Origin of the sequence: Shinella sp. M31 (assembly GCF_049199205.1) — a bacterium.
GTDB lineage: Bacteria > Pseudomonadota > Alphaproteobacteria > Rhizobiales > Rhizobiaceae > Shinella.
Map to the genome: position 1 here is coordinate 18,116 of NZ_JBLZPH010000001.1, position 42,911 is coordinate 61,026.

Annotated in this window: 37 protein-coding genes and 3 tRNA genes; 13 read left to right on the forward strand and 27 right to left on the reverse strand. The window is 63.8% G+C overall.

What is annotated here, in order from left to right:
* The 19 genes from nuoN to ACOZKU_RS00175 form a co-directional block, all read right to left on the reverse strand.
* Positions 1–1,306: NADH-quinone oxidoreductase subunit NuoN (gene nuoN, locus ACOZKU_RS00085; protein WP_421577135.1), on the reverse strand; the 1,306-nt coding region annotated here is incomplete at its 3' end.
* A 15-nt stretch (positions 1,307–1,321) separates the two neighbouring features.
* The gene (locus tag ACOZKU_RS00090) at positions 1,322–2,833 is read right to left on the reverse strand and encodes an NADH-quinone oxidoreductase subunit M (RefSeq protein ID WP_421577136.1); all 1,512 of its coding nucleotides are present in this window, start codon (positions 2,831–2,833) and stop codon (positions 1,322–1,324) included.
* Complete coding sequence (nuoL, locus tag ACOZKU_RS00095) at positions 2,833–4,830, reverse strand: NADH-quinone oxidoreductase subunit L (protein WP_421577137.1); 1,998 nt, start codon at positions 4,828–4,830, stop codon at positions 2,833–2,835. Before nuoL ends, ACOZKU_RS00090 begins: the two co-directional genes overlap by 1 nt.
* A gap of 7 nt (positions 4,831–4,837) precedes the next feature.
* A complete protein-coding gene (nuoK, locus tag ACOZKU_RS00100) occupies positions 4,838–5,146 on the reverse strand; it encodes an NADH-quinone oxidoreductase subunit NuoK (RefSeq protein ID WP_024270868.1) in 309 nt (102 codons plus the stop codon).
* A gap of 28 nt (positions 5,147–5,174) precedes the next feature.
* Complete coding sequence (locus ACOZKU_RS00105; protein ID WP_314094666.1) at positions 5,175–5,789, reverse strand: NADH-quinone oxidoreductase subunit J; 615 nt, start codon at positions 5,787–5,789, stop codon at positions 5,175–5,177.
* Between the two features lie 100 nt (positions 5,790–5,889).
* Complete coding sequence (gene nuoI / locus ACOZKU_RS00110) at positions 5,890–6,381, reverse strand: NADH-quinone oxidoreductase subunit NuoI (RefSeq protein WP_023513863.1); 492 nt, start codon at positions 6,379–6,381, stop codon at positions 5,890–5,892.
* 36 nt (positions 6,382–6,417) lie between these two features.
* Entirely contained in the window at positions 6,418–7,461 is a 1,044-nt protein-coding gene (gene nuoH / locus ACOZKU_RS00115; RefSeq protein ID WP_421577138.1) for an NADH-quinone oxidoreductase subunit NuoH, read from the reverse strand.
* Between the two features lie 19 nt (positions 7,462–7,480).
* The gene (nuoG, locus tag ACOZKU_RS00120; protein ID WP_421577139.1) at positions 7,481–9,559 is read right to left on the reverse strand and encodes an NADH-quinone oxidoreductase subunit NuoG; all 2,079 of its coding nucleotides are present in this window, start codon (positions 9,557–9,559) and stop codon (positions 7,481–7,483) included.
* Positions 9,560–9,674: 115 nt separating this feature from the next.
* The gene (locus ACOZKU_RS00125; RefSeq protein WP_421577140.1) at positions 9,675–10,349 is read right to left on the reverse strand and encodes an NADH:ubiquinone oxidoreductase; all 675 of its coding nucleotides are present in this window, start codon (positions 10,347–10,349) and stop codon (positions 9,675–9,677) included.
* 4 nt (positions 10,350–10,353) lie between these two features.
* Entirely contained in the window at positions 10,354–11,658 is a 1,305-nt protein-coding gene (gene nuoF, locus ACOZKU_RS00130) for an NADH-quinone oxidoreductase subunit NuoF (RefSeq protein ID WP_314094676.1), read from the reverse strand.
* A gap of 11 nt (positions 11,659–11,669) precedes the next feature.
* Positions 11,670–12,806, reverse strand: a complete 1,137-nt coding sequence (locus ACOZKU_RS00135; RefSeq protein ID WP_421577141.1) for an NADH-quinone oxidoreductase subunit E — start codon at positions 12,804–12,806, stop codon at positions 11,670–11,672.
* Between the two features lie 16 nt (positions 12,807–12,822).
* Entirely contained in the window at positions 12,823–13,059 is a 237-nt protein-coding gene (locus ACOZKU_RS00140; RefSeq protein WP_421577142.1) for a hypothetical protein, read from the reverse strand.
* Positions 13,059–14,249, reverse strand: a complete 1,191-nt coding sequence (locus tag ACOZKU_RS00145) for an NADH-quinone oxidoreductase subunit D (RefSeq protein ID WP_421577143.1) — start codon at positions 14,247–14,249, stop codon at positions 13,059–13,061. The genes ACOZKU_RS00140 and ACOZKU_RS00145 overlap by 1 nt, the downstream gene beginning before the upstream one ends.
* 48 nt (positions 14,250–14,297) lie before the next feature.
* Positions 14,298–14,903 (reverse strand): NADH-quinone oxidoreductase subunit C, encoded by a 606-nt coding sequence (locus ACOZKU_RS00150; RefSeq protein ID WP_314094681.1) that lies wholly within the window; start codon positions 14,901–14,903, stop codon positions 14,298–14,300.
* An 18-nt stretch (positions 14,904–14,921) separates the two neighbouring features.
* A complete protein-coding gene (locus ACOZKU_RS00155) occupies positions 14,922–15,503 on the reverse strand; it encodes an NADH-quinone oxidoreductase subunit B (protein WP_314094683.1) in 582 nt (193 codons plus the stop codon).
* On the reverse strand, positions 15,494–15,859 hold the full coding sequence (locus tag ACOZKU_RS00160; protein WP_117371859.1) for an NADH-quinone oxidoreductase subunit A: 366 nt from the start codon (positions 15,857–15,859) through the stop codon (positions 15,494–15,496). Before ACOZKU_RS00160 ends, ACOZKU_RS00155 begins: the two co-directional genes overlap by 10 nt.
* A 278-nt stretch (positions 15,860–16,137) precedes the next feature.
* Positions 16,138–17,025, reverse strand: a complete 888-nt coding sequence (locus tag ACOZKU_RS00165; protein WP_421577144.1) for a prohibitin family protein — start codon at positions 17,023–17,025, stop codon at positions 16,138–16,140.
* Between the two features lie 135 nt (positions 17,026–17,160).
* Positions 17,161–17,237 (reverse strand) — tRNA-Asp (locus tag ACOZKU_RS00170).
* A 47-nt stretch (positions 17,238–17,284) separates the two neighbouring features.
* Positions 17,285–17,361, reverse strand: a tRNA-Asp gene (locus ACOZKU_RS00175).
* Positions 17,362–17,602: 241 nt separating this feature from the next.
* On the opposite strand from ACOZKU_RS00175, the gene ACOZKU_RS00180 reads away from it, so the two are divergent.
* Positions 17,603–17,678, forward strand: a tRNA-Val gene (locus ACOZKU_RS00180).
* A 74-nt stretch (positions 17,679–17,752) separates the two neighbouring features.
* Here the strand turns inward: ACOZKU_RS00180 and ACOZKU_RS00185 are convergent.
* Positions 17,753–17,989 carry a hypothetical protein gene (locus ACOZKU_RS00185; protein ID WP_421577145.1) on the reverse strand — a complete coding sequence of 79 codons (237 nt, stop codon included), beginning with the start codon at positions 17,987–17,989 and terminating at the stop codon, positions 17,753–17,755.
* 284 nt (positions 17,990–18,273) lie between these two features.
* On the opposite strand from ACOZKU_RS00185, the gene ACOZKU_RS00190 reads away from it, so the two are divergent.
* Positions 18,274–18,708 carry a pyridoxamine 5'-phosphate oxidase family protein gene (locus tag ACOZKU_RS00190; RefSeq protein WP_421577146.1) on the forward strand — a complete coding sequence of 145 codons (435 nt, stop codon included), beginning with the start codon at positions 18,274–18,276 and terminating at the stop codon, positions 18,706–18,708.
* Positions 18,709–18,733: 25 nt separating this feature from the next.
* On the opposite strand, the gene ACOZKU_RS00195 is transcribed toward ACOZKU_RS00190, so the two are convergent.
* On the reverse strand, positions 18,734–19,276 hold the full coding sequence (locus ACOZKU_RS00195; protein ID WP_421577147.1) for a Pycsar system effector family protein: 543 nt from the start codon (positions 19,274–19,276) through the stop codon (positions 18,734–18,736).
* A gap of 172 nt (positions 19,277–19,448) precedes the next feature.
* Between ACOZKU_RS00195 and ACOZKU_RS00200 the strand changes: the two genes are divergently transcribed.
* Positions 19,449–21,404 (forward strand): CHASE2 domain-containing protein, encoded by a 1,956-nt coding sequence (locus ACOZKU_RS00200; RefSeq protein ID WP_421577148.1) that lies wholly within the window; start codon positions 19,449–19,451, stop codon positions 21,402–21,404.
* A gap of 3 nt (positions 21,405–21,407) precedes the next feature.
* On the opposite strand, the gene hutC is transcribed toward ACOZKU_RS00200, so the two are convergent.
* Both hutC and ACOZKU_RS00210 read right to left on the reverse strand, forming a co-directional pair.
* Positions 21,408–22,142 carry a histidine utilization repressor gene (hutC, locus tag ACOZKU_RS00205; protein ID WP_421577164.1) on the reverse strand — a complete coding sequence of 245 codons (735 nt, stop codon included), beginning with the start codon at positions 22,140–22,142 and terminating at the stop codon, positions 21,408–21,410.
* Positions 22,143–22,233: 91 nt separating this feature from the next.
* Positions 22,234–23,580, reverse strand: a complete 1,347-nt coding sequence (locus ACOZKU_RS00210; protein ID WP_421577149.1) for a formimidoylglutamate deiminase — start codon at positions 23,578–23,580, stop codon at positions 22,234–22,236.
* Positions 23,581–23,696: 116 nt separating this feature from the next.
* Between ACOZKU_RS00210 and hutI the strand changes: the two genes are divergently transcribed.
* From hutI to ACOZKU_RS00255, 9 genes are all read left to right on the forward strand, one after another.
* Positions 23,697–24,920 (forward strand): imidazolonepropionase, encoded by a 1,224-nt coding sequence (hutI, locus tag ACOZKU_RS00215; RefSeq protein WP_421577150.1) that lies wholly within the window; start codon positions 23,697–23,699, stop codon positions 24,918–24,920.
* A gap of 40 nt (positions 24,921–24,960) precedes the next feature.
* Positions 24,961–26,496, forward strand: coding sequence for a histidine ammonia-lyase (gene hutH, locus ACOZKU_RS00220; protein ID WP_421577151.1), 1,536 nt, complete (start codon positions 24,961–24,963; stop codon positions 26,494–26,496).
* A 1-nt stretch (position 26,497) separates the two neighbouring features.
* Positions 26,498–27,298: an N-formylglutamate deformylase gene (gene hutG, locus ACOZKU_RS00225; protein WP_421577152.1), complete on the forward strand. Its 801-nt coding sequence runs from the start codon at positions 26,498–26,500 to the stop codon at positions 27,296–27,298.
* Between the two features lie 16 nt (positions 27,299–27,314).
* Positions 27,315–28,991: a urocanate hydratase gene (gene hutU, locus ACOZKU_RS00230; RefSeq protein ID WP_421577153.1), complete on the forward strand. Its 1,677-nt coding sequence runs from the start codon at positions 27,315–27,317 to the stop codon at positions 28,989–28,991.
* Positions 28,991–29,569: a HutD family protein gene (locus ACOZKU_RS00235; protein WP_421577154.1), complete on the forward strand. Its 579-nt coding sequence runs from the start codon at positions 28,991–28,993 to the stop codon at positions 29,567–29,569. Before hutU ends, ACOZKU_RS00235 begins: the two co-directional genes overlap by 1 nt.
* Positions 29,570–29,653: 84 nt before the next feature.
* Positions 29,654–30,640 carry an aldo/keto reductase gene (locus ACOZKU_RS00240; protein WP_421577155.1) on the forward strand — a complete coding sequence of 329 codons (987 nt, stop codon included), beginning with the start codon at positions 29,654–29,656 and terminating at the stop codon, positions 30,638–30,640.
* A 115-nt stretch (positions 30,641–30,755) separates the two neighbouring features.
* Positions 30,756–31,532, forward strand: a complete 777-nt coding sequence (locus ACOZKU_RS00245; protein WP_421577156.1) for a transporter substrate-binding domain-containing protein — start codon at positions 30,756–30,758, stop codon at positions 31,530–31,532.
* Positions 31,533–32,036: 504 nt separating this feature from the next.
* Positions 32,037–32,993: a LysR family transcriptional regulator gene (locus tag ACOZKU_RS00250; protein ID WP_421577157.1), complete on the forward strand. Its 957-nt coding sequence runs from the start codon at positions 32,037–32,039 to the stop codon at positions 32,991–32,993.
* A gap of 79 nt (positions 32,994–33,072) precedes the next feature.
* Positions 33,073–34,197, forward strand: a complete 1,125-nt coding sequence (locus ACOZKU_RS00255; protein WP_421577158.1) for an NAD(P)/FAD-dependent oxidoreductase — start codon at positions 33,073–33,075, stop codon at positions 34,195–34,197.
* Positions 34,198–34,233: 36 nt separating this feature from the next.
* On the opposite strand, the gene secD is transcribed toward ACOZKU_RS00255, so the two are convergent.
* The 4 genes from secD to ACOZKU_RS00275 all read right to left on the reverse strand — a co-directional run bounded on the left by secD (position 34,234) and on the right by ACOZKU_RS00275 (position 42,162).
* Positions 34,234–36,762: a protein translocase subunit SecD gene (gene secD / locus ACOZKU_RS00260; RefSeq protein ID WP_421577159.1), complete on the reverse strand. Its 2,529-nt coding sequence runs from the start codon at positions 36,760–36,762 to the stop codon at positions 34,234–34,236.
* A 105-nt stretch (positions 36,763–36,867) separates the two neighbouring features.
* A complete protein-coding gene (locus ACOZKU_RS00265) occupies positions 36,868–37,284 on the reverse strand; it encodes a hypothetical protein (RefSeq protein ID WP_421577160.1) in 417 nt (138 codons plus the stop codon).
* A 139-nt stretch (positions 37,285–37,423) separates the two neighbouring features.
* Positions 37,424–40,894 (reverse strand): AAA family ATPase, encoded by a 3,471-nt coding sequence (locus ACOZKU_RS00270; RefSeq protein ID WP_421577161.1) that lies wholly within the window; start codon positions 40,892–40,894, stop codon positions 37,424–37,426.
* The gene (locus ACOZKU_RS00275) at positions 40,894–42,162 is read right to left on the reverse strand and encodes a metallophosphoesterase family protein (protein WP_421577162.1); all 1,269 of its coding nucleotides are present in this window, start codon (positions 42,160–42,162) and stop codon (positions 40,894–40,896) included. The genes ACOZKU_RS00270 and ACOZKU_RS00275 overlap by 1 nt, the downstream gene beginning before the upstream one ends.
* A 258-nt stretch (positions 42,163–42,420) precedes the next feature.
* Between ACOZKU_RS00275 and ACOZKU_RS00280 the strand changes: the two genes are divergently transcribed.
* The gene (locus tag ACOZKU_RS00280; protein ID WP_314088207.1) at positions 42,421–42,885 is read left to right on the forward strand and encodes a MarR family transcriptional regulator; all 465 of its coding nucleotides are present in this window, start codon (positions 42,421–42,423) and stop codon (positions 42,883–42,885) included.
* The last annotated feature ends 26 nt before the right edge of the window (positions 42,886–42,911 follow it).

Below are 42,911 nucleotides of genomic sequence, written 5' to 3' on the forward strand. Positions count from 1 at the left end.
GCTCATCGAACCACATCACCTTGACGACGCGGAGGTAATAGTAGGCCCCGACGACCGAGGAGAGCACGCCGATAATCGCCAGCGCATAAAGCTGCGCCTCGATGGCCGCCATGAAGACGAAGTACTTGGCGAAGAAGCCTGCCATCGGCGGGATGCCGGCGAGCGAGAACATCAGGATCGTCAGCACGGTCGCCATGAAGGGGTTGGTCGAGGAGAGGCCGGCGAGATCGTTGATCTCTTCGACATTCTCGCCGTCCTTGCGGCGCATCGCGAGAATGATCGCGAAGGTGCCGAGCGTCATGACCATGTAGATCAGCATATAGAGCGCGACGCCGCGCACGCCGGCCATGGAGCCGGAGGCGAGGCCGACGAGCGCATAGCCCATATGGCCGATCGAGGAATAGGCCATCAGGCGCTTGATGTTCTTCTGGCCGATGGCCGCGAAGGAACCGAGCAGCATGGACGCGATCGAGATGAAGACGATGACCTGCTGCCAGTCGGCGACGACGGGCTGGAAGGCCTCGATGACGATGCGCACCAGCATGGCCATGGCGGCGACCTTCGGGGCCGCGGCAAAGAAGGCGGTGACCGGGGTCGGCGCACCTTCATAAACGTCCGGCGTCCACATGTGGAACGGCACGGCCGAGATTTTGAAGGCAAGGCCGGCAAGGATGAACACCAGGCCGAAGACGAGGCCGAGCGAACGGCCCTCGGCGGTCAGCGCGGCCGCGATGTCCTGGAAGCCGATATGGCCGGTGAAGCCGTAGACCAGCGACATGCCGTAGAGCAGCATGCCCGAGGAGAGCGCGCCGAGCACGAAATACTTCAAGCCCGCTTCCGTCGAGCGCAGGCTGTCGCGATTGATCGCGGCGACCACGTAGAGGGCGAGCGACTGGAGTTCCAGCGCGAGGTAGAGCGACAGCAGGCTGTTGGCCGAGATCATCAGCAGCATGCCGAGCGTCGAGAGCACGATCAGCACCGGGAACTCGAAGCGGTCGAGCTGCTGGGAACGGGCGTGGCCGACGGTCATCACCATGGCGGTGATGGAGCCGATCAGCGCCAGAACCTTCATGAATTTGGCGAAGGCATCCGACACGAAGGCGCCGCCATAGGCCTGGCCTTCGCCGGTCGCGAGCACCAGCCAGAGGCCGGCGATGATGAGGACGGCGACGGCAAGGCCGATCACGGTGGTGCCCGAGCGCTCGCCCGAGAACACACCGATCATCAGCAGGACCAGGGCGCCGACGGCGAGAATGATCTCGGGCGTCGAGAGCTGAAGGCTGGCAAGGAGAGTATCAGCGGTCATGTCTTGGTCCCGTCCTCAGTTCGCCGTGAGCGCAACGGATTGCGCCGCTTGCAGAGCCGCGGAGTATTGATTGAGAAGCGCGTCGACCGAAGCCGCCGTCACATCGAAGACCGGTGCCGGATAGACACCGAAGAAGATCGTCAGGATCACCAGCGGGTAGAGAAGCGCCTTCTCACGGCCCGACAGGTCGAGCAGCGACTTCAGGCTTTCCTTCTCCAGCGCACCGAAGATCACGCGGCGGTAGAGCCACAGCGCGTAGGAGGCCGAGAGGATGACGCCCGTCGTGGCGAAGAACGCGACCCAGGTGTTGGCGCGGAAGGCGCCGACCAGCGTCATGATTTCGCCGACGAAGCCGGACGTGCCGGGAAGGCCGACATTCGCCATGGTGAAGATCATGAAGGCGACGGCGTATTTCGGCATGTTGTTGACGAGGCCGCCATAGGCGGAGATCTCGCGGGTGTGCAGCCGGTCATAGACGACGCCGACGCAGAGGAAGAGCGCGCCGGAGACGATGCCGTGCGACAGCATCTGGAAGATGGCGCCTTGCAGGCCCTGCATGTTGGCCGCGAAGATGCCCATGGTGACGTAGCCCATATGGGCGACCGACGAATAGGCGATCAGCTTCTTGATGTCGTCCTGCATCAGCGCCACCAGCGAGGTGTAGATGATGGCGATGACCGACAGCGTGAAGACGAAGGGCGCGAAATAGTCGGATGCCAGCGGGAACATGGCGAGCGAAAAACGGATGAAACCGTAGCCGCCAAGCTTCAAGAGCACGCCGGCCAGGATGACCGAGCCTGCCGTCGGCGCCTGAACGTGCGCGTCGGGAAGCCAGGTGTGGACCGGCCACATCGGCATCTTCACCGCGAAGGACGCGAAGAAGGCGAGCCACAGCCAGGTCTGCATATGCGCCGGGAAGTTATAGGCGAGCAGTTCCGTGATGTCGGTCGTGCCGGCCTGCCAGTACATCGCCATGATGGCGAGCAGCATCAGCACCGAGCCGAGCAGCGTGTAGAGGAAGAACTTGTAGGATGCGTAGACGCGATCCTTGCCGCCCCACACGCCGATGATGATGAACATCGGAATGAGGCCCGCTTCGAAGAAGACGTAGAAGAGAACGATATCGAGCGAGACGAAGACGCCGACCATGAACACTTCCAGAAGCAGGAAGGCGATCATGTATTCCTTCAGGCGCTTCTCGACCGAATGCCAGCTTGCGAGCACGCAGAACGGCATCAGGAAGGTCGAGAGGATGACGAACAGCATGGAAATGCCGTCGACGCCGAGATGGTAGGAAATGCCGGTGCCGAGCCATTCATGCTTTTCCGTCATCTGGAAACCGGGGTTCGAATAGTCGAAGCCGATCCAGATGAAGAGCGAAAGCAGGAAGGTGACGATCGTCGTCAGCATCGCGACGTTCAGGATGTTGCGGCGGCCGTACGGGCTGTCTTCCCGCGTCAAGAGCAGGAGCGCCACGCCGACGAGCGGCAGGAAGGTGACCGCTGAAAGAATGGGCCAATCGGTCATCAGAGGGAGCTCCCGAGCATCATCCAGGTAACGAGTGCTGCAATACCCAGCAGCATCGCGAATGCGTAGTGATAGAGGTAACCGGTCTGCAGGCGCACGACGCGGTCGGTGACGTCGACGACGCGGGCGGCAATGCCGTTCGGGCCGAGACCGTCGATGACGGCGCCGTCACCCTTCTTCCACAGCGTCCGGCCGAGCCACATGGCGGGGCGCACGAAGAGGAAGTCGTAGAGTTCGTCGAAGTACCACTTGTTGAGCAGGAACTGGTAGAGACCACGATGCTGCTCGGCGAGGTATTTCGGGGTTTCCGGCGAACGGATGTACATATACCAGGCGGTGACGAAGCCGACTGCCATGGCGGCGAACGGGCTCCACTTCACCCAGAGCGGGACGTGATGATACTCGTTGACCAGTTCGTTTTCCGGCAGCGTGAAGAGAGCGCCCTGCCAGAATTCGGCATAGTGGTGGCCGTAGAAATATTCCACGAAGACCACGCCCGCGGCAACCGCGCCGGCAGCCAGCAAGTAGAGCGGGATCAGCATGACGGCAGGCGATTCATGCACATGGTGCATGACGTCTGCGGAAGCGCGCGGCTTGCCGAAGAAGGTCATGAAGGCCAGGCGCCAGGAGTAGAAGCTCGTGAAGAGCGCGGCAATGACCAAGAGCGTGAAGGCGAAGCCGGCAAGCGGGCTGTGCGAGGCGAAGGCCGATTCGATGATCGCATCCTTCGAGAAGAAACCGGCAAAGCCGATGACGGTGCCCGGAATGCCGACACCGGTGAGCGCGAGCGTGCCGATCGTCATCATCCAGAAGGTCACGGGAATGTGCTTACGCAGGCCGCCCATGTAGCGCATGTCCTGCTCGCCATCGACGGCGTGGATAACCGAACCGGCGCCCAGGAACAGCAGGGCCTTGAAGAAGGCGTGCGTGAAGAGGTGGAAGATCGCCGCACCATAGGCGCCGATGCCGAGCGCCACGAACATATAGCCGAGCTGCGAGCAGGTCGAATAGGCGATGACGCGCTTGATGTCGTTCTGCACGAGACCGACCGTCGCCGCGAAGAAGGCGGTGATCGCGCCGACCAGCGTCACGACCATGAGCGCGGTGTGCGACAGTTCGAACAGCGGCGACATGCGGGCGACGAGGAAGACGCCGGCGGTGACCATGGTGGCGGCATGGATGAGGGCCGAAACCGGGGTCGGGCCTTCCATGGCGTCCGGCAGCCAGGTGTGCAGCAGGAACTGCGCCGACTTGCCCATCGCGCCCATGAAGAGCAGCAGGCAGGTGGCGGTGAGCGCCTGCGACTTGTCGAGCGTCATGCCGAAGAGGTTGATGACGGGCTCGGCGGCGTCCGCAGCACCTTCAGCCGGCAGGTAGGTGGCGGCGGTCGCGAAGATCGTCTCGAAGTTGATCGAGCCGAACAGCACGAAGACCGAGAAGATGCCGAGCGCGAAGCCGAAGTCGCCGACGCGGTTGACGATGAAAGCTTTCATGGCGGCCGCACAGGCCGAGGGCTTCTTGTACCAGAAGCCGATCAGCAGGTAGGACGCCAGGCCCACGCCTTCCCAGCCGAAGAACATCTGCAGCAGATTGTCCGACGTCACCAGCATGAGCATGGCGAAGGTGAAGAGCGACAGGTACGCGAAGAAGCGCGGCCGATGCGGATCGTGGTGCATGTAGCCGATCGAATAGACATGCACGAGCGTCGAGACCGAATTGACGACGACGAGCATGACGGCCGTCAGCGTATCGACGCGGAACGCCCATTCGACGTCGAAGCCGCCGGACTGGATCCAGCGCAGAATGCTGACCTTGACCATCTCCGTTTCGCCCATGGCGACGTCGAAGAAGACGATCCAGGAGAGCACGGCCGCGATGATCATGAAGCCGGACGTGACATATTCGGACGCCTTGGCGCCGATCGTGTTGCCGCCGATGCCGGCGATCAGGAAGCCGGTGAGCGGGAGGAAGACGATTGCCTTGATGATGGTATCCATGACCCGATCAGCCCTTCATCATATTGACGTCTTCGACGGCGATCGAACCGCGGTTGCGGTAGAAGACGACGAGAATTGCAAGACCGATGGCCGCTTCCGCAGCCGCGACGGTCAGAATGAACAGCGCGAAGACCTGGCCGACGATGTCGTTCAGGAAGTGCGAGAACGCCACCATGTTGATGTTGACCGACAGCAGGATGAGTTCGATCGACATCAGGATGACGATGACATTCTTCCGGTTCAGGAAGATGCCGAAGACGCCGAGCGTGAAGAGGATGGCGCTGACGGTGAGATAGTGGGAAATACCGATTTCCATTTTTCTTTATCCTTGGTCCCGCGCTGCCTCAGATGCCCTGACCGGGCTTCACCTTGACCACCTCGACGGCGGTTTCCGGCGTGCGGGCAACCTGCTGCGAGATGTTCTGGCGCTTGATGTTCGGCTTATGGCGCAGCGTCAGCACGATCGCGCCGATCATGGCGACGAGCAGCACGAGGCCGGCAATCTGGAAGAAGTAGACGTAGTTCGTGTAGAGCACGTCGCCGAGGGCGGCGGTGTTCTGGCGCTCGGCGACCGGCGGGATCGGCATCGAAACGCTGCTGGCAATCTCCGGCGAGAGCGTCGAGCCGCCAACGACGACGACCAGCTCGATCGCCAGGATGATACCGATCAGCGCGCCGACCGGCGCATATTCAAGCGCTCCCGCCCTCAATTCGGCGAAATCGATGTCGAGCATCATGACGACGAAGAGGAAGAGAACCGCAACCGCGCCGACGTAGACGACCAGCAGGATCATCGCCAGGAACTCGGCGCCCGTCAGGAGGAACAGGCCCGCCGAATTGAAGAAGGTGAGAATCAGGAACAGCACGGAGTAAACCGGGTTCCTCGACGCGATCACCATGAAGGCGGACGCCACCGCCACGAAGGCGAAGATATAGAAGAATAGAGCCTGCAGACCCATTTTGGTGCCTTTTCGTCTTCCCCGGAGAAGGTCCCCCTCCCCGTCGAAGCCTGACGAACGCACTCGTCAGGCACTTGAAGTTCAGTATGCCCTCCGCCGATCAGCGGTAGGGCGAATCCATAGCGATGTTGCGGGCGATTTCCCGCTCCCAGCGATCGCCGTTCTCGAGGAGCTTCTGCTTGTCGTAGTAGAGCTCTTCGCGCGTCTCGGTCGAGAACTCGAAGTTCGGACCTTCGACGATGGCGTCGACCGGGCAGGCTTCCTGGCAGAAGCCGCAATAGATGCACTTCACCATGTCGATATCGTAACGCACCGTGCGGCGCGTGCCGTCGTTGCGGCGGGGACCCGCCTCGATGGTGATGGCCTGGGCAGGACAGATCGCTTCGCAGAGCTTGCAAGCGATGCAGCGCTCTTCACCGTTCGGGTAACGGCGCAGCGCATGCTCGCCGCGGAAGCGCGGAGAGACCGGACCCTTTTCGAAGGGATAGTTCACCGTCGCCTTCGGGCGGAAGAAGTAGCGCATCGAAAGGAAGAAGGCGCCGACGAATTCCTTGAGGAACAGCGAGTTTACGGCTTGCGAGAGACTAGCCATTTCAAGCTCCAATGCTGCTGAGGCGGGGCGCGATCGTCATGCGGTCCCCATGAGCTTCAGCACGAATGCGGTAATGACGACCATGGCGAGCGAAATCGGAAGGAAGACCTTCCAGCCGAGACGCATGAGCTGGTCGTAGCGGTAGCGCGGCACGAAGGCCTTCACCATCGCGAACATGAAGAAGACGAAGAGGCCCTTGATGACGAACCACACGATGCCCGGGACCCAGTTGAGGAACCAGACGTCGATCGGAGGCAGCCAGCCGCCGAGGAAGAGGATCGTCGTCAGCGCGCACATCAGGCAGATGGCGGCATATTCGCCGAGCATGAACATCATGTACGGGGTCGAGCCATATTCGACCATGAAGCCGGCGACGAGTTCGGATTCGGCTTCCGGAAGGTCGAAGGGCGGGCGGTTCGTTTCGGCCAGCGCCGAAATGAAGAACACGACGAACATCGGGAACAGCGACAGCCAGTGCCAGTCGAGGAACGACGCCGGCAGGCCAAGGCGCGTGCCGAGGCCGTCATGTTGCGCATAGACGATGTCGGACAGGTTCAGCGAACCGACGCAGAGCAGGACGGTGACGATGACGAAACCGATCGACACTTCGTAGGAAACCATCTGTGCAGCCGAACGCAGCGCGCCGAGGAACGGGTACTTCGAGTTCGAAGCCCAGCCGCCCATGATGATGCCGTACACTTCAAGCGAGGAGATCGCGAAGATGTAGAGGATGCCGACATTGATGTTGGCAATCATCCAGCCGTCGTTAACGGGCACGACCGCCCAGGTGGCGAGCGCGAGCGTTACGGAGACGAGCGGGGCCAGAAGGAAGATCACCTTGTTGGCCGTCGCCGGAATGACCGGCTCCTTGAAGACGAACTTCAAGAGGTCGGCGAAGGACTGCAGCAGTCCGAAGGGACCGACGACGTTCGGGCCGCGGCGCAGCTGTACGGCCGCCCAGATCTTGCGGTCGGCAAGCAGAATGAAGGCGATGGACACCAGGAGCAGAACCAGCAGCAGAAGCGACTGGCCGATCATGATGGCCGCAGGCCAAACGTAGGTCGAAATGAAAGCGTCCATACCGTCTATTCCTTCGCGCTCATTCCGCCGCGGCTTTGAAATTGTTGCGGGCAAGCGCCGAGCATTCGGCCATGACCGCGGAGGCGCGCGCTATCGGGTTCGTCAAATAGAAGTCTTTGATCGGAGACGCAAACCCGGAATTCGCCATCGTCCCGCCTTTTTTCGCAAGGGCGGAGAGATCGGCGCTATCGCCGGCCGCGATCTCGTCGATCCGGGCGAAATGCGGGTGTGCGGCATAGAGTTTTGCGCGCAGCTGGAGAAGCGAATCAAACGGTAGCTTGCTTCCGAGCACGTCGGAAAGCGCGCGCAGGATCGCCCAGTCCTCGCGGGCGTCGCCCGGCGCGAAGCCGGCGCGGTTGCCCATTTGCACGCGACCTTCGGTGTTGACCCAGGTGCCCGACTTCTCGGTATAGGTCGCACCCGGCAGGATGACGTCAGCGACATGCGCGGCGTTGTCGCCATGCGAGCCGATATAGACCGTGAAGGCGGTCTTCCTGGCGAAATCCATTTCGTCGGCGCCGAGCAGGAAGAGCACGTCGGTGCCCGAAAGCATATCGGCTGCATTCTTGCCGCCTTCGCCCGGCACGAAGCCGAGGTCGAGACCACCGACGCGCGAGGCTGCGGTGTGCAGAACAGCAAGACCGTTCCAGTCCGCCTTCACCGCACCGACCTGTTCGGCCAGCGCGGAAACGGCCGAGAGAACGGCCAGGCCGTCGGCACGCGACAGCGCGCCCTGGCCGACGATGATCATTGGGCGCTCGGCCTTTCGGAGCGTCTCGACAAAGGAAATCGAGCCATTGGCGAGGCCGGACAGCGTGTCCGTGCCGGCGCCCAGATATTCGTAGCCGTAGCGCAGCTCGGCCTGTTCGCCGATCACGCCGATCGGGAAGTTGTCCATGCGCCAGCGCTTGCGGATGCGGGCGTTGAGCACGGCGGCTTCGAGGCGCGGATTGGCGCCGACGATGAGCAGCGCATCGGCCTGCTCGATGCCCTCGATGGTCGGGCTGAACAGATAGCTGGCGCGGCCGAGCGACGGATCGAGCTGCGAGCCGTCCTGGCGGCAGTCGATGTTCTTGGAACCGAGCGAAGCCATCAGTTCGCGCAGCGCAAACATTTCCTCGACGGAGGCGAGATCGCCGGCAATCGCGCCGATGCGGTCGCCCGAGGTCTTGGCAACGGCGGCCTGGATCGCGCCGAAAGCCTCGGCCCAGGTGGCGGGCTGCAGGCGGCCGTCCTTGCGAACATACGGGCGGTCGAGGCGCTGGGTCTTCAGGCCGTCCCAGATGAAACGGGTTTTGTCGGAGATCCACTCTTCGTTGATCTCTTCATTGATGCGCGGCAGGATGCGCATGACTTCGCGGCCGCGCGTATCGACGCGGATGGCGGAACCGACGGCGTCCATGACGTCGATCGATTCGGTCTTGTTCAGTTCCCACGGACGGGCCGTGAAGGCGAAGGGCTTGGAGGTGAGTGCACCGACCGGGCAAAGGTCGACCACGTTGCCCTGAAGCTCAGACGTCATCGCCTGTTCGAGATAGGTGGTGATCTCGGCGTCCTCACCGCGGCCGATCAGGCCGAGCTCGGTGATGCCGGCCACTTCCGTCGTGAAACGAACGCAGCGTGTGCAGTGAATGCAGCGGTTCATGATCGTCTTGACGAGCGGGCCGATATACTTGTCCTCGACGGCGCGCTTGTTCTCGGAGTAGCGCGAACTGTCGATGCCGAAGGCCATCGCCTGGTCCTGCAGGTCGCATTCGCCGCCCTGGTCGCAGATCGGGCAATCCAGCGGATGGTTGATCAGCAGAAATTCCATGACGCCTTCACGCGCCTTCTTGACCATCGGCGTGGTCGTGAAGACTTCCGGCGCTTCGCCGTTCGGGCCGGGGCGCAGGTCGCGCACGCCCATGGCGCAGGAGGCTGCCGGCTTCGGCGGGCCACCCTTCACCTCGACGAGGCACATGCGGCAGTTGCCGGCAACCGACAACCGCTCGTGGAAACAGAAGCGCGGAACTTCGGCGCCGGCCTCCTCACACGCCTGAAGCAGCGTGAAGTGATCCGGGACTTCGATTTCTTTTCCGTCGACTTTCAGCTTTGCCATATCTCAATTCCCGCTTTGACACGAAGACCGTGTCTCGCCAGCGCCTTTTCTCCAGCGTCCGTTCGGGCTCTCGCCCTTCCCTTTCGCCTTTGTCCGTCTGCCGGATCCGGTGGGGTCAGCCCCTGCCCTTTGCCAGCGTCTTTGCCTGCTCTACCCAGCCATCGCGGGCGATGCGCCCGCTGAACCCGAGTTCGGCTTCGATCCTTGCCACATCCTCGGCCTTGAGGGCCGCGATGTCGGCGTAGCGCTTGAAGCCCATGCCGTTCAGCACCTGCTCCAGCTTCGGTCCGATGCCTGAAATCACCTTCAGGTCATCGGTCTTGGCGGTTCTCGCCGCCGGCGCCTTGCGCACCGGCTTGGCTTCCGCCGCCTTCGGCGTCGCGTTTTTCTCTCGCGCCACCTTGACCTTCGGCTCCGCAACCGGCGTTTCCGCCTTGATCACCGGCTCCGTCGGAACCACCCTCAGCTCCGGTTTCGCCTTGACGGGCGCCGCCTTTGCCTCTTCGGCCTCGGTCTTCGCAGCCTGTTCGGCCGCTTCGTCCATCGCCGCCTTCGCCTGCTCCGCTACCGTCTGCATGACGCTCAGCATCATCCCGGCCATCTGGCCCGCAATGCTGAAACCGAGCGCGGTGGTCGCCGCAATCGCCGTGACCGGATTTGCCATCATCGGGTACCGCGACACATCCGGCATTTGCTTCAGCCAGGGCGAGAACCCGAAGGGATCTGCGCCGGAAGCTTCCGCCGGCGGGACGTTGGTCGCATTCGCATCCTGTCCAGCCGGCGTCTTCATCGTCTTACTCCGCTGCTTCCAGCACCGCGCCATGGTCCATGGCATTGGCGGTGTACTGGTCGATGCGCGCCTCGATTTCGGGGCGGAAGTTGCGGATGAGGCCCTGGATCGGCCAGGCGGCCGCGTCGCCGAGCGCACAGATCGTATGACCTTCGATCTGCTTCGTCACGTCGAACAGCATGTCGATCTCGCGCTTCTGGGCGTTGCCGCGCACCATGCGCTCCATGACGCGCATCATCCAGCCGGTGCCTTCGCGGCACGGCGTGCACTGGCCGCAGCTCTCGTGCTTGAAGAAAGCCGAGATGCGCCAGATCGCCTTGATGATGTCGGTGGAGCGATCCATGATGATCATGCCGCCGGTGCCGAACGAGGACTTCACCTCGCGCAGGCCGTCGAAATCGAGCGTGACGTTCATCATGTCCTCGGCCTTCACGACCGGGCAGGACGCGCCGCCGGGGATGACGGCGAGCAGATTGTCCCAGCCGCCGCGAATGCCGCCGCCGTGCTTCTCGACCATCTCCTTGAAGGAGATGCCCATGGCCTCTTCGACCGTGCAGGGCGTGTTGACGTGGCCGGACATCATGAACAGCTTGGTGCCGACATTGTTCGGGCGGCCGAACGAGGAGAACCAGCCGGCGCCGCGGCGCAGGATCGTCGGGGTCACTGCGATGGATTCGACGTTGTTGACGGTTGTCGGGCAGCCATAGAGGCCCATATTCGCCGGGAACGGCGGCTTCAGGCGCGGCTGCCCCTTCTTGCCTTCGAGGCTTTCAAGCAGCGCGGTCTCTTCACCGCAGATGTAAGCGCCGGCGCCGTGGTGGACATAGATGTCGATGTCGTAGCCGAGCTTGTTGTTCTTGCCGAGGAGGCCGGCATCATAGCACTCGTCGATGGCCGCCTGCAGGGCCTCGCGCTCGCGGATGAACTCGCCGCGCACGTAGATATAGGCCGCATGGGCGCCCATGGCGAAGGACGCGACGACGCAGCCCTCGATCAGCGTGTGCGGATCGTGGCGCAGGATATCGCGGTCCTTGCAGGTGCCGGGCTCGGATTCATCGGCATTGACGACGAGGTAATGCGGACGGCCGTCCGACTCCTTCGGCATGAAGGACCACTTGAGGCCGGTCGGGAAGCCGGCGCCGCCGCGGCCGCGCAGGCCGGAGGCCTTGACCTCGTTGACGATCCAGTCGCGGCCCTTTTCGAGCAGCTGCTTGGTGCCGTCCCAATGGCCGCGGGCCATAGCGCCCTTCAGCGACCTGTCCTTGGTGCCGTAGATATTGGTGAAGATGCGATCCTGATCTTTAAGCATGGTTCACCTCTTTACCGCGGCTTCTTGCCGAAAACGCGGATGTATTCCGCTTCACCGCCCTTGGCGAGCGCCTCGGCCTGCCTGACCCAGTCGTCGCGCTCGATGCGGCCCTTGAAATTCAGATAGCCGTCGGCCCATTCGCGCTGTTCCGGCGTCCACGACGCAACCTGCGCGAAGGTGAAGATGCCGAGGTCGTGCAGAATGCCTTCGATCTTCGGGCCGACGCCGGAGATGAGTTTCAGGTCGTCAGGCGTTGCAGGACGTTCGATGCCGGCCGGACGGTTCTTGTCGTCCAGCGACGGCTTGCCGACGGCAGCGGCGACCGGCTGCTTGACGGCGGCATCGCCACCTTCCGCGCGGGTATCGCCCTTCGCCTTGGTATTCACTGCCGCTTCGGCCTTGGCATTGGCCGGGGTCTTCAGTTTGGCGTCGGTTTCGTCCGCATCCGTTTTGGCGCGCGCGGCATTCGACGGAGGAACGCTGACACTCTCCTCGCCGGCCTTCTTGGCACGGGCAGAGGGCTTCCTGGCAGCGGCTTCCGGCTCGTTCAGGCTGGTGAGACCGCCGGCCGGCGCGGAGAAGACGCGCTCAATCTGCGGACCCGGCTCGACGGTTGCACCCTTGCCGGCATCGAAGCGGTCGATGATGTGCTCGAGCTGCGTCGGCGTCAGGTCTTCAAAACTGTCCTTGAAGATCATGACCATCGGCGCGTTGACGCAGGCGCCCAGACACTCGACCTCTTCCCAGGAGAGCGTGCCGCTCTCGTTGCGGTGGAAGGGCTCGGGATGGATGCGCTTCTTGCAGACCTTGATGAGGTCTTCCGAGCCGCGCAGCATGCAGGGCGTGGTGCCGCAAACCTGGATGTGGGCGCGCGTGCCGATCGGCAAAAGCTGGAACTGGGTGTAGAAGGTCGCGACTTCGAGCACGCGGATATAGGCCATATCCAGCATGTCGGCGACGGATTCGATTGCCGCCTTGGTGACCCAGCCGTCCTGCTCCTGCGCCCGCATGAGAAGCGGGATCACCGCAGACTGCTGACGGCCCTTCGGATACTTGTTGATGGTTGCCTGGGCCCAGGCCGCATTCTCCTCGGTGAAGGCGAAGCTGGCGGGCTGGACACTGTCATCGGCTAGTCGACGAACGGACATTCTGTAACGCCTTGTCTCAGTTGATCGGCCTGCACTGCGTATTCGCCGTATTGACGAATTCGCAGGCATAGGCCGACTGGTCATTCTGCATGAAGATGACGTAGCGGCTGCCGTTCGGCGCCGCCGCCTTGATTTCGTAGCCTTCGCTCACCAGCTGGCCCACCGTCTTGGCAGCGCTGCCCGTGTCCACGTCCTGCGCATGGGCAGCGCTGGCAGCGAGAAGAGCGATGGCGGCGAAGACGACTTTCGGCATCAGCGGTCAACCTCGCCGAACACGATGTCGAGCGAGCCGAGGATCGCCGAGACGTCCGCGAGCTGGTGGCCGCGACAGATGAAATCCATGGCCTGCAGGTGGGCATAGCCCGGCGCGCGGATCTTGCAGCGGTAAGGTCTGTTGGTGCCGTCAGCGACGAGATAGACGCCGAATTCGCCCTTCGGCGCCTCGACGGCTGCGTACACTTCACCGGCCGGCACGTGGTAGCCTTCCGTATAGAGCTTGAAGTGATGGATGAGCGCTTCCATCGAACGCTTCATCTGGCCACGCTTCGGCGGAACCATCTTGCCGTCGACCGAGGAAACCGGACCCACCTTGGCGTCGCCGAGCAGGCGATTGACGCACTGGCGCATGATCTTGGCCGCTTCGCGCATCTCGATCATGCGGATGACGTAACGGTCGTAGCAGTCGCCGTTCTTGCCGATCGGAATGTCGAAGTCGAGGTCGGAATAGCACTCATAAGGCTGCGATCGGCGCAAATCCCAGGCCGCGCCCGAACCGCGCACCATGACGCCGGAAAAACCCAAGGCCCAGCAATCTTCCAACTTCACCACGCCGATATCGACGTTGCGCTGCTTGAAGATGCGGTTGCCGGTCAGCAGCTCGTCGATATCGTCGACGGTCTTCAGGAACGGATCGATCCACTTGCCGATGTCTTCCACCAGTTCGTGCGGCAGATCCTGGTGCACGCCGCCCGGACGGATATAGGCCGAGTGCATGCGCGCGCCGCAGGCCCGCTCATAGAACACCATCAGCTTTTCACGCTCTTCGAAGCCCCAGAGCGGCGGCGTCAGCGCGCCGACGTCCATGGCCTGGGTCGTGACGTTGAGCAGATGCGACAGGATGCGGCCGATTTCCGAATAGAGCACGCGGATCAGCTGGCCGCGGATCGGCACTTCCGTGCCAGTCAGCTTTTCGACGGCGAGCGCGAAGGCATGCTCCTGGTTCATCGGCGCCACGTAGTCGAGGCGGTCGAAGTAAGGAACGGCCTGAAGATAGGTCTTCGTCTCGATCAGCTTCTCGGTGCCGCGATGCAGCAGGCCGATATGCGGGTCGACACGCTCGACGATTTCGCCATCCAGTTCCAGAACCAGACGGAGAACCCCGTGCGCCGCAGGATGCTGCGGGCCGAAGTTGATATTGAAATTGCGAACGTTGTGCTCGTTCATGCCGCTTGCTCCAGAGGCCGGCGCCCTAGCGGGTCGCCCGACCCAAAATCAGTTCTGCTTCGCCTTCTCGTCGCCCGGCAGCACGTAGTCGGTGCCTTCCCAGGGAGAGAGGAAGTCGAAGTTGCGGAATTCCTGCTTCAGTTCGACGGGCTCGTACACGACGCGCTTGACCTCGTCGTCATAACGCACTTCCACGAAGCCGGTCGTCGGGAAGTCCTTGCGCAGCGGGTGCCCCTCGAAACCGTAGTCGGTGAGGATGCGGCGCAGGTCCGGATGGCCGGTGAAAAGGATGCCGTACATGTCGTAGGCTTCGCGCTCGAACCAGTCGGCACCCGGATAGACCGAGAAAGCCGAGGGAACGGGAACGTCCTCGCCGGTCGCGACCTTGACGCGGATGCGCTGGTTCTGGCGCGGCGACAACAGGTGATAGACCACGTCGAAGCGCTCGGCACGGGCCGGCCAGTCGACGCCGCAGACATCGATCAGATTGACGAAACCGCACTGCACGTCGTCGCGCAAGAAGGTCAGAAGATCGAGGATGCGCGCACCGTCCGTCTTCAGGGTGAGTTCGCCATAGGCGATATCGGAAGCGGTCACCAGACCGCCGGCGGCTTCGCCGATATAGGAGGAAAGCTCCTGGAGGGCTTCGCTCATGTCTAAAGTCCCCTGCCCTTAACGTTCGATCGTACCGGTCCGGCGGATCTTCTTCTGCAGCAGGAGCACACCGTAAAGGAGCGCTTCCGCCGTGGGAGGACAGCCTGGTACGTAGATGTCGACCGGCACCACGCGGTCACAGCCGCGCACCACCGAATAGGAATAGTGATAGTAGCCGCCGCCATTGGCGCAGGAGCCCATTGAGATGACGTAACGCGGCTCCGGCATCTGGTCATAGACCTTGCGAAGCGCGGGCGCCATCTTGTTGGTCAGCGTACCGGCGACGATCATCACGTCGGACTGGCGCGGTGAGGCGCGCGGCGCAAAGCCGAAACGCTCGACGTCGTAACGCGGCATCGAAAGCTGCATCATTTCCACGGCGCAGCAGGCGAGACCGAAGGTCATCCACATCAACGAGCCGGTACGGGCCCAGGTGATGAGTTCGTCCGTGGACGTGACCAGAAAACCCTTGTCGGCGAGCTCGTTGTTGATCTCGCCGAAGAACGCGTCATTGCTGCCGATGGGCTTGCCGGTATTGGGATCGATGATCCCCTTGGGCTGCTGGGCAACAAGCGTGCTGCTGGTATGAGCTACTCCCATTCGAGTGCTCCCTTCTTCCATTCATAGATAAAGCCGATGGTCAGCACACCGAGGAAGACCATCATGGACCAGAAACCGAACCAGCCGAGCTCACCGAAGGACACCGCCCACGGGAACAGGAAAGCCACTTCGAGGTCGAAGATGATGAAGAGGATCGACACCAGATAGAAGCGGATGTCGAATTTCATGCGCGCATCGTCGAATGCATTGAAGCCGCACTCGTACGCGGAAAGCTTTTCCGAATCAGGCGCCTTGTATGCGACGGCAAACGGCGCGACCAGCAGTGCAATGCCGATAACGAGCGCGATACCGATGAAGATGGCGATCGGGAGATAGGAACCGAGAAGTTCAGTCATTGGCGTCCATCCTGCCTGCTGTCGGCGCCGGAGAGACGCCTGTTGGTCGGTGACCTGCAAGCCGAGAAAGTATGTTGCAACGCCACGTCGTTAGCGCAGTGCGCGGCCCCGCGCAAGGCTTTGTCCGGCTTTCGCCCCAATCATTGTGCTCTTTTCCAGGCTGCCTCGAAAGGCTGGCGGCAAGCCCATTTAAATCGTTAGGATTTCATGAAAGCCTGATCACGGGACGTTTCGCCGCAGATGCTAAGAAAAACGCCCCGCCCACGCCGCCGCATGGGTCAATTTGTGTTGAGATTGAGCATCGGGATCGATCCGCCCGGCAGCATGGTGCGTGGCAATTGGCCATCCCATTTTTCCGCCTGGGTCAGCGAGACGAGACCGGGATTGTCTTTCAGCGCATCGCCGCGCGCCTTGATCGCTTCGGCCTCCGCCTCGCCGCGAAGCTTGATCGCCTCCGACTCGGCCTGGGCGGCCAGACGCACCGCATCCGCCTGGGCCTGCGCCTCAGCGCGGCGGGCATCGGCCTGGGCGCGCGCCTGCGTCACCGTGATTTCCGCCTGCACCTTTTCGCGCTCGGCATTCTGCCGCAGCCGCTGTACCTCCACCTCGGCCAGCATGCGCTGCTCGATGCTCGCCTCATAGGCTTCCGAAAAATCGATGTTCTCGATCTGCACGCTTTCGATCAGCACCGGCCCCGAAATGCTTTCCTGGATCGCCGTCGCGACCTCGGAATTCAGCCGCCCGCGCTCCTGGATCGCCGTTACCGCATTGAACCGGCCGAAAACCGTCTTCGTCTCCTCAAAAACCTTGCGCTCGATCAGGCGGGAAAGCAGCCCATCCTCGCCGCCGTAATTGGCATAGACGGTCTCGACGCGATCGGCGGGGATTCGGTAATTCACGGAAAGACGGATATCGGCCGGCTGCTGGTCGCGGCTATAAGCCTCCATCTTTTCATAGACCATGGCCTTTGATTGCACGGAGATCCGCACCACCGAATCAATCAAGGGCAATTTGAAGCCGAGACCGGGATCCGCCGTGCCCGCAACGGCACCATAGCGCAAAATCACCCCGCGCTCGCCCTGATCGATAGTGAACCACGACCCAAAGAGAATGCTGAGCGCAACAAGTGCGGCAAAACCGGACAGAGCCATCGTGACGTAACGCATGCGAATCCCTTCTTCGATTGGGCAAGCTATACGAAGACGGAGGAACGGCCGGAAACATTCGGCGCCGAGGCCAAAAATCCGCGCGCAAGCGTTACGCGAGGAAAATCATGCAATTGCTTGGAGGAGAAGAAAGAATGGCGCGAGTGACGGGGCTCGAACCCGCGACCTCCGGCGTGACAGGCCGGCACTCTAACCGACTGAGCTACACCCGCGCATCTTGTGGACCTTCCGGTCCCGAATGTTTCCTGGGCCTTTCGAGTGGCGCGAGTGACGGGGCTCGAACCCGCGACCTCCGGCGTGACAGGCCGGCACTCTAACCGACTGAGCTACACCCGCATCCTCGAAAGCGTCCGGGCGAAACACCCGTCCCGAGCGGCCTGCGCCGTTCGATGAGCGGCTAACTACGGGGTTCGTGTTTGGGTGTCAAGCAGGTTTCAAGACAAAACAATGACGCGGTGCGAAATGTTTCCACACCCTTCTGCATCTCCATGGGGGCGTTCAAAAAAATGCAAAAAACTTTACGATTGCCTCTTGCGGTTCAATCCGGTTCCGCATAGATCACAGCCACCAACGCGGCGGGCGATTAGCTCAGTTGGTAGAGCGCCTCGTTTACACCGAGGATGTCGGGAGTTCGAGTCTCTCATCGCCCACCATTTCTTCCCGCTTATTTTGCATCCCTTAGATTACGCTCTGTGCAAAGCGCCCAGAACTATCTGCCGATAGTGCTTTATGCCGGGCCGCGCGGGCCGAAATTGATCCTCACGACATTGCCGAATTCGGGCTGCGGCTTTGCCTTTCGCATTGGCGGACCGATAACGGCGCCGTGATGTGGTGCCTGTTCGCGTGCCTCATCCCTCATCTCCTGAAGTTTGCGGTACAGGTGCACCACGACCTTTTTATAAAAGGACACGACTTCCCGATGTTCACCGCGCGGGATGTAGAGTTCGTCGAATCGCTTCGTCATCGTCTTTACCTCCTGTCGCGGAGCAATTCGCGGCAAATTGCGAAGTTCCGGTTTCCAGCACTCCTTGGTTAACCGAGTGTAAGCGCGCCATTTGCACGGCGCCAGGGAACCTTCACCATCGAACCACATTCCCCTGTCGAGTGCGGACCGTGTCAACCGGACGCGACAGGGATGGCGAACATGGTGGTTTTTCCGGTTTCTCACCATGGCCAACGAAGCGGCAGCCGAGCGCCCCACCTGTCCGGCCCGCCTCACCACGCAGCCCTTTCAAAAGGTAACGCCTCATGTCTTCGATGACACTCCCCGAAATTGCGCGAAAACTGAAGAAGATCGACTTCTGCATGATGTCGACGCATGGCGGATCGTCCGTCATCACGAACCGCCCTATGAGCAACAATGGCGATGTCGATTATGACGGTGATTCCTGGTTCTTCTCCTTTGAAGACACCCGCAAGGTCGCCGACATCGCCCGCGATCCGCAGGTCACGCTGGCCTTCACGGAGCCGCCGAGCCTGCTCGGCAAGCCCGGGATTTTCATTTCCATCGAGGGCGAGGCACGCATCAGCAAGGACAAGGCCCAGTTCGAAGACCATTGGGTTCCCGATCTAGACCGCTGGTTCACGAAGGGCGTGGATACGCCCGGTCTCGTCCTCATCCAGGTGCGCGGCAAGCGCGTGCAGTACTGGGATGGTGAGGAGAACGGCACGCTTACGCTTTGACAGCGGGAGGCCGGGAGCGAGGCGTTTACCGCGTCGCCAAAAGCGCCACATAGGCCAGCACGGTCAGCAGAAGGCCTCGGAACGCGAAGCCGACGAAACGATATTTTTCGCGGGCGATCGAGGCCATCGCATCGGCGTTCTGCATATATTGCTCGAAGAGATAGTCGATGTCGCGGGCGCGTGCGGCCTTGCGAAAGTCCTCGCGATGGTGCGGCCAGGCGCCCCAGAACAGCGACGTGGAATTATCGACGCGGCGCGGCAGCACGACGAGGATCGCCGAGACGATGGAAAAGACCAGCGCAAGCGCCAAAAGACCGGAGAAGATGTCCGACGTCCAGTCGCCCTCGACATAACGCGACCAGGTGAAGACGGCGCGGCTTTCCGTCGAGGTCACCAGCAGCGCCAGCATGAAGGTGAAGATATAGGCGGCCTTCTGGTCGGAAAGCTTTACCTGATCGTAGAAGACATCGTTGACGCGGCGGATATGGTCGAAATGTTCGAGCGCTATGCCTTCGGTGCCATCGAGCACCGGCTGGAGGATTGCTGCGCGTTCATCGGGTCTTGCCATGTCTTCGTCCTTCGCCTTGTCCGAACGTGATAGCGAAGCGCCCCCGGAATGCAATGCGGTCCGGCTTGACTTTTTCGGGGGGATAACGAGTGCTGGCGGTCATGCACAATCGCCCACCCTGCCTCGGCCCATTCTTCACTGCACTTCTCGATTGCCCGGTCGGGAGCGCCGGATGAGCCGCGCTTTTCGCCACCCCGGCCTCTGGTCGCGGCGCTCGAAGCGTCTGGCGCTGCTGACCTTTGCCGTCGTTGCCTTTATTTCGGCGCTGGCGCAGCTGCCCGGCTGGTCGCTCGCAGATCTGCGTGCTTTCGACTATCTCTCGACGATCGACACCCCGAGCCCGCCCGCGGACAGCCCGATCATCGTGGCGATCGACGAGCCGTCGCTGGCCGAGATTAACGCGCAATGGCCCTGGCCGCGCGAGTTGCATGCCCGCCTCATCGAAAGCCTGCGCAAGGCCGGTGCCGCCGCCATCGGCCTCGACATCATCTTCGCGGAGCCTTCCAACCCGGCCTCCGATGCGGCACTGGCCAAGGCACTCGGCCCGGATGTCGTTCTGGCGGGGGACGAGAGCATGATCGTCACGCCACAGGCAGACCAGCTGCTGCGCACGACGCCGCTGCCGGCCTTCACCGAAGCGGGCGCCGTGACCGGCATCGCCTCCATCGCGCTCGGTGGCGACGGGGTTTTCCGGGACTTGCCGCATTATGCGGATGGCTTTGCGATGTCGCTTGCCCGCGTTGCCGGCCGCAAGGCCGTGTCGCCCGATGGGCTGCTGCAATCCTTCGGGCCTTCGCGCAGCTATCCCACGGTCTCCTATTACCAGGCGCTCGACCCTGAAAACATGTTGCCGAAGGACACATTCAAAGGCCGCGTGGTAATCGTCGGGCTCAGCCTGCAAAACGCGCCTGCGATCAATTCGGGCGGTGCGGACGCCTTCGCCACCTCCTACACGGTGCATACCGGCCGGCTTGTGCCGGGCGCGGAAATCCAGGCGACGATCTTCGACAACCTGACGGCGGGCGCAGCCATCCGGCAGGCCGGTACGCCTTTGGCGATTGCAGCGATCGCCCTTGCCGCCTTGCTCTCGGCGCTCTTCGTGCGCCGCGCGACGCGCTGGGAGACGGCGGCACTCAGCCTTTTCGCCACGCTGCTCATCGGCTTCCTCAGCTTCATGCTTGTCCGCGAGGCGAACCTCTTCATTTCTCCCGTCGGGCCGACACTTGCGCTGCTTTTCGTGGCCATCGGGCAGACCGCCTTCGATTATGCGGAGGAACGGCGGCAGCGACGCGAGATCGTGCGCGCCTTCTCGCAATATCTTTCGCCCGCCCTCGTCGAACGGCTGGCGCGCGATCCGTCACAGCTGAAGCTCGGCGGCGAGCGGCGCACGCTCTCGATCCTGTTTTGCGACGTGCGCGGCTTCACCACCATCGCGGAGGCGCTGAAGGACGATCCGGAGCAGCTGACGACGCTGATCAACCGGCTGCTCACCCCGCTTTCCGATATCGTGCTGAAGCATGGGGGCACGATCGATAAATATATCGGCGATTGCCTGATGGCCTTCTGGAACGCGCCGCTCGACGACGGCGAACATGCCCGCCATGCCGTGGCCGCGGCGCTCGACATGCTGGATGCGATGGCAACGCTCAATGCCGAACTTCGCGCGGAAGCGGAGTCTGCCGGGACGCCCTATCACAGGCTGCGCATCGGCATCGGCATCAATACGGGCGACTGTGTGGTCGGCAATATGGGCTCCTCGCAGCGCTTCGACTATTCGGTGCTGGGCGACGCGGTCAACCTCGCCTCCCGCCTCGAGGGTGCGTCAAAAACCTACGGCGTGCCGCTGCTTCTCGGCGAACGCACGGCGGAGCTCGCCGACGAGCACTTTGCCGTGCTCGAACTCGACCGCATCACTGTGAAAGGCCGGACCGCCGCAGCACCCGTCTTCACCGCTGTGCGCAGCCTGCCGGATGCGGCGAAAGCCACCCATGCCCGCTTTATCGCGGATAAATATGCCGGTCGCCTGACGGCCGACGACGCGACCTTCGATGCGCTTGCGGAGGCAAGCCCCGTGCTCGCGCCCTACTATGAGACGATCCGCGCGGCGCAATTCGCCGGCGGCGCGTGAGGATCAGACAGTCTGCTTGGGATGGCTTGGGGCGAATTCGGCGACAAGTTCGTGTTTTTCGCCAGGATAGGTCAGCCGCACATGGGTGATATAGACGCCGCCGCTCCAGGTGCGGCGCTCGACGACGAGGCAGGGCGTGCCGGGTGCGATCGCCAGAAGCTCGGCGGTGCGGGTATCGGCGCCGACGGCGCGGATGCGATGTTCGGCGGCACTCCACGGCACCTGGCTGATCAGCCATGCTCCCGGCGCCGTGGCTTCGAAGCTCTCGTTTGCCGCTTCCGGCACCGCAGCGAGGTTGATGAGGCGCTCCTCCAGGCAGAAGGGATGGGCGCCGGCATAATGCAGGGCGGAAATCTCGACGAGGCGGGCCTGTTCGGCGAGTTCCATCAGACGGCGGTCGGCCGCCTTGGCGGCCCGGCTCAGCCGCGCGCGCCGCTCATAGCGATAGGGCAAGCCCAGCGATTCGACCTCGAGCCGAATATCGTGGATTTCCAGCACGGCGGACTGGGCGTGCGGATGCGTGACATAGCTGCCGGATTTGCGACGGCGCTCGATCAAGCCACGCTTGACGAGTTCGGTGATCGCCTTGTTCACCGTCATACGCGAGCACTGATATTGCTCGGTCAGCTCGTGCTCGAAGGGAATGCGGTGGCCCGGCGGCCACTCGCCCGACAGGATCTTGCCCTCCACATCCTCCAGGATGCGGCGGTGCAGCGAGGGCTCCTTGGCCTCGACCACGTTTTTGTCCTCGTCGGTGGAAATGGTCGCCTCCGGCTTGCCGGGCGCGGAATCGCCCGGTGGCAAAGTCATAACGCCTTTCAAGGCGGGCTCAAGCCTCGCCCAGCGCCCGCATGCTCGCGGTGAAACGCCGGCCGATCGCCTCGCGCGCCACATGGCGGCCGCCCTCGACCTGCTTGCGGCCATGGACCCAGACGCAATCGACCTCGGCGCCATTGGCAAAGATCCAGCCGTCGAGCAGCGCATCGCCGTCGAGATCGAGACCGTGGCGGGTCTTCACGCTGACGAAATCGGCGGCCTTGCCCGCCGCGATGCCCGATTCGGCGCCGAGGGCGGCGGCACCGCCGATCAGCGCACCGTCAAATAGAGCACGGCCAGTCGAGCCGCCGGGTGCGGCCAGCACGTTGCGGGCGCGGTGGAAGAGGCGCTGCGAATATTCGAGCTGGCGCAGTTCATCCGGCAGGCCGATCAGCACATTCGAATCCGAGCCGACGCCGTAGCGGCCGCCGGCGGCGAAGAAGTCGGTCGCCGGGAAGGTGCCGTCACCCAAATTGGCTTCTGTGATCGGGCAAAGGCCGGCAATGGCACCGGCTTTTGCCATGCCGCGCGTCTCGGCTTCCGTCATGTGCGTGGCGTGGATGAAGCACCAGCGGCCGTCGACCTTCTGGTTGTCCAGCAGCCATTCCACCGGACGGCGGCCGGACCAGGCGATGCTGTCCTCCACTTCCTTCACCTGTTCGGAAATGTGGATATGGACAGGCGTGTCGCCGGCCATGGCGACGACGTCGGTCAGCTCCTCCGGTGTGACGGCGCGCAGGCTGTGCGGCGCGACACCCGTGATGCCTTCGGGCAGTGCATTGGTCAGCGCCCGGCAGCGCTCCAGCAGGCGACCGTAGGATTGGCGGTCGTTGATGAAACGGCGCTGCCCCTCGCCCGGCGCCGTGCCGCCGAACCCGGCATGGGCGTAGAAGACCGGCAGCAGCGTCAGCGCGATACCCGTCGCGGACGCAGCGGACGCAATGCGCGCGGCCATCTCGGCGATATCGCCATAGTATCCGCCGTCCTTGTCGTGATGCAGATAGTGGAACTCGCCGACGCGGGTGAAACCGGCCTCCAGCATTTCGACATAGAGCTGTCCGGCAACGGCCTCGACGTCGTCGGGCGTCATGGACAGTGCGAAGCGGTACATGACGGTGCGCCAGCTCCAGAACGAATCGCTGCCGGGGCCGCGCATTTCCGCAAGGCCCGCCATGCCGCGCTGGAAGGCGTGGCTGTGCAGGTTCGGCATGCCCGCGACGATGGTGTCGTGGCGCTCGTCTCCCTCCACGGATGAAGCACCGATCTCGACGGATGCGATTCGACCGCTTTGGACGGTGATCCGCACGTCCTTCGCCCAGCCATTGGCGAGCAGCGCCTGCCTTGCATGAATGACGGCCATTGCCCGTCCCTCCCTTCCCGATTGTACCTGCCTGACGCCGAACCGGTAAAATGGCTCTTGCGTCCCTTGTGATTATGTATATACATTATATTCATCACAGGGAAGAGGCAATCACCATGACGGCAACGGAAAAGGACACGGCCCGCGTCTGGCGCAATGCACGGCTCGCGACGCTCAAGGAAAGCCTGCCGGGTCTCGGTATCGTCGAGAATGGCGCGATTGCCGTGGTGGACGGTCGCATCGCCTATGCCGGACCGGAAGCCGACTTGCCCGCCGAATTTTCCACGGCCGAAAGTGTGGATTGCGAAGGCCGCTGGATCACCCCGGGCCTCGTCGACTGCCACACCCACCTCGTCCATGCCGGCGACCGCGCCCATGAATTCGAGCTGCGCCTTGCCGGTGCCTCCTACGAGGAGATCGCGCGGGCCGGCGGCGGCATCGTCTCTTCCGTCAAAGCATTACGTGAAGCGAGCATAGACGACCTCGTGCGCCAGACGCTGCCTCGCCTCGACGCGCTGATCGCCGAAGGCGTGACGACGGTCGAGCTGAAATCCGGCTACGGCCTCGACACGGAAAACGAGGTGAAATCGCTGCGCGCCGCCCGCCGCGTGGCCGACGAGCGCGACATCACCGTGCGCACCACCTTCCTCGGGGCGCATGCGCTGCCGCCGGAAATGAAGGGCGACAAGGCGGCCTATATCGACAAGGTCGTGAACGAGATGCTGCCGGCCGTCGCCGCCGAGGGTCTTGCCGACGCCGTCGACGGCTTCTGCGAGGGCATTGCCTTCTCGACCGATGAAATGAAGCGGGTCTTCGATGCCGCCAAGGCGCATGGCCTGCCGGTGAAACTGCATGCTGACCAGCTTTCCAACCTGCATGGCGCAGCGCTTGCCGCCGATTACGGTGCGCTTTCGGCCGATCACCTCGAATATACCGACGATGCCGGTGCTGCCGCCATGGCGAAAGCCGGCACCGTCGCCGTCATCCTGCCCGGCGCCTTCTACTTCATCCGCGAAACCAAGAAGCCGCCGATCGATCTTTTCCGCAAGCACGGCGTCAAGATGGCCGTCGCCACCGACAGCAATCCCGGCACCTCGCCGTTGACCTCCCTCCTCCTCACCATGAACATGGCCGCAACCCTCTTCGGCATGACCGTCGAGGAATGCATCGCCGGCACGACGCGCGAAGCCGCGCGCGCGCTCGGCCTGGTCGATGAGGTGGGGACGCTGGAGGCTGGAAAGTGGGCCGACTTCGTCCTTTGGGACATCGGCCGGCCGGCGGAACTGGTCTATCGCATGGGCTTCAACCCCATGTTTGCCCGTATCCGCAGCGGACATTGATCACTCTTTGCGCAGCCGCGCGCTGCATCGGGAAATAAACATGACCATCACGCTTCACCCGGGCTCCGTGCCCCTGAAAACGCTTGAGACCATCTACTGGACCGGCGAAGCCACCAGGCTTGACGCGTCTTTCGACGCCGGCATCGAAAAGGCCGCCGCCCGCATCGCCGAAATCGCCGCCGGCGACGCGCCGGTATATGGCATCAACACCGGCTTCGGCAAACTCGCCTCCATCAAGATCGCACCGGGCGATGTCGCTACGCTCCAGCGGAACCTGATCCTGTCGCATTGCTGCGGCGTCGGAAAGCCGCTGTCGGAAAACATCGTGCGCCTCATCATGGCGCTGAAGCTGATCTCTCTCGGCCGCGGCGCTTCCGGCGTGCGCATGGAGATTGTCCGTCTTCTAGAGGCCATGCAGGCCAAGGGCGTCATTCCGGTCATTCCCGAGCAGGGCTCCGTCGGCGCCTCCGGCGACCTCGCACCGCTCGCCCATATGGCAGCGGCGATGCTCGGCGAAGGCGAAGCTTTCTATGCCGGCGAACGCCTCTCCGGCGGCGAAGCCCTCGCCAAAGCCGGCCTGAAGCCCGTCGTTCTCGCCGCCAAGGAGGGCCTTGCCCTCATCAACGGCACGCAGGTCTCCACCGCGCTGGCGCTGGCCGGCCTGTTCCGCGCCCACCGCGCCGCCCAGGCCGCCCTCGTCACCGGCGCGCTCTCCACGGATGCCGCGATGGGATCGTCCGCACCGTTCCATCCCGATATCCATACGCTGCGCGGCCATCAGGGCCAGATCGACGCCGCCGCCGCACTGCGTGCGCTGCTTTCCGGCTCCGTCATCCGCGATAGCCACATCACCGGCGACGAGCGCGTGCAGGATCCCTATTGCATCCGCTGCCAGCCGCAGGTCGACGGTGCCTGCCTCGATCTCCTGCGCTCGGCCGCCCGCACGCTGGAAATCGAAGCCAATGCCGTCACCGACAACCCGCTGGTCCTCTCCGACAACAGCGTCGTCTCGGGCGGCAACTTCCACGCCGAGCCCGTCGCCTTCGCGGCCGACCAGATCGCCATCGCCGTCTGCGAAGTCGGTGCCATCGCCCAGCGTCGCATCGCGCTGCTCGTCGATCCCGCCCTGTCCTTCGGCCTGCCGGCCTTCCTCGCCAAGAAGCCGGGGCTCAATTCCGGCCTGATGATCGCGGAAGTCACCTCGGCCGCGCTGATGAGCGAAAACAAGCAGATGGCGCATCCGGCCTCGGTCGACTCGACGCCGACCTCCGCCAACCAGGAAGACCACGTTTCCATGGCCTGCCACGGCGCCCGCCGCCTGCTGCGCATGACGGAAAATCTCTCCGCCATCGTCGGCATCGAGGCGCTTGCCGCCGCTCAGGGCATCGAGTTCCGCGCGCCGCTTACCACCAGCCCGGAGCTGCAGAAGGTCATCGCGGCGCTGCGCACCGTCGTCGCCACGCTCGAGGAAGACCGCTACATGGCGCCGGACCTCGCGAGCGCCGGCACGTTCGTCACCTCGGGTGCGCTGGCCGCGTCCGTCTCCAAGGGCATCCTGCCGGTTTTGGGAGCGTAAGGTGGCGGTCTTCGAGACCCATCAGGGCACCTCGCCCGTCATTCTGGCCTTCCCGCATACCGGCACGGATGTCCCGGCCGATATCTGGGCGCGCCTGAACGACAACGGCCGTATCCTCGCCGATACGGACTGGCATATCGAACGCCTTTACGACGGCTTGCTGGCGAACGCGACGACCGTGCGCGCCACGTTCCACCGCTATGTCATCGACGCCAACCGGGATCCAGCCGGCGTCAGCCTCTATCCCGGCCAGAACACGACGGGCCTCGTTCCGGAAACGGATTTCGACGGCACGCCGATCTGGAAGGACGGCGAGGCGCCGACCGAAGCCGATATCGCCTATCGGCTCGCCAGTTTCCACGCGCCCTACCACGCGGCGCTGGCCGCCGAAATCGAGCGCGTGAAGGCGATCCACGGCGTGGCGATCCTCTACGATTGCCACTCGATCCGCTCGCGGATCCCCTTCCTGTTCGAAGGCCGCCTGCCGGATTTCAACGTCGGCACCGATATGGGGCGAACCTGCGACACGGCGATCGAAACGGCGACCTACGAGGTCTGCGCTTCGGCCGAAGGGTACACCAGCATCCTCAACGGCCGCTTCAAGGGCGGCTGGACGACGCGCCACTATGGCAAGCCGGAAACCGGTGTGCACGCGATCCAGATGGAGCTTGCACAGGTCAGCCACCTTGCCACGGAGGTTCCGCCCTTCGATCTCGACGCGGCGAAGGCCGAAAAGCTCCGCGTCCCTCTCAAAGACATCCTGCAACGCATCGAGGCGCTTGCCTCCACCCTGACACGCTGAACCGGGAGAACAGCCAATGACCGCCAATCCTCGCCACAACATCCGCGACGTGCGCGCCGCCACCGGCACCGAACTGACCGCCAAGAGCTGGATGACCGAAGCGCCGCTGCGCATGCTGATGAACAACCTGGACCCTGATGTTGCGGAAAACCCGCATGAACTGGTGGTCTATGGCGGCATCGGCCGCGCCGCCCGCACCTGGGCCGATTTCGACAAGATCGTCGCATCGCTGCGCGATCTCGAAGAAAACGAGACGCTGATCGTGCAGTCCGGCAAGCCGGTCGGCATCTTCCGTACGCACAAGGACGCCCCGCGCGTCCTGATCGCCAATTCCAACCTCGTGCCGCACTGGGCGACGTGGGATCATTTCAACGAGCTGGATAAGAAGGGTCTTGCCATGTACGGCCAGATGACGGCCGGCTCGTGGATCTATATCGGCTCGCAGGGTATCGTGCAGGGCACCTACGAAACCTTCGTGGAAGCCGGCCGCCAGCACTACAACGGCGACCTCAAGGGCAAGTGGATCCTGACCGGCGGCCTCGGCGGCATGGGCGGCGCCCAGCCGCTCGCCGCCGTCATGGCCGGTGCCTCCTGCCTTGCCGTCGAGTGCAATCCCGACTCAATCGAATTCCGCCTGCGCACCCGCTACATCGACGAAAAGGCCGAAACGCTCGACGAAGCGCTGGCGATGATCGACCGCTGGACCAAGGCCGGTGAAGCCAAGTCCGTCGGCCTGCTCGGCAACGCCGCCGAAATCCTGCCGGAAATGGTCCGCCGCGGCATCCGCCCCGACATGGTCACCGACCAGACCTCCGCCCACGACCCGATCAACGGCTACCTGCCCAAGGGCTGGACGATGGCCGAATGGAAGGCCAAGCGCGAAAGCGACCCGAAGGCCGTCGAAAAGGCCGCCCGCGCCTCCATGCGCGAGCATGTCGAAGCCATGATCGCCTTCCAGGACATGGGCATCCCGACCTTCGACTACGGCAACAACATCCGCCAGGTCGCCAAGGAAGAAGGCCTCGAAAACGCCTTCGCCTTCCCCGGCTTCGTGCCGGCCTATATCCGTCCGCTGTTCTGCCGCGGCATCGGCCCGTTCCGCTGGGCGGCCCTGTCCGGCGATCCGGAGGACATCCGCAAGACCGACGCCAAGGTCAAGGAGCTGCTGCCCGACAACAAGCACCTGCACAACTGGCTCGACATGGCCGCCGAACGCATCGCCTTCCAGGGCCTGCCGGCGCGCATTTGCTGGGTCGGCCTCGGTGATCGTCATCGCCTCGGCCTCGCCTTCAACGAGATGGTCAGGAACGGCGAACTCAAGGCCCCGATCGTCATCGGCCGCGACCACCTCGATTCGGGCTCAGTCGCCTCGCCGAACCGCGAGACGGAATCGATGAAGGACGGTTCGGACGCCGTGTCCGACTGGCCGCTGCTCAACGCGCTGCTCAACACCGCATCCGGCGCGACCTGGGTGTCGCTCCACCACGGCGGCGGCGTCGGCATGGGCTTCTCGCAGCATTCGGGCGTCGTCATCTGCGCCGATGGCACGGATGCGGCGGCCGAGCGCCTCAGCCGCGTGCTGTGGAACGACCCGGCGACGGGCGTCATGCGCCATGCCGATGCGGGCTATGACATCGCTCTCGATTGCGCCCGCGAAAAGGGCCTGCGCCTGCCGGGCATCCTCGGCAACTGATGGCGAAGCTCCTTCGCAACGCCGACCATCGCCGCATGCCGTGGAAGAACGGCGGTGGCGAGACGGTCGAGGTGATCGTGCATCCGGAAGGCGCAAGCCTTTCGGATTTCGGCTGGCGCGTCTCGATGGCGACGGTGGCGAGCGACGGACCGTTCTCGGTCTTTCCCGGCATCGACCGCACGCTGGCCGTGCTTTCCGGCGACGGGATGGGCCTTTCCATCGAAGGGCTTGGCGACCGGCTGCTGACGCCGGTCTCCATGCCGCTGCCCTTCCCCGCCGATGCGCCTACCTCAGCGCGCCTGACCGGCGGGCCGATCACCGATCTCAACGCGATGACGCGGCGCGGTGTCTTCGGCCACACGCTCACGCATCACGTCGTCACGGGCTCGACGACGCTTCCGGCATCGTCAGGCGAACGCCTGCTGCTGGCGCTCGAACCGCTCGGTGTTTCCACGGCGGAAGGCCTGATCGGCCTCCAGCCGCTCGATGCCCTGGTGCTCCACGGTTCGGAGAAAGCCGACGTGCTGGCCGCTGGCGAGACGACGGCCTTCTATCTGGTAGAAATCACTCCGGCCTGAGCCATCGGCGCAAGCGATTTCCTTGTCCGCCCCCCTGCGGAGTGCTACCTCCCGGCACATCCATTTTTGCCGGGAGACATTTTCATGAGACATCGCAAATTCGGCCGCACGGGTTTCACCACCACGGATATCGGTTTCGGCGCCTGGCAGATCGGCGGCGCCTGGGGTGACGTCAGCGAGGCCGATGGCCGCGCTGCCCTCAATGCCGCGCTCGATGCCGGCATGAGCTTCATCGATACCGCCGACGTCTATGGCGACGGCCGTTCGGAAAAGATCATCGCCGATGTGCTGAAGGATCGCGGCGGCCAGCGCCCGATGGTCGCCACCAAGGCCGGCCGCCGGCTCTCGCCGCATGTCGCCGACGGCTATACCAAGGCCAATCTCGAAGGCTTCATCGATCGCAGCCTGGAAAACCTCGGAGTCGATCGCCTCGATCTCGTGCAGCTGCATTGCCCGCCGACCGACGTCTATTATCGCCCCGAGGTCTTCCAGGCGCTGGACGAGATCAAGGCCGCCGGCAAGATCGCCAATTACGGCGTCAGCGTCGAGAAGGTCGAGGAAGCGTTGAAGGCCATCGAATATCCCGGCGTCGTCAGCGTGCAGATCATCTACAACATCTTCCGCCAGCGCCCGGCGGCGCTGTTCTTCAAGGAGGCCGCCCGCCGCCAGGTCGCCGTCATCGCCCGCGTGCCGCTGGCAAGCGGCCTGCTCTCCGGAAAGATCACGCGCGAGACGGCCTTTGCCGCCGATGACCACCGCAACTTCAACCGCAACGGCGATGCCTTCGATGTCGGCGAGACCTTTGCCGGCGTGCCCTTCGAGACCGGCCTGCAAGCCGTCGAGGAAATCCGCGCGCTGGTGCCGGCAAGCCAGACCATGGCCGCCTTCGCGCTGCGCTGGATCCTGATGGCGGACGCCGTCTCCGTCGTCATTCCCGGTGCGCGCAATGCTGAGCAGGCCGAGGCCAATGCCAAGGCGGCCGGCCTGCCCGCGATCCCGGGAGACGTCATGGAGGCCACGCGCGAGATCTACTACCGGCTCGTCGCGCCGCACGTTCAGCATCGCTGGTAAATCAAAGCGAGCGCATAAACGGAAATGATAGCCGACATCAGGTCTATCTATTTCGTTTATGCGCAGCCTCGCGCTACCGTTCTCCATCGGTCACGACAACAACAGGGGAACGACCATGAAGAAAATGCTGCTCGCACTGGCACTGGCAGGCTCCACCCTCCTTTCCGCAGCCGCTTCCGCCGAGACGCTGAAGATCGGCACGGAAGGCGCCTACCCGCCCTTCAACTTCCAGGATTCCAACGGCAAGCTCGGTGGCTTCGACGTCGAGATCGGCCTTGCGCTCTGCGAGAAGATGAAGGTGGAATGCGAAGTCGTCGGCCAGGATTGGGACGGCATCATTCCGGGCCTTCTCGCCAAGAAATACGACATGATCATCGCGTCGATGTTCATCACCGAAGAGCGCAAGAAGCAGGTCAACTTCACCGACCCCTACTATCTCGCCGCCATGACCCATGCCGCGCCGAAGAATTCCGACATTACGGATTTCACCAATGAAGGCATGAAGGGCAAGACGATCGGCGCCCAGGGCGGCACGACGCAGGCCGACTATGCCGCCGCGGTCTATCCGGACGCCGACATCAAGCTCTATCCGACGCAAGACGAGGTGAACCTCGACATGGCGAACGGCCGTCTCGACCTGCAGGTCGGCGACATGATCCCGCTTCTCGACTGGGTCACCAAGAATGACGACGGCAAGGCTTGCTGCGAACTGATCGGCGAACCGATCACCGACAAGAAATTCGTCGGTGAAGGCGTGGGCATTGCGGTGCGCCAGGAAGACAACGACCTGCGTGAAAAGCTGAACGCCGCGCTGAAGGAAATCCGCGAGGACGGCACCTACAAGAAGATCAACGACAAATACTTCTCGATCGATATCTACACGATGAAGTAAGAGCTTTGGGGCGGCTTGGCCCGCCCGGGTTCTCTTGCGAAGTCTGCTCCCTCTCCTCCGTCATGGTCGGGCTTGACTCGACCATCCGCCTTCGCGGGTGCCGCGTGGCGATGGCAGCGGGGGGCGATGTTTGTCTTCAGGTCAGGCGGCTTCGGTCGCCTGTTTCATTTCTGAACGCACACCAAGCCGCCTGCTCAGACCGCCTCGGGAAATTCTCCACCTCTTCCAAGGGACTGACGAGAAACGGAAATGGATCGAGCACGCGTCTCGGCCGGAAATCCATACGGGCTTCGACGCCCGCCGCCCGGAGATCGTCGACATAGGACCCCGCGAGCCCGCTGGTGCTAAACCGTTCCCACATATGGCATCTCCCCTTCTTTCCGGGTGCCCAATGCGCCGGAAACGGAGTTGGTTCCGCCAAAAAACGAGGTTACCGATCACATTCTTGACCGCACAAAGCAGGCGCCGCTTGCCTCTCATTGCGCTGTCATCCTAACTACACGCATGCCGATAAATCGCCTCGAACGCTTTGCCCACAACCTCGACTGGAACCTGCTGCGAACCTTTGTCGTCCTGGTGGAGGAAGGCTCGATCACCCGCGCGGCAAACCGCCTGCTTCTGCAGCAGCCCGCCGTCAGCATGGCGCTGAAGCGGCTGGAGCAATCCGTCGGCCACAAGCTGATCGACCGCAGCCCCGGCCGTTTCGAGCTCACCGAAGCCGGCGAGCGGCTGCATGCACTCTGCCACGATATTTTTTCCGCCATCGTGCGCCTGCCGGAGGCCATGGAGCCCTCCGGCGAGGACGTCTCCGGCCACATCACCATCCATGCCGTCAGCCACGCCATGAACCCGGAATGGGACCGGGCGATCGCCGATTTCTTCCGGCTGCATCCGCGCGTCACCGTGGGCGTGACCGTCGAGACGACGACGGATGTCATCCGCTCCGTCGAGCGCGGCGTCGCGACGCTCGGCCTGTCCGACGGCATCATCCCGGAAGGTCTGGAGAAGATCCCCTTTTGCTACGAGCGCTATGCGCTCTATTGCGGCCGCGCACACCGGCTATTCGGCGTGCTGGACGCCAAGTTGGAAGACCTGCGCGGCGAGCCCTATGTCAGCTTCCTCGCCGATGTACTGGGCGGGCCGCATATGGGGCCGGTGACGGCGGTGCGCGCGGTCGGCTCCTTTGGCCAGCAGGTCCGCGCGCTCGCCTTCAATGTCGAGGAGGTGCTGCGCCTCGTCGTCGCCAATGCCGGCATCGGCATGCTGCCGGCGCATCTGACCGGGGCTGCGCTGGCCGCCGGGGAACTCTGGCAATTGCCACCCTATGACGACCTGCCAGTAACGGAAACCTTCCGCATCACCAATCCCGGCTCCGCGCTCAATCCGGCGGAGCGCGCCTTCCTCACCCATATCGCGGACGTGCCGCCGTGGCGCTGGGGCGAGCCACATCAATCGAACTGATATCGGCCGTCATTGCTATAAATTTGAAAAATGCCGACGGCTTGCTTAGGCCTATTCCTTCAAGACACCGGAGGGGGCCATGCAGACTTTCGACATCGCGATCATCGGCGGCGGCATTGCCGGTATCTCGCTCGCCTATTTCCTGAGCCCGCATCGCTCGGTCGTGGTGCTGGAGCGGGAAGATGCGCTCGGCTATCACAGCACCGGCCGTTCGGCGGCGGAGTTTACCTTGCGTGACAATGCGCCGCTGGTGAATGCGCTTGCCCGCGCTAGCCACGCCTTCCTGATGGAACCGCCCGCCGGCTTTGCCGATGTGCCGCTGCTTATCGAACGCGGCAGCATCATCCTCGGCATCGAGGACAAGGCGACACTGGTGCGCGAGCGGTTTGAGCAGGCAAAGGCGCTCGGCATCGCCGTCGAATGGCTGGATGAGGCCGCAATGCTGGGCCGTGCGCCGATGTTGAAGCCCACCTATGCCGCAGCCGCCTATTTCGACCCCGACTACTGGGACATCGAGGTGGACGCCCTGCTGCAATCCTATGCCCGCCATGCCCGCCGCCACGGTGCGCAAATTCTCGAAAAGCGGCAGCTGACCGGTTCCCGCCGTGTCGGGGATCGATGGCTCATCGAGACGAACGAGGAGACGATCGCGGCCGGTACGGTGGTGAATGCCGCCGGTGGCTGGGCGGATACGGTCGCCGAGCTCTGCGGCATCACTCCCATGGGGATCGTGCCGCACCGGCGCACTGCCATCACCGTCGACCTGCCCGAGGGCATCGACGCCAGCCGTCTGCCCGAGATCAACGAGGTGGAGGAAATCTTCTACTTCAAGCCGGAGGGTGGCCGTCTGCTCGCCTCGCCTGCCGATGCCACGCCGTGCGAAGCCGCCGACGTGCAGCCGGAGGAGCTCGACGTCGCCTATGCCGCCCACTATGTCGAGGAGGCAACGACGCTCAATGTGCGCCGCATCTTCAAGAGCTGGGCCGGCCTACGCAGTTTTTCCGCGGATCGCCTGCCCGTCATCGGCCCGGCCAAAGATGCCGAAAATTTCTTCTGGCTCGCCGGCCAGGGCGGCTACGGCATCCTCACCTCGCCCGCCCTCGGCAGCCTCGCCGCCGCCCTTCTGACGCAAAGCCCGGTGCCCGAGCCGCTGGCCCGCGAGGGTATCGGAGCTGACACCTTCAGTCCCGCACGCTTCCCCTGAAACGAAACGGGCGCCACAAGGGCGCCCGTTCTGGTTTTAGGCTTCCGCCGCCGGCGTACCGGCCGGCCGCGTTGCGCTGCGATCCTTCCAATACCGGTTGAGGAACAGCAGGATCGGGCCGCCGATATAGATCGACGAGGTCGTCGCGACGATGACGCCGAACAGCATCGGCCAGGCGAACGGTTTTACCGTATCGCCACCCCAGATCGCCATCGGCAGCAGCGAGACCGCGACGGCGAGCGAGGTGAAGATGCATCGCATGACCACCTGGTTGATCGACAGGTCGATCAGGTCCGAGAACGGCATCGACTTGTACTTGCGCATGTTCTCGCGCATGCGGTCGTAAACAACCACCTTGTCGTTGACCGAGTAGCCGATCAGCGTCAGCACGGCGGCGATGGCCGTCAGGTTGAAGTCGATCTGCATCAGCGAGAAGAAGCCGATCATCTTGGTGATATCCAGGATCAGCGTCGCAATGGCGCCCACGGCGAAGTGCCACTCGAAGCGCCACCAGATGTAGATCAGGATCGCCAGCATGCCGAGGCCGACGGCCAGGAAGCCGGAACGGGCAAGCTCGGTGGAAACCGTCGGGCCGACCACTTCCGTGCGCTCGAAGCTCGCATCCGGGATCACTTCGGCAACGCCGTCGCGGATCTTCTGGAGCGCTGCGGTCTGCACCTCTTCGCCGCCCGGCTGGCGCTGGACGCGCACGAGCACAGACGTGCCCTGGCCGAATTCCTGCAGCGCCACTTCGCCGAGGTTCAGGCCTTCCATCTTCTCGCGCAGCGGCGCGAGGTTGATCGGCGTCTTGGACGTCGCCTCCACCTGGATACCGCCGACGAAGTCGATGCCGTAGTTGAGGCCCGGCGTGAAGAACAGGATGATCGAGCTCGTCGAGATGAAGGCCGACATGGCGATGGCGATGTAGCGGCCGCGCATGAAGGAGAAGGTCGGAATGGCCCAAACCTGGCCGAACATCGAATGGATATCGATCTTCTTCATCTTCCGGCGGCTGACCACTTCGCGCATCAGGAAGCGCACGAACGTGATGGAGGTGAACATCGAGATCGCAAGACCGATGATCATGGTGATCGCGAAGCCGCGCACCGGGCCGGAGCCGAACATGAAGAGCAGAATCATGCCGACCATGGTCGTCATGTTGCCGTCGACGATGGTGGCATAGGCCTTGTTGAAGCCGACATCGAGCGCCTTCATGGCGCCTGCCCCGCCCGCCGTCTCTTCCCGGATACGGGCGTTGATGAGGATGTTGGCGTCCACGGCCATGCCTATGCCGAGGATGATACCGGCGATGCCGGGCAGCGTCAGCGTCGAGCCGAGAATGCCGAGTAGGCCGATCGTCAGGATCGTGTGCAGAACGAGGCCGAGATTGGCGATAAGACCCCAGGAGCCGTAGAGCACCTGCATCATCACCACGACGGCGGCAAGGCCGGCGAGACCGGTATAGAGGCCCATGCGGATCGAGTCGGAGCCGAGGTTCGGACCGACGGTGCGCTCTTCGATGATGGTGAGCGGGGCCGGCAGGGCACCGGAGCGCAAGAGCGCCGAAAGAACGGTCGCTTCCTGCGGGTTGAAGTTGCCGGAGATCTGGCCCTGGCCGCCGATGATCGGCTCGCGGATGACGGGCGCGGTCAGCACCTTGCCGTCGAGAACGATGGCGAAAGGCTTGCCGACATTGGCCTGCGTGATTTCAGCGAACTGGCGTGCGCCGGTCGAATCGAAGCTGAACGAGACGATCGGCTCGCTCGTGCGCTGGTCGAAGCCGGCCTTGGCATCCGCCAGACGGTCGCCCGAGATCGCGACGCGCTCTTCGACGGCATATTTGTTGTTGTCGTTGGCGCCGGGCAGGATGAGCACCCCGCGCGGCGCGACGCCGTTCGGATCCACGGTCTGGTCGACCATGTGGAAGCTCATCTGTGCGGTCGAGCCGAGCAGCTGGCGCAGGCGTGTCGGGTCCTGAAGGCCCGGCAGCTGCACAAGGATGCGGTCGCCGCCGACGCGCTGGATGAGCGGTTCGGCAACGCCGACCTGGTCGACACGGCGACGGATGATTTCAAGGCTCTGCTCGACGGCGGCCGACATGCGCTCGTTGATGCCGGCTTCCGTCAGCGTGACATTGATCACGAGGTCGGTGTTAGCGACGTCGATATCGGAAGAACCGCCGCCGAAGCCGAGCGTCGAGGTCGGCGCGGCAAGCTTGCGCACCTCCGGCAGGACCTTGTCGAGTGCGGCCTGGTCGGGCAGCGTGATCGTCAGGGTCGTGCCGTTGAGACGAGCGGCCGAGGCACGCTCGCCGGCGGTGCGCAGGATGGCGCGCGTGTCGTTCAACAACGAATCCATGCGCGCCTTGCGCAATGCTGCGGAATCCACTTCGAGCACGAGGTGCGAGCCGCCCTTCAGGTCGAGACCGAGGGTGACGGGGTTGGCGGGTAGATACCGCCCGTATTTCGCCTGCTGCTCAGGCGTCAGCACGTTCGGCACGGCCGCGAGCATCCCGAACAGGATGATGGCGGCGGAGACAAACAATGCCCATTTGGAGGTTTTCATGGGGTCGTTCCATTTCAACTGCGGGAAAGGCGCGACCACAAGCCGGCGCCCTCCATGGGATCGGGAATTTCAATCAGATGGCGCGCGCATCGGCACCACAAGGCCTCAGGCAGCAAAGACCGGAGGCGCGCGGCTGCGGAAAGATGCGGGGCGACCCGTCGCGGGTGCGCTATCATCGACAAGGACGGCGGCGACATTCGAGGCAACTTCGAACGGGTAGAGCAGAAGGCCGACGCCGGGAACAAGCGCCTTGCCGGCACCCTCGCCTTCCGGGAGGCCGGTCTTCGCCTTGGCGATCCGCCGTTCGGCATGGCCATTGGCCGGAAACCACAGTTCGTCACCCGCCGCAGAGAGCGGCGACGGCGCGACACCGCCCTCGGCGGCCGTGCGCTGGGGATGACGCGGAGCGTCTCCCGGCAGCGAAAACTGCGAGAGGAACACGGTGAAGAGCAGCACGAGGAAGCTGGCGGGTGCAAAACCCCGCTCCCACATCCTTGCCTCTTTACCGGTTCTGCCTGTCATTCCCGTCCGTTTCTTCGAAGGCGGGGCATGGCGCGAAGCGGGTTCGCAGCAATGCCGATGGTGCGCCAAGAACCATTTACGCCCTGCCAAGTCAAGTTCAGGGGTTAACGGTTCCTTGCCATGCCTGACGTTTCAGCCCTCAGAGATGATGGATCGTCACGTCGGGGCAGGCCTGGCGGGCGAGATCGCAGAGATGCTGGTGATGCGTGAGGTAGATCACCTGCCCGCCCGTCGCCATGCCGCCCATCACCCTGAGCGCATTGAGGGCGCGGCCGTCGTCGAAGGTCTCCATGATATCGTCGGCGATGAAGGGCACGATCTCGCGGCTGGCGGCGATCTCGTGATAGCCCGCGACGCGCAGGGCGAGATAGAGCTGGAAGCGCGTGCCTTTGGAGAGGTCCTTCGCCAGTTTCGAGGCGCCGGAGGCCGCATTGGCGACGAGGAATTCGCCCTCTTTCTCCAGCACCGTCGAAAGGCCGGCATATTCGCCGCCGGTGATATCGCGGAAGGTTTTCGACGCCCGCTCCATCATGGCGCTGCGATGGCGCTCGCGGTATAGCCGCAACGCCTGCTCGGCCGCCAGAATGCCGGCCCGCGTCGCCATGTAGCGCCGCGATTTTTCCGCGAGATCCACCAGGGCCGTGCGCCGCCGCTCCTCCAGCACCGCCGCCGCATCGCTGCCGGCGACTTTTGCCAGGGCTTCCTCGGCCCGCGCCCGCGCGACATGCTGCTCCTCGACCTGCCTGTCGAGATCATCGAGCCGCGCGGCGAGATCAACCTTCTCCGCCACAAGCTGGGTTTCGTCGACAACAGCCAGAAGCGCTTCCGCTTCGTCTATCGTGCCGGCGCGCATCTGCTGAACGAGATCACGCCCGACCTCCGAGATGCGGCTGCGAAGATCGTCGCGCTGCCGGTGGGCCTCGAGCAGGACTTCGGCTTCGGCGAGGCTGTCGCAGCCGAGAAAGGCGAAGATTTCGCCAAGCCGCGCGCTCAGCACGGCGCGGCGCTCGTCGAGCGCCCTCTCCTCGTCGTCCAATCTGACCAGCATGTCATCGATGGCGTTCGCCCGGTCGCGTACCGTCTTGGCTTCGGCAAGGCGGCGGTTGATGGCAGCGACGGCGGCGAGCGGATCGTCCGCGTCGAAGGGATGCGAAAGCGTTTCGGCAAGCCGGCGTGCGTGATTACCGTAATCCTGTTGGTCCCGTTGCATCGCCGCGATACGGTGATCGAATTCGGCGCGACGCTCGACATTCTGTGCCAAAGCCTGCATTCCGGGCAGCAGAGCGGCGACGCGCTCCGGCTCAGCGGGAGCGGCCTCCGTCGCCAGCCACGTGCCGGCGATCGACTGTTGCCAAGCTTCCAGCCAGGCAGCATCGGCAGCCTCCGCCTCCCTGGCTGCCCTGCCCCGCGCCTCGACGTCCGCCGTCGCGCGATCAAGCCGCTCGATTGCCGTCAGCCGTTGCGTCTGCGCCGCTTTCAGGGCGTCCTGCCTGTCCTCGGCGAGGAACAGCATTTCCTCAAAGCTCGTGTCCTCCGTCGCGCCATCCGGCAGGAAGTGCGCAAGGCGGGCCGAGATATCGCGGGCTTCGTTCTCGACAAGTCCGGCGTCGACCATCAGACGGTCCAGCGCCGCAGCCTTCTCCAGTGCGAGCGCACGCCGCTCCAGCCAGGCGGACAGATCCTGAAGCGTCCAACCAGCCGGAAGGCCTGCGCTTGCGACGCATGCAGCAACCTCGCCCTCGGCTTTCGCCACGGCCTGCTCGAACCGCACCGTTTCGCGCATAAGCATTTCGAGCCGGGTGGCTCCTTCGGCAACGGAGCGCTCCAGCAGGCGGTTTTCGGACAGGCGGTCGGCATTGCGCAGCCGTGCCTCGCTGGCGCGGTCGTCGTCCTGCATCCGAGCCTCGAAAGCGGCGGCCGTCTCGCGGTCTAGACGGGCGAGATGGGCCTGCCAGGCCGCATCGCGCAGGGCGCGGAGCTGGCCGGCCTGCTCGTCGCCCGCCGCCCCCGTTGCCGCCACCAGCGCAGCCAGCATGGCCTTCGAGGAAATGGCCTCGCGTTCGGCCGTCATAATCTGCTCACTATGCCGGCGAAGCGCCTCCGCCGCAGTCTCCTGCCGCCGGTGCAGGTCTTCCAGCACCGATGCGGTCGGCACGGCCATGCCTTGCAGCGCGGCATCCGTGCCGGACCATGGTGCAAGTTGCGTCCTTGCTGTATCCGCCTCCCGCCGTGCCAGCGCGACGAGGCGGCGGCTTTCACGCAGGCGCGCGGGAAGATCACCCGAGCGGGCAGCACGCAGGGCAGCGGAGAGCGCGGATTGCGTTTCGTCGTCGCTGCCCGCCTCCACCCCGGCAAAAGCTTCCGCTTTCTGGCGCGCGGCCTCCCGCGTCTCTTCCGCGTCCCTCAACTCGCGACGCGCAATCTCGTAACGCTCGGCGAGCGCCGCACGCCGGGAAAGCAGGCCGGTCAGGCGCTCGGCAAGACCGCCGGGCAGCACTATATCGGCGGGATCCGTCTGCGCCGGAAGGTCCAAGGCCTGGATGTTTGCCGCAATCGTCATGGCGAGCCTGTCGCGGTCGGCGATGCGGGAGGCAAGGTCCAGCGTGGCTGTGCGGAACCGCGCCTCCAGCGCAGAGCCGGAGAGTGCCGCAAGGTCCGCCTCAACGGCGAAAACCGCGTCGTCCTGCGCAAGCCCGGCCTGTTCGGCCATGCAGCGCTCGCGCTCACCAAGCATACGCGCCGCGCGGGCCGCGATTTCCGCCTCCTCGCGGGCGAGCTCGCCCGTCAGCCCGCGCCAGGTTGCGGGCGGCGTCTCGCCGAGCTCGAAAGCGCCGAGTTCCATGCGCAGCGCCCGCAGGCGCGCGAGAGAGGGCAGCGCGGTCAGGCAGCGTTCGGCCTGCTGGAGGGCGGCGCGTGCGGCAAGACGGGCCGCGGTCACCGCCTCGTGGTGCCCGGCGGCGGCATCGCGTTCGCGCACCAGAATGCCGTAGTCGCGCGCCGCGATGTCGAGCGCCTTGCGCTCGGCGGCGAGCGCCTCGATTTCGGCTTTCAAGGCGGAGAGCCCATGCCGGCGGCCGGCGGGACGGTAGAATTCGTCGGCCTCAGCCTTCAGCGCGGCAAGGCTGGACGCCATGTCGGAGAGGCCGGAGCTGGCGGAAAACAGCATGGCACCGAGTTCGCCCTCGCTCTTCAGAATGTCCTCGCCGCCCTTTTCGATGCTTTCGTCATCGAGCGAAAACATCGTGCGATAGGCATTGCGGTCCATGCCGCCGAGCACGGCGGCGAAGAGCGTATCCGGCAAGGGCCGGTCGTCGGCGGTGACCAACGAGGCCTGATTGCGCTTCAGGCGATAGGCTTCGTGATGCTCCGTGCCGACGGAGAAGCGGCAACCGACACGCATCAGTGGATAAGGATGCAGGAAGCCATAGGCGCTGGTGCGCTCAATGCCGAAGAGCACGTCGAGATAGGCGGAAAACAGCGTCGACTTGCCGGCCTCGTTGGGGCCGTAGACGAGGTGGAAATCCGGCTTGCCGGGTTGCGCCGCGCCAAAATCGAGGCTGCGCTCGGTGAACTTGCCGTAGCGGGTGAGATCGAGGCGGTCGAGACGCATCAGGCCCTCTCGCCTTCGCTGCCGAGGCGCGCCAATACGGCATCCGATCCCTCCAGCGCGAGGTCGGTAAGCAAAGCCTCCTCCGCCGCCTCGTCGCCCGCCAGCAGGCTGCGCGCCTCCTTGGGCAGCTGGCGCAGCACATCCGCCAGCGTCTCGCGCAGTTCCGCGCGATAGGCATCGGTCGTCACGACATCCTCGCGCATCAGCCGGGCGAGTTCGGTAATCGGCCCCGCATCGACACCGGCACCGGCAAGCGGCGCGGACACGGCAAGCTCCACGGCCTCGATCCAGCATTCGCCGAGCGAGGCCGCAAGGTTCTGCACCTCGCCGAGCAACAGGTCTTCATCGCGTCGCAAACGCCAGGCGAGCGGGGTTGCTCCCGTCATGGCAAGGCGCGCGACGAGATGGGCGCCATTGGCTGCCTCGCGGGCCTTGGCGAGCGTTGCTTCCGTGCAATCGAGCATGCCGGGCCAGTCATCGATGCCGGAAAGATCGACGGACAGCCGCTCGAACACCGCGACGGCGACGGGACGCTCCTCGCAGATGATGATGCCATCCTCGCCGATCGTGGCGAGCGTGACGCCCTTGCCACCCCCTTCGTTGATATCGCGGCCCTGCGGATTGCCGGGCATGACGATCCACGGCTGCTCGTGATGCACGCGCCGCTGGTGGATGTGGCCGAGCGCCCAATAGTGGAAACCGTGGGCGGCCAGTTCCGCGACGCTTGTCGGTGCATAGGGATCGTGACGGCTGCCGCCGGCAAGGCTCGTATGCAGCATGCCGATATTCACGGCATCGGCGACGGGTGCGCGAAAGGTCGGCAACAGCGAAGTCGGGGCATGCGGCTGGGCGAAGCTGACACCATGCACATGGATTTCCCGGCCGTTTGCCAGCGCACCAGCCTTGACCGGTTTGCCGCGTCCGTCGAAGAGATGCACGTTGGGCGGAAAGGTCAGTTCGCGGGTGATCTGCGACTGGGCATCGTGGTTGCCGCGGATGAGGAAGACACGGATACCCGCCGCATCCAGCCGCCGCATTTCCCCCATCAGAAAGAGCGCGGTGGCCATCGAGGTCTGCGCGCCGTCATAGAGATCGCCGGCGATCAGGACCGCATCCACCGCCTCACCGATGGCAAGGTCGACGATGCGTGAGAGCGCCTTGCGCGTCGCGCCGCGCACGAGGTCGCCGAGCTCGGCATTGCGCAGCGCCAGCGACGAAAGCGGCGAATCGAGATGCAGGTCTGCGGTGTGAATGAAGCGGAAAGGCATGGCCGGACAATCGCCTCCCCCCTCTTCCGGGTCAATGCTTGCAGGCCAAAGGGGACCTTTATGCAGGGGGAAATCACCCCACCCTGAAAAGGGCGTCGAAAAATCGAGAATAATGCTGGCGGCATGACCGTTCGCATTTACAGCGATCGTTCAATATCTATGATCAAATTATCCGAAAAACTTCGTGATCATTTGACATGGTCCCTCATAATACCTATATTCCACCTCATGAGTAGCACGATAGAAATCTCCCAAGGCATGTTCAAACTCTACCATCAGGTGAGCCGCCTGGTGAACGAGTGCATGATGGACGAAGGTGTGTCGCTCGCCCGCAGCAAGTTCCTGCTTCTTCTAGAATGCCAGGGCCCCCAGCGGTCGACCGATATTGCCTGCGCCCTTGGTTTCGCACCTCGTACGGTGACGGAAGCGATCGATGGTCTTGAACGCGACAAGCTGGTCAAGCGCGATCCCGATCCGAAGGACCGCCGTGCCAAGATCGTCTCGATCACGGATATGGGCCGGACCGTCATTTCGGCCGCCCAGCAGCCGCAACACAAGACGATCGAAGCGATCTTCGCCGTTCTGACCGAAGATCAGAAGCAGCACATGAAGGAAATCATCCGCTGTCTCAGCGAGAAGACCGAAGAGCTGCAACGGGAACGCGACAAGGACGAGGGCAATGCCGGTGTGGCGCCCGTGCGTTCACTGCAAGCCGTGAGCTAGTTTGAACAGTATGACAATCGAAAAGG

Coding starts and splice junctions, on each gene's coding strand:
- ACOZKU_RS00140 (WP_421577142.1), bottom strand. CDS start 13,059: ATGCCGAAAGTCGTCTTCGCCGCCATCGCTCTTCTCGCTGCCAGCGCT.
- ACOZKU_RS00240 (WP_421577155.1), top strand. CDS start 29,654: ATGAGACATCGCAAATTCGGCCGCACGGGTTTCACCACCACGGATATC.
- ACOZKU_RS00265 (WP_421577160.1), bottom strand. CDS start 37,284: ATGACAGGCAGAACCGGTAAAGAGGCAAGGATGTGGGAGCGGGGTTTT.
- nuoH (WP_421577138.1), bottom strand. CDS start 7,461: ATGGACGCTTTCATTTCGACCTACGTTTGGCCTGCGGCCATCATGATC.
- ACOZKU_RS00160 (WP_117371859.1), bottom strand. CDS start 15,859: ATGACTGAACTTCTCGGTTCCTATCTCCCGATCGCCATCTTCATCGGT.
- nuoG (WP_421577139.1), bottom strand. CDS start 9,559: ATGGCAAAGCTGAAAGTCGACGGAAAAGAAATCGAAGTCCCGGATCAC.
- ACOZKU_RS00275 (WP_421577162.1), bottom strand. CDS start 42,162: ATGCCTTTCCGCTTCATTCACACCGCAGACCTGCATCTCGATTCGCCG.
- ACOZKU_RS00185 (WP_421577145.1), bottom strand. CDS start 17,989: ATGACGAAGCGATTCGACGAACTCTACATCCCGCGCGGTGAACATCGG.
- ACOZKU_RS00090 (WP_421577136.1), bottom strand. CDS start 2,833: ATGACCGATTGGCCCATTCTTTCAGCGGTCACCTTCCTGCCGCTCGTC.
- ACOZKU_RS00165 (WP_421577144.1), bottom strand. CDS start 17,025: ATGCGTTACGTCACGATGGCTCTGTCCGGTTTTGCCGCACTTGTTGCG.
- ACOZKU_RS00270 (WP_421577161.1), bottom strand. CDS start 40,894: ATGCGTCTCGACCGCCTCGATCTCACCCGCTACGGCAAGTTCACCGAG.
- ACOZKU_RS00195 (WP_421577147.1), bottom strand. CDS start 19,276: ATGGCAAGACCCGATGAACGCGCAGCAATCCTCCAGCCGGTGCTCGAT.
- nuoI (WP_023513863.1), bottom strand. CDS start 6,381: ATGGCTAGTCTCTCGCAAGCCGTAAACTCGCTGTTCCTCAAGGAATTC.
- ACOZKU_RS00280 (WP_314088207.1), top strand. CDS start 42,421: ATGTTCAAACTCTACCATCAGGTGAGCCGCCTGGTGAACGAGTGCATG.
- hutH (WP_421577151.1), top strand. CDS start 24,961: ATGACCATCACGCTTCACCCGGGCTCCGTGCCCCTGAAAACGCTTGAG.
- nuoL (WP_421577137.1), bottom strand. CDS start 4,830: ATGGATACCATCATCAAGGCAATCGTCTTCCTCCCGCTCACCGGCTTC.
- ACOZKU_RS00125 (WP_421577140.1), bottom strand. CDS start 10,349: ATGAAGACGCCGGCTGGACAGGATGCGAATGCGACCAACGTCCCGCCG.
- ACOZKU_RS00255 (WP_421577158.1), top strand. CDS start 33,073: ATGCAGACTTTCGACATCGCGATCATCGGCGGCGGCATTGCCGGTATC.
- ACOZKU_RS00105 (WP_314094666.1), bottom strand. CDS start 5,789: ATGGGTCTGCAGGCTCTATTCTTCTATATCTTCGCCTTCGTGGCGGTG.
- nuoK (WP_024270868.1), bottom strand. CDS start 5,146: ATGGAAATCGGTATTTCCCACTATCTCACCGTCAGCGCCATCCTCTTC.
- secD (WP_421577159.1), bottom strand. CDS start 36,762: ATGAAAACCTCCAAATGGGCATTGTTTGTCTCCGCCGCCATCATCCTG.
- ACOZKU_RS00190 (WP_421577146.1), top strand. CDS start 18,274: ATGTCTTCGATGACACTCCCCGAAATTGCGCGAAAACTGAAGAAGATC.
- ACOZKU_RS00250 (WP_421577157.1), top strand. CDS start 32,037: ATGCCGATAAATCGCCTCGAACGCTTTGCCCACAACCTCGACTGGAAC.
- ACOZKU_RS00210 (WP_421577149.1), bottom strand. CDS start 23,580: ATGGCCGTCATTCATGCAAGGCAGGCGCTGCTCGCCAATGGCTGGGCG.
- ACOZKU_RS00200 (WP_421577148.1), top strand. CDS start 19,449: ATGAGCCGCGCTTTTCGCCACCCCGGCCTCTGGTCGCGGCGCTCGAAG.
- ACOZKU_RS00155 (WP_314094683.1), bottom strand. CDS start 15,503: ATGGGAGTAGCTCATACCAGCAGCACGCTTGTTGCCCAGCAGCCCAAG.
- ACOZKU_RS00145 (WP_421577143.1), bottom strand. CDS start 14,249: ATGAACGAGCACAACGTTCGCAATTTCAATATCAACTTCGGCCCGCAG.
- ACOZKU_RS00245 (WP_421577156.1), top strand. CDS start 30,756: ATGAAGAAAATGCTGCTCGCACTGGCACTGGCAGGCTCCACCCTCCTT.
- ACOZKU_RS00235 (WP_421577154.1), top strand. CDS start 28,991: ATGGCGAAGCTCCTTCGCAACGCCGACCATCGCCGCATGCCGTGGAAG.
- hutU (WP_421577153.1), top strand. CDS start 27,315: ATGACCGCCAATCCTCGCCACAACATCCGCGACGTGCGCGCCGCCACC.
- ACOZKU_RS00150 (WP_314094681.1), bottom strand. CDS start 14,903: ATGAGCGAAGCCCTCCAGGAGCTTTCCTCCTATATCGGCGAAGCCGCC.
- ACOZKU_RS00135 (WP_421577141.1), bottom strand. CDS start 12,806: ATGTCCGTTCGTCGACTAGCCGATGACAGTGTCCAGCCCGCCAGCTTC.
- hutI (WP_421577150.1), top strand. CDS start 23,697: ATGACGGCAACGGAAAAGGACACGGCCCGCGTCTGGCGCAATGCACGG.
- nuoF (WP_314094676.1), bottom strand. CDS start 11,658: ATGCTTAAAGATCAGGATCGCATCTTCACCAATATCTACGGCACCAAG.